The following is a 57,671-nucleotide window of genomic DNA, read 5'->3' as shown; positions in this document are numbered from 1 at the left end:
GGGGACCCATGCGACTGCACGTCGACCAGCGCCATGAGCGGGTGCTCGAACTCGTCCGCGAGCGCGGCAGCCTGCGGGTCGCCGAACTCGCGGCCGAACTCGGCGTCTCCGCCGTCACCTTGAGACGTGACGTGGAGGCGCTGGCCGGCCAGGGCCGGGTGCACCGGTTGCACGGCGCGGTGGTGTGGCCGGGCGGCGAGAGCACCGTCGGGGCTCGGGGGCGACAGGAGTCCGCCGAGCCGGCCGTCTCCGCCGAGGGCGTCGTGATCGGAATGATCGTGCCGACCACCGCCTCGATCTTCGCCGAGATAGTGCGTGGCGCCCGCGAGGCCGTGGGAGCGCAGGGCGGCCGACTGGTGCTCGGAGTGTCCGGATACGTCGACACGGAGGACGCCGTCCAGGCCGGACACCTCCTCGCGGGCGGCGCGAAAGGCCTGCTCGTCGCGCCCAGTTGGTCGGGCGGTGTGCCCGTCGGCGGCCAGGAACAGTGGCTCCTCGACCGGGGTGTGCCCACCGTCCTGGTCGAACGCTCCGCCCCGCCCGGCAACCCCGCGGCGGCCCTCGACCGGGTGCGCACCGACCGCGCCCACGGAGCCGCGGTCGCCGTCGGCCACTTCGCCGCCCTCGGCCACCACAGGATCACCGCGGTACTCCAGGAAGGCCCGCACGCCGCGCAGATCATCGCGGGCTACGAGTCGGCCGTACGCTCCCTCGGCCTCGACGACGCCCGGGGTGCCCCGTCCGTCCGCGAACACGGCGACTACGAGTCGAGCGTGGACTACCTCGTCGACGCGGTACGCGAGCGTGGGGTCACCGCCGCCCTCGTGCACAGCGACGAGGACGCGATCGTGCTCGTGCCCCGGCTCCAGGCCCGCGGCATCCGCGTCCCGGACGACCTGGCGCTCATCGCCTACGACGACGAGGTCGCCCCTCTCGCCGACGTCCCGCTCACCGCCGTGGCCCCGCCGAAGCGGGCGGTGGGGGAGTCGGCCGCGAACCTCCTCCTGCAACGGCTCGCCGAGCGCGGCAGCGGACGCCGGCCGGCCCCGCGTCAACACGTCGAACTCCTCCCCGAGTTGAGGATTCGCTCGTCCTGCGGAAGCAAAACGCTCGCTCACTGACCACAGGCCGACCGTTTTGATCATTCCGCGCGAACGCTCTCGACCAAGGAGAACCGGCATGCCCTCGATACCCCTCGGCCGCCCTCGCGTCCTGTACGTCACCGACCTGGCGTACCCGGCACGCGGGCGTCGCTACTGCGACGAGGACATCGACCTGACCTCCCGGCTGCGCGAGGACTTCGACCTGGCGCTGTGTCATCCGCTGGACGCGGCCGCGCTGATGGACGGCTTCGACGCGGTCGTGGTCCGCAACAGCGGGCCCGTCCTCGGGTACCGGGCGGAGTACGACGCGTTCCGCGAGCGTGCGCTCCGCACCGGAGCCCGTGTCTACAACCAGTTGTCGGGTCGCGCGGACATGGCGGGCAAGCAGTACCTCCTCGACCTGAGCGCCGCCGGGTTCCCGGTCATCCCGACCGTCGACCGCGTCGAGGACCTGGACCGGCTGCCGCGCACGGACCGCTATGTGGTCAAGCCCAAGCTCGGTGCCGACTCCATAGGCCTGGAGATCGTCCCGGCCGACCGCCTGCCCGCCCTGGCCGACGGGAGCGTCCTGGTCCAGCCGTGCGTCGACTTCTCGTACGAGGTGTCCTTCTACTTCGTCGACCACGACTTCCAGTACGCCCTCTACGCCCCGGACACCGAGAAGCGCTGGCAGCTGGAACCGTACGAACCCGTCCCGGGGGACTTGGAGTTCGCGCAACGGTTCATCGACTGGAACGGCATCGACCACGGCATCCAGCGCGTCGACGCCTGCCGCGCCCCGGACGGCCGACTGCTCCTGGTCGAGCTGGAGGACCTGAACCCGTACCTCTCCCTGGAGGCGCTCGACGACACACGGCGGGACGCCTTCGTCGCCGCGCTGAAGGCGTCCCTGCACCGGTTCGTCCGGGCGTCACCGTCCTGGTGCGAGTGAGCGCGTGCCGCGCTGAACTCCGGCGGCCGTGCGCGCGTATCTCTTCAGGGGGATGGCGGACGTCCGTGCGCGCGGAACGGAAGGAGAGCAGTGTGTCTACACCGCCCGAACCGGGATCGTCGTCCGGCGGCCCGGTCCTGGAACCCGCCCGAGTCCTGCGCCGCCGCCGCTCCGACAACCTCGCGGAGCTGCTGCGGGAGACCCGCCGGGACTCCTCCGTCTTCGAGTCCGTGCCGGTGCCCCGGCCGTTCTTCGGCTCCGAGGCCGAGACACAGGAACTGCCGCCCGTACCTGGTGAGTTGCGCCCGCTGCCGACCACCACCGGTCCCTTCGGGCCCGGTCTGCGCCGGGCCGCGATCGTGGTCGGCGTGAGCGCCGCCGCCCTGGTCGGCTTCGCCTGCGCTCTCCTCCTCCCCGGCAAGGGAGAGGCCAGCACGGGCCGGCCGATCAGCACCCCCACTCCGGTGGCGTCCGCCACGGCCACCACTGCCGCGACCGCCGACCCGGACGGCGCCGGCACCCTCCGCGAGGGCGACAGCGGTCCCCAGGTCAAGGAGCTGGAGCAACGCCTCCTGCGCATCCCCAACGTCTACGAGAACGGCTCCACCAGCGGCCAGTACGACGCGACCCTCACGGCCGCGGTCGCCCGCTTCCAGCTCTGGTACGGCATCCGGGGCGACGAGAACGGTGTGTACGGCGACGACACCCGCAAGGACCTGGAATCACGCACGGCACTCGACGACGGCCAGTAGGCGACCGGGGTTTCGAACGCGCCGCAAGGCCTGCGGAAAGTCGGTGGTGGTGGGGCCGTAGAGCCTCATCATGGACAGCGCGGCGTCGCAGGTCGGCGGTGTCGTGCCCGTTCCGAACCGAAGGCCACGCCGATGAGCGGCTCCCGAGTCCCCGGGCTGATCCTGCCCGGAGTCCTTCTGCTGGCCCTCGTCGTGGGCGCGTTCTGGTACTGGCGGCACCGCGACGACGAGTGATGCCGAGCGGTGGTGAGGTCAGCGTCCCGTGCTGTGCCCGACCAGTGCCTCGGTCACCGCACGGACGCTGCGCGCGATGTGCTGGAGCTGGAGGACCTCGGCGGCGTACAGCTTGATGGTGTGCTCGATGACCGACTCGGGCAGACCGATGCCGGGCAGGTCTGCCCGCGCGGTCTGCAGGGCGGTCCGGGCCACGCGGATCTCGTGCTGGACCTGGATCTGAGCGTGGCGGGCGAGCAGCACGGGGTGGCGGATGAACGCGGGGTAGCTCGCGTAGCGGGCCGGCACCAGCTCGCGCAGCCACTTGGCCGCCGAGCGCTCCCAGTCGTAGCTGCCGGGCGTCTTGACCTGACAGGGCCAGTCCTGGCTGATGCGCGTGGTGGTCAGTTGCATGTCATCGCTTCCCGGTGTGCGGCGTCGCGGGGGTGGGTCGACGGTGTGAGGCGGCCCCGGCCCAGGGGATGACCGAGGCCGCCTTGGGCGCTCGCGCAAGCGATGCCCGACCGAACACACCCGGCGCCGACGCGGGTAGGAGACGGCGGCTGGGAGTGCTCGTGAGAGGGCCCCGTGAAGCAGGTGTCGCCGGCGCGGCGGGTCGAGCGGAGGTGCGCATGGGCGGACCGGGCTTTCTCGGGGCGGGTGCGATCCGTGAGCAGTATTTATATATGCCGTCCGGTTTGCAAGGCGTATGAAAACATTCATGCGCGAAATGGGCATAATCGACCCAGTGTGACGTCGTATGAGGGGGGAGTGGCGGGTCAGTCCCGCATGAAGAACTGGTGCTGCTCGGCGATCTGCTCGTAGTCCTCCAGGCGGGCCTGGGTCCGCTCCGGATCGGCGTCCGTCATGGCCTGGAGCAGCGCGGAGGCCATCACACCGGGCGCGGCGTAGGAGTCGAAGACCAGGCGGGAGCCGGTGCCGGTGGCGAAGGTGACGTCGGCCTCGTCGGCCAGCGCGCCGAGGGCCAGATCGGTCACGAGGGCCACCTTGAGCCCGGCGCTGCGCGCCACCCGGAGCGTGGTGAGCGTCTCGTGCGCGTGCCGGGGCATGTCGAACGCGAGCAGCCAGGTGCCACCCGCCTCGCGTGACTGCAGGATCGCGTCGTAGGCGACGCTGCCGCCGCGGGTCACCAGCCGTACATCGGGGTGGATACGGCGCGCCGCGTACGCGAAGTACTCGGCGAGCGAGACGGAGATGCGCAGGCCGAGGACGGTCAGCGGGGTGGACGCCGACAGTTCGCGGCCGACGTCGATCAGCCGGTCGGGGTCGGCGAAGTCCCGGCGCAGGTTCTCCAGGTTCGCGATCTCGGCGTCGACCGCGGCCTGTAGTTCGTTGCTCCGGTTCTCCTCGGCCGTCGGGCCGCCCGCGAGGGTGCGCAGGGCGATCGCCTGCAGCCGCTCCCGCAACGCCGGGTAACCGCTGAACCCGACCGCCGCGGCGAACCGGGTCACCGAGGGCTGGCTGACGCCGACGCGCTCCGCGAGATCGGTGATGGAGAGGAACGCCGCCTCGGTGATGTGCTCGATCAGGTACTGGGCGATGCGCCGTTGACCCGGCGACAGCCGTGGCCCGTCGAAGAGTTCCCTGAGCTGGGAAGTCGGCGCCGCGCCGACTTCCGGGTCGGTCTTTCCCGAGGTGATCACGGATGCCTGGGCGCGTGCCTGCTGCGGCGATGGCACCGGTGCGCTTCCTTTGTCTCCCACAGCCACTGAACATAGCTCACGGAGCGTTGTGACCAGAGGGCGATCAGCGCCGGTAAATGGTGATCGAATGACCGACCTGATCGATCGGACGACTGCTCTCGATCAACTCGGCCAGTTTCCCTTGCGCTTTGTCGATCGAGGTGTCCGAAACGACCAACAGTCCGTGCACATCGTGCACCCCTGCCTTGCGTGGATCGGACGACTCGATGCCGTAGTACGACGGCACGCCACTGCCCTTGTAGACCAGCCAGATCCGCTCGCCCGCGTACCGCTCGCGCAGCCGGTCGGCCAGGCGGCCGAGGTCCTGGCCCCAGTCCACGTTGGAGTCGTGCAGCCGCAGAAAGGTCTTCGCCGGACCGCCGAACGCCTCGTTGGAGTACGGCAGATAGTAGGGGAACGTCCGCAGCGAACTGACCGCGACGAAGGCCACCAGCACCCCCGTGGACAGCGCTGCCCACCGCCACCGCAGCGCCGGCACACAGGCCGCCGCGACCGCCAGGAACATCGGCACGAAGATCGCGTACCGCGTACCGAAATCCCGCGAGCCGTCCATCGCCGCGCCCAGCAGCACGGCGGTGGGGACGAGCAGATACGGTGCCGCCGGCCGCAGCCGCCGTACCGCCACGACCGCGACGGCTCCCGCCGCCCACAGCGCGATCATGCCGAGCGGTGTCTTCACCAGCAGCGCCACCGGCAGGTAGTACCAGTGCGACCCGGTGTAGAGGTGCCCGAACAGGAAGCCCTGCCACGGGTAGTCCTCCAGACCGAACTGGATGAGCATTCCGTCCCGGAACGCCCGCGGCACCGGCATCAGACCGACCAACTGCCCGCGCAGCCCGTGGATGACGGGTACCGGTTCCGTGGACGTGAACCGCAGGTGCGGATCGACTGCGAGATACGACGCCCATACGACGGCGAGCGTCACCACGGCGACCACGGCCGCGCCCGCGGCCCCGAGCGCCAGGGCCCGCAGCCGGGCGTCGCGGTCGACCGGGCGGCGGGCGGACACCACCGACACGACGGCCAGGAGCATCAGCACCGGTACGGCGGGCAGGGCGCTCATCTTCGTCGCCACGGCGGCCCCGAGCGCCGCGCCCGCGAGCGGGACGTACAGCCGCGGTCGTCGCCTGGCCCGCCACAGCAGCCACACCGACATCAGCAGAAAGCCCGCCTCCGGCACGTCGAGTGTGGCCAGCGAGCCGTGCGCGACGACATCGGGCGAGAACGCGTACAGCGCGAGCGCGGCCAACCCCCGTGCCGGGCCCACGAGTTCACTGGCGAACGCGAACACGACCAGCCCGAAGAGCAGGGTCAGCACGATCACCGGCAGCCGCGCCCAGAACATCAGCCGCCAGGGGTCGTTGCCCGACTCGTACAGCAGATGGCGGCCCAACGTCCCTTGGTCACCTTTGTAGTTGGCGTCGAAGTGCGGGTCGGCGAGGGCGATTCCGGCGGCGATCACCAGCTTCCCGAGGGGCGGGTGCTCGGGGTTGTAGTCGAGGCTGTGCTCGCGCAGATAGACGGTGGCCGTGGCCACGTACACCGGCTCGTCGATAGTCGGTGTCTGCTGTACGGCGGTCGTGACCATCACGGCGGCCATCTGCGCGAGGAGCACCACCACGAGGAGGGGCAGCAGCCACCGCCTGCGGCGCCGCAGCCCGGCGTAGAGGTGTGCCGACCGGGAGCCGTCGGCGCGCGGCGGCGAGTCCCCGCCGTCGTCGTCGAGCGTGTCGGGGTCGAGGACCGAGTGCTGTTCGCGCGCCATCATCCGCCCTGCGGTGAGGCCGGCCGCGTGGCGGCGGGAGCGAGCCGGGGCCGGGTCATGGCCCTACTGTCGCATCGCTCCCGCCACCAGGGGCGTCACCGCTTCAGGAGTCGTACCGACAGACCTTCCGCCGTATACACCGGTACGGCCCGCAGCTTGTCCGAGTTCACCTCGACGCTGTCGAACTGGCCGCGCAGCGAGGACGCGCTCAGGACCCGCACCGTGGAGCCCGCGGCCGGCGGGTGCTCGGCGTCGAAGTGCAGGGACAGCGCGCTGCCCCTGGCGAGCGTCGCACGCCGGGTGACCTCGACGGCGGGCTGGTGACCCGAGCGCAGCGTGACCTCCAGCGTGGCGGACTGCTGGGTGTAGCTGCCGTGGATCTGGACGGACTCGGACACCCGCAGCGAACCGCCGAGCACGCTCACGTCACCGTGGCCCAGCGCGTGCGCCGAACCGGCCACCAGCGCACCGGACTTGAGCACGGTCCCGCCGGTGTACGCGTTGTGCCCGGTCAGCGTGAGCGTGCCGGTGCCCTGCTTGGTCAGACCGCCGCGGCCGTCGATGTCGTTGCGCCAGGCGTCGGCCGCGCCGAAGCCACCGGCCGCCGCGTCGAGGGCGACGACGACATCGGAGTCGAAGGAGCCGTAACCGTCCGCCGCGGCGAACAGGTTGAGGCGCCCCCACTGCTCGAAACCGTCTAGCAGGACGTACCCGGACGGCAGCGCGGTCGAGCGCAACACGTCACGTCGCTGCGCCGCGTCGAGGTACGGCAGGCGGGTCTCCAGCAGCACCTCAGCGCCCTTGGGCACGGTCAGCGGCTTGTCACGGCCGCTGCGGGTGAGTATGTAGGTGAACTTGGGCTCCACGACACGAGAGTTGGCGGTCCGGTCCGCGTACGGGTCGGTCGCGGTGGACGCCGAGTGGGCGTACGCGTACAGGGCGTCCGCCGTCGTGCCGCTCTGCGCCTCGAAGTAGGCGAGGGCCTGGGCGCGCGCCGCGGCCTTGAGCGCGGCGTTGGCCGGGTCGGCGAGCGTGGCGGCGGCCAGCGCGGTGGCCATGATGCGGCCGCCCATGACGTCGACCGTGGAGTGCATGCCGGCCATGATCCGGGTGTGGCTCAGCTCGAAGGTGCGGGTCACCAACTCCTGGAAGCGCTCCGGTACGGCGTACGCGTACGCGAGGCCCGCCAGGTGGAAGGCGTTGGTGTGACCGCTGGGGAAGCCGCCGTCGTCGACCGGGGAAGTGCTGCGCTGGCGCAGGAGTTGAGGCGCGACGACCACCTTGGAGTCGTAGACCGGGAAGCCGAGCGCGTCGGTCGTGCCGGTGTCGACGACCTCGCTCTTCTCGTTCATGCGCCAAGGACGCGGGTACTGGTAGGCGTACTTGCCCGGGTTGCCCGACGCGTAGTTGCCACGCAGGGTGTCGACCAGTTCGGCCACCTTGCCGAGCGCGGAGTCGTGCGAGCCCGCGCCGAGCGCGGCACCGGCGGGCGCGCCGGCCGGGACTGCGTCGTCGATCTTGGTAGCGGGCGTGCCGTCCGGGGCGCTGGTGATCGAAGTGACAGCCAGGGCACCCGACTTGTAAAGGTCGGCCAAGGGACCGAGGCCCGCGATCATCGCGTAGCTCTGGTGCTGGCGGTCGTAGAGGAACGCCTCCTTCGCCTGGGCCTCGGTGCGGTGGGCGGTGAGGTCGACGCAGTACCGCATGTTGGCGCGCAGGATCTCGGGGCGGAGCGGGGTGCCGGTGTTCCAGGCGGCGCCGGTCTTCCAGAGTTGGGCCATGCCGCCGAGGACCCGGACCACGGCGTTGGTCTCGGGCGTCAGGTTCGCGATGACGTTCGTCTTGTAGTCGTCCACGAACGCGAGCGGAACCGTGGTGGCCTTGGTGGCCTTGGCGTCCGCGGCGGCCAGCCAGCTGACCAGCGTGGGCGCGGCGACCACACCGGCCGAGGCGCCGAGCGAGGTCTTGAGGAAACCACGTCTGTTCACGGCGGGTCGAACGGCGTTCGTGCGCTGCCCGGCGGGTGACGGCATGGGTGAGCCTCTCCTGAGTTCTACGGCCGCGGGACCGGCGAGGTCGTGCGACCGGGCGGGATCGTGCGATCGGCTGTGGTTCGGGGTGTGCGGTGCGACGCGAGAAAGCGCATACGTCGAGTGGTGCGTACGTGCGAAGATTCGCGGCGAGCCGTGTCCCGTCGGAGGGGGTCCGGCGTCCACGACATGACCCCCGGGTGAACGGGGGCCGTGCGGTTCACAGGATCGATCGGGCCAGCGCCACCGCGCCCTCGACGGGCGGCACTTGGATGGGCCACGGCCGCGCCCCCGGCACCCGCTCGGCGAGTGCGGCGGTGAGGGCGTCGTACAGGCGGGGCTGGGCGAGGACGGTGCCGCCCGAGACCACCACGTCGTCGACGGGGACGCCGCGTTCGGCGAGCCGTACGACGAGGGCGGCGAGGGACCGGCCGGCCTCCGCTATCACCTCGTGCGCGAGGAGCGAGCCCGCGTCGGCCGCGGTGAAGACGACACGGGCGTGGCGCCCCCAGTCGGCGGAGACGTCGGAAGCGCTTTCCAACGCGGCGCCCAGCGCGGGCACTTCGGCCACACCGAACGCCTCGACGAGTCCCAGGGCGAGTTCGTCCGGAGCCTCGCCGCGATCGTGCGCGGCCCAGACGGCGCGGGCCGCCTCGCGGACGAGACCGGCGGCGCCGCCCTCGTCGCCGAGCACCGCGCCCCAGCCGCCCACTTGGAGCCGGCCGCCGTCGGCGAGCAGGCCCACCGCGACGGAACCGGTGCCGGCGACCAGGCCGACCCCCTTGTCCAACCCCGCGGCGGGGACGAGCAGTTCGGCGTCCCCCACGACCAGTGCGGGCACCCCGAGACGTTCCTCCAGCGCGGTACGGATCTCGGCGCACTGGCGGGGTGTCTCGCAGGCGTGCCCGCCCACGGCGACCGCGGACGGGCGCGCGTGTGCGGGCAGGGCCTCATGGACGATCGCGGCCAGCCAGTCGGCGGCGGTCACGGGGTCGTGCGGCCGCCAGCCGCTGCTCGCACGGATGTGGTCGGCGACGACATCCGCGCCCGCGCACGCGCGCAGATGTGTCTTGGTGCCACCCACGTCGATGCCGACCACGAGGGGCGTGAAGTCCTGCACGGAACCTCTTTCGTCGTTGCGCTGTGCTGCGACGGTTGGGCGAACCGTGTCCGGGGGAACGGCAGTTCAAGCACTAGGGAAGCCCCGGGACGGGCTTCTGACGGACCACGGCAGGCGAGTACCGTGACGTTCGTTAGGAAGTTAACTAACGAAGTAGAGTGCGTCAAGAGGCATCGCACATTCGGCCAACGGACCCCACTCCGGGCCCGTGCGGCGGGAACGCGCGACGCCAGGACATCCCATCGCCGCACCCCCTGACACCCTCCGGGGACGCGGCCTGTGAACTGGGGGAAGTGTGGAACACGTCGTGGCGCGGGCGGCTCGGCTGACCGAGAGCGCGAGCGCGGTGTTCGAGGTGCTGGCGAGAGCCGGCAGCGCGACCCGGCCGCAGCTCGCAGGCCTGGCCGGCCTGTCCAAGCCGACGGTCTCCTCCGCCGTCGTGGAACTGGAGAACGTCGGGCTCGCCGCCCACTCCGGCACCGCCTCCGGCGGCACGGGACGCAACGCCGCCGTCTACCGGCTCGGCCCGGCCGCCGGCGCCGTACTCGCCGTCGATCTCGGCCCCGCCCTCACCCGGGTGCGCGGCTGTGCCCTCGACGGCACCCTGCTGGCCGAGGCCACCGGCTCCCGGGAGGACGCCGCCGACGCGGTGCGCGAGGCCCTCGACGCGCTGCCCGTCGGCACCCCGCTGCGCACGGTCGTCGTCGCCGTCGGTGACGTCGCCGCGCGGGACCGGGCGGGCGCCGGGATGCGCCCCGCGACCGCCAAGGCCGGACCGGTGTTCGACGCCATGGCGGTCGCCCTGCCGCCGGGCGTGCCCGTCCACCTGGAGAACAACGTCAACTGCGCCGCCCTCGCCGAACTGCACGAAGGCGCCGCCCGGGGCCGCAACACCTTCGGCTATCTGCGCATCGGCGTCGGTATCGGCCTCGGCATCGTCGTCGGCGGCCATGTGCTGCGCGGCGCGAACGGCGCGGCCGGTGAGCTCGCCCGGCTGCCCTACCCCTGGGACGACGCCGTGGAGCCGCGCCGTGAGGCCCTGGAGGAGTACGTGGGCGCTCGCTCGCTGCTGCGCCGGGCCGCCGCGGCCTGGCGGGACATCGACGGGCCGTGCCCCGACACGGCGGACCAGCTCTTCGCTCTCGCCGGGCAGGGGCAGGACACCGCCTGTGCCGTGGTCGGCCGTCACGCCGCCGACGTGGGCAGACTCGCCGCCGCCGTGACCGCCGTACTGGACCCCGGACTGATCGTCCTGGGCGGCAGTACGGGCACGGACCCGCAGCTCCTGCCGGGTGTGCGGGCCGAGCTGGGGCGGCTGAGCTGGCCCACCGAGGTGGTCAGCAGCACGGTCGGTGATCTCGGCACCGTGGTGGGCGCGGCCCGGCTCGCGGTGGCCAGAGGAGTCCAAACCGTGACCGATGGTGCGGGGGCGAAGGATTGACGGCCTCCGACTTGGTCTGCCAATGTCCGGACAAGCGCTTTCTAAGTCGGTCGGGACACCGACTTGGGGTGAGTCTTCTCAGCCCGTACGCGAAGTACGGCAACCGCACGAGGGTGTGCTTGTGCGGTGACGGCCAGGACGGCCGGGGACCTCGCCCCGCGTGGATGATGCGGCCGGGCGAGGCCGCGCCCCCGGAAAGCGACCTTTCTTGCACAATGCACCCGTGCCGCCTCAGTCGGCGCCGTGCTCCGTCCCCTACGACGAAAAAGGGATCGAAGATGACCACTGTGGGTGTGCGGCGCTCCAGCCGACTCGGCCGCGGCGGCATGCGCCGCCTGGTTCCCCTCGCTGCCGCAGCCGCGGCAGGTACCTTGCTGCTCTCCGCCTGCGGGTCGGGGTCCGGCTCGGGCGGGAACGCGAAGTCCCTGACGTTCTGGATCTCCACGGTTCCGGGGCAGGACGCGGGCTGGAAGAAGCTGGTCGCGCAGTACAAGAAGGAAACCGGCGTCAACGTCAAGCTCGTCAACATCCCCTACGACGGGTACCCGACGAAGCTGCACAACGCCGCGCAGGCGAACTCCCTGCCCGACGTGGCGGACGTGCCCGCGCTGGACCCGATCTGGTCGAGCAAGCTGATCGACCTCAGCTCCATCGCCAACAACAAGAGCTACAACATCAACGCCAACTTCCTCGCCAAGGACTCGTCGGGGAAGGTGCTGGCCATCCCCTCGGACGTCACCGCGTCCGGCCTGTTCATCAACAAGACGCTGTTCAAGAAGGCCGGCGTCGCCGTTCCGGCCTCGCCCGAGAAGACCTGGACCTGGACCGAGTTCATCGCGGCGGCCAACAAGGTCCGGGCGAAGACCGGCGCCAAGTACTCCCTGACGTTCGACCAGTCGCCGTCCCGGCTCCGCGCCATGGTGTACGAGATGGGCGGGAAGTACGTCCACGCGGACTCCTCCGGCAAGTTCTCGGCGGACGCCGCGACCAAGAAGGCCGTGGAGTACTTCGTCGGACTGAACGACGACAAGGTCATGCCGAAGTCGGTGTGGACCAGCGGCGCCGACCCGTCGGCCATGTTCCAGAGCGGTGACGTGGTCGCCTACTGGTCCGGCGTATGGCAGGTTCCCGCCTTCGCGGACAGCATCAAGAAGTTCGACTGGGCGAGCGTCCCGACCCCCGCCCAGCCGGTGCAGGCCAGTGACGTCAACAGCGGCGGCATGATGGTCGGCTTCAACAACAACGGCGCCGCGGCCACCGCCGGCAAGAAGTTCATGTCCTGGGTGTACGAGCCGAAGCAGTACACCGAGCTCGTCGAGAGCTCCGGGTTCCTCCCGGTCGAGAGCGGTCTGAGCCCGAAGTACCCCTTCAAGTCCGCGGCGGCGCAGGCGGCGTTCAAGTTGTACAACGAGGAGATCCCGCTCTACGCGCCCATCTCGGGTTACTTCAACGGCGCGCAGACGAACTGGGTGCTGAAGGGCAAGAGCCTCACCACCGACCCGACCAAGACGGAGCTCGGCAAGGCGATCAACGGCCAGCAGTCGGCCGACAAGGCCCTGCAGAACATCGTGGACGGCTACAACACGGCGGTCGGCGGCTGATCGTAGGCCCCAAGGCCGGGCGGCGGGGGCGAGACGCCCGCCGCCCGGGCCCCGGGTGCCCACATGATGCCGGGCTCATGACGTGAGCCCACAGCGATCCATTCCACCAGCACGGAAGTCAGGAAGATGACAAAAAGCGCCGCGGACGTGTCCGTGAGGCCGCCCAGGAAACGACGCAGCACCTACACCCTCGCGCCGCTCGTCCTCATCACGGCCAATGTCGTGCTCTTCGCGCTGTTCTTCGTGTGGCCGGCGGTGATCGGGCTCGTCTACTCGTTCACGAACTACACGGGCGTGGGGGTGTTCCAGTTCATCGGGCTGGACAACTACCAGCACCTGTTCGGGGACTCCACCTTCTACGACGCGCTGGTCCGGACGCTGCTGTACACGGTGCTTGTCGTCCCGCTGAACTTCGTGCTCTCGCTGTTCATCGCCAACCTGGTGGTGAGCAAGCAGGCCAAGGGCGCGTCGGTGGCCCGTGTCCTCTTCTTCGTCCCGTGGCTCATCTCGCCCATCGTCGTGGGTGTCCTGTGGCGGTGGCTGTTCGGTGAGAACTTCGGGCTGATCAACTACGTCATCGAGAAGTTCGGCGGGAGCGCCGTCCCGTGGCAGTCGAACGCGGACCTGTCGCTGGGCGTCGTCGTGATGGCGGGCGCCTGGTGGGGAACGGCCTTCTCGATGCTGCTGTTCATCGCGGCGATCAAGAACGTACCGGTGTCGTACTACGAGGCGGCCTCGCTCGACGGTGCCGGCCCCTGGCGCCAGTTCATCAGCATCACGCTGCCGAGCATCGCGCCCACCTCCTTCATCGTGATCCTGCTCAACACGATCAACGCGATGAAGGAATATCCGCTGTTCGTCTCCCTCAACAACGGCGGACCGGGCACCTCGAACAACCTGCTTGTCCAGTACATCTACGAGACCGGCTTCAACCGGGGCCAGATCGGCTACGCGAGCGCCGCGTCGTTCGTGCTCATGCTCATCCTGATGGCCGTCGCGATCATCCAGCTGATCGTCAACCGGCGGGTGGAGAACCGATGACAACCACAGACACGCCGCGTCCGGCCGGCGCCGACTCCGTGCGGGCCCTCTCCAAGAAGCGGCCCGGCAACGGGAAGAGCGGTGGGCTCCGGCGCGCGGTACCCGCGACGACACTGCTGTGGGTCCTGGCCGGCCTCTACGGGCTGCCGGTCGCGTGGTTCGTCCTCAGCTCCTTCAAGCCGGCGGGAGACCTGTTCTCCCTCCCGCTGACGGTGCTTCCGCACAACCCCACCGTCTCCGGTTACACGGAGGCGTGGCGCAGCGCCAACTTCTCGCAGTACTTCATCAACACGACCATCGTGTGCGTGATCACGACGGTCCTCACCGTGGGCGTCAGCTGCTGCACCGGGTACGCGCTGGCCAAGTACGACAACAAGTGGCTGAAGTTCTTCTTCATCTGCATCCTGGCCACCACGATGCTGCCGTCCGAGGTCATGCTCGCCCCGGAGTTCCTGGTGGTCCGCAACCTGGGCCTCTACAACTCCTTCGCCGGCATCATCCTCCCGGCCGTGCTCACCGCGACCGGCTGCTTCATGTTCCGCCAGTTCTTCCTGACGGTCCCCGACGAACTCGTCGAGGCCGCGCGCATCGACGGCGCCCGTGAGCTGTCGATCTTCCTGCGGATCATGGTGCCGATCTCTCGGCCCATCATGCTGACCCTCGCGATCCTGTCCTTCCAGTGGCGGTGGAACGACTACATCTGGCCGCTGCTGATGCTGAACGACCCCAACAAGTTCACCGTGCAGATCGGCATCCAGAGCCTCGTCGGTGCGCAGAACATCAACTGGTCGGTGCTGCTCGGCGGTTCGGTCATCTCCATGATCCCGCTGATCATCATCTTCCTGGTGTTCCAGCGTTACGTCATGAGCGCCGACATCAACGCCGGACTGAAGGACTGAAGGACTGACTGTGCCCATCGCGCTCGACCACGAGTTCGTCCGCGCGGCGGCCCGTGCCGCCGACCGGTCGGCCGTCCCGCTGGCGGCCGGCCCCGACGTGGAACCCGCCGGTGTGCCGCACCGTGGTCTGGCGCGCCGGGTGAAGACCCTGATCGCGGCCTACCGTTCCCCGGACTCGGCACTGCACGGCAGCGGGCGGGCCGTCGCCGCCGCGATGACCCACCTCCGAGCCCTGCGGGCCGCGCAGACCAGCACCGGTCTCTTCGCCGGCGGCGACAACGTGCAGTCACCCCCGGACTCCGCGTTCACCGTGAACGACGTGTGCGACGCGCACGTCCTCGCCGCGGGCGCGGGTCCGGAACTGCGCGAGGTCACGGCCACGCTCGCCGAGATCGCCGGTGCCGTCTCCGGCAGTCTCCTGACCGGCGGGGTGCACACCCCGAACCACCGCTGGGAGCTGTCCGCGGCGCTGGCCCGGCTGCACCGCTCGTTCCCCGACGACCGGCTGCTCGACCGCGTCGAGGAGTGGCTCGCGGAGGGCGTCGACATCGACGCGGAGGGACTGTACTCGGAGCGGAGCGCCGTCTACGCATCCCACGTGTCCAACCCCTCGCTCCTGCTGCTGGCCGACGTCCTCGGCCGCTCCGACCTGCGGGACGCCGTCGAACGCAACCTCACCGCGACCCTGGACCTCATCCGACCGGACGGCACGGTGGAGACCGTCCACTCGCGACGGCAGGACCAGAACCACCCGTTCCCACGGGCGCCCTACCTGCCGCACTACCGGCTCCTCGCGATCCGCACAGGCCGCGGCGACTTCAGCCGAGCGGCGCGCTGGGCGGCGGCCGGCGGCATCGACGACCCCGACCTGCTCGCCGAGACGATCCTCACCCCCGACCTGTGCCGCACGCTGCCGACACCGGCGCCGGACCCCTTTCCCCGCGACCGGTACTTCACCACGGCGCGCCTCGCCTCACGTGCCTCCGCCACCGCGCACAGCGTCCTCTACGGCGGCTCCGACGTGCCCGAGCACCGGCGCGTCCGCTCGGGCCTCGCCTGCAACCCCACCTTCCTGCGCCTGTTCGCCGGTGCCGCCGTCCTCGACGCGGTCCGCCTCTCGCGGGCGTTCTTCGACCTGGGCCCGTTCCGTGCCGCCGACATGGAACAGCTCGCCGACAACCGGTACCGGCTCACCCAAACCCTCACAGCCGCCTACTACCAGCCGCTCCCGAAGGACCGGAGGCGCGACGACGGCGCCTACCGCCTGGTGGACGAGGGCCGCTTCTCCGCGGCGATGGCCTTCCCCGACCGCCCTCAGGACGAGGTCTCCCACACGACCCGGGTCGAGGTCGATCTGCGGGAGGACGGGGCCGACCTGCGGATCGACATCAGCGGCCCACCGGTGCCCTGGGCCCTCGAACTGACCTTCCGGCCGGGCGGCGAGCCGCAGGGCGCCGTACCGCTCGGCGACGGAAGCTGGTGCCTGACGACCGAGCCGTTGACCTACCGCGTCGGCGACGACGAGATCCGCGTCGAGGCCGCCGTCGAGAAGGGCGAACCGCTCGCCGGACCGGACCGGAGCGACGTACTGCGCTACGACCCGGGGCAGGACTACACCGTGGTCGGCGGCACCGACGCGACGACCGGGAACCGCGTCTACCTCGGTGGGCACGGACCGCAGACACTGAGCGTCACACTCCGCGCCCGCCGCCCCGCACCCGTCTCCTGACCCCGACGACCCACACCATGGCCACCTCAGGCATGAAGGGCTGAACCACCCGTGCACCTCCTCCACCAGCGCGGCCCGCTGCACGACCTCCCGGACACCCAGGAGGCCTACGACGCGGTCCTCGCCGACGTCGTCGAGCAGGCCCTGCGCCGCATCACGCCGGACGGCAACCTCGAACACCCCGACTGCTACGACGACATCGGGGACACCTCGCTCGGGATCACGTCCCTGTTGGCTTTCGCATGGCAGCGCGGCAAGGACGCGCGGCTGCCGGAGGCGGTGCGGCGCAGCCTCGCGTTCCACCTCCGGGAGCGCGTCTACACCGAGGACAACCCCGGTTACCCGAACCTGAAGATCCGCAACTCCGGCCTGCCGTACGCCCGTTACGTCCTGGAAGCGGGCGCGCACCCCATCGGCGACTGGCCGAGCACGGCGTGGGCGCTGCTCCAGGCGGTCAACATCCTCGACGCGACGGACGGACTCGTCGACGACGAACAGCGCACCGCGCTGGTCGAGTTGGCGCACGGCTACTGGCGCTGGCTCACCGAGGCGACCTTCTTCAACCCGCAGGAAGCCGGCAACCAGGCCATCGGATGCGTCGTCGGCGGCCTGATGCTGGCCCGCCATCTCCCTCCGGAAGAAGGAGAGTTGGTCCGCACGCGCGCGCTCAGTGTGTACGGCGACGAGATCCGTGCCCACCGCGTGAGCGACCGCGGCGCCCTCCTCCCGCCCGAGCACGGCGGCGCGTACGACAACAACTACGGCCCGATCTCCCTGTCGTTCCTCGCGCAGGCCCACATCGTCAGCGGCGAGGACGTCTTCGCCGAGGACGGGGAGGCGCTGGCCCGCTACATCGACGCCCGCCTCACCAGCGGCGGCTTCGACAACGGCGGTCCGCGCTACAGCGAACAGCACTCCGGCTTCGAATCGGTCCTCGGCCTGCGCTACTTCGGCAGCCGTATCGGCTCCGACATCGGCCGCTACCGGGGCGACAGCCGCTGGGGCCGGCACGCGGTCAAGCCGGACGGCGGGGTCGACGGGCACTTCGCGTGGATGCTGGTCTGGCAGGTCCAGGACACCACGCGCTGGCACCGGACACCGTCGACGGAGGCGGCCCGCCACCAACTGCGCGCGGGAACCGTCTCGGTGGCCTTCGACAGCAAGATGACCCCGTCACTGGTCGAGGCGGACGGGACGTACTACCTGCCCGCGGCAGTGAACCGCCAGCACGGCTTCGGCCCGGTGCTCGACGGTTTCCTGCTGTGCCGCCCAATGGGCGAGGTACGGGCCCGCGACCTCCAAGTCGGCGGACTGACGGCCAAGTTGGTCACCAAGCCGGTCGTCGGCCGTGACCACGTCCTGCGGCACATCCAGTCCCTGTACGTCACCGACGGCACGCGTCTCTGGATGACGGTGGCCGTCGAACGCCTTGACGGAGCACCGTACTTGCTGGCCGGGTTGCCTTATGCGGCGGACGACGGAGACCGGGTGCGCAGGACGGCGGACGGTGACGTCACCTCCGCGGGTGCCCTGCGCCTCACCCACCCGACCGACCAGGGCGTCGACCACTTCGACGCCCGTTCCGAACTCACGCAGCAACAGGCGGCGTTCGCGCTCGCAGCCGACCCGCGCGGCTACGGCAACCCGGACGAGGGCTGGTTCCACCTGGTCAGCTCCACAGCGCTGGAGGCCGACCCGGCACCGGGTGCGCCGGAGAACCTGCACGTGTTCGCCGTACGGTACGGACCCGGAGAAGGGCAGTTCACGCCCGTATTCGAGACCGGAGAGGACGGCCTGACCGTGCGTACGGAGGCGTTCACCGCGGTGATCGGGGACGCGACGGGCGACGCCCACGGGGAACCCGGGCTGACGCTGCGCGCCTGAGAACTGGAACGGGTGAACACCGGGGCACGGCCCGGGTGTTCACCCGTTGCGCACGCCGTACGGCGCGGGCAGCGCGGACGCGGGCACCACCAGATCCGCTCGCCCACGCGTCGTGGCGACAAGGTCGGCGTTGTGCTGGTCGGTGCCCAACACCCAGGCCACGGCGGTCTCGTGGTCCTTGCCGAACTCCTCGTGCCGGGCGACGAGTCGGCGGACGCGTTCGTCCTCGTCGACCTCGCAGAACCACACCTCGTCCAGGCACGGTCCTACCCGCGCCCATGAACCCGCCTTCAGCAGCAGGTAGTTGCCCTCCGTCACCACCAGCCGGGCCGTGGGCAGCACCGGGATCGCGCCGGCGATGGCCTGCTCCAGCACCCGCTCGAAGCCCGGCGCGTACACCACCTCGTCGGTCTCCTCGCGCAACCGCCGTAGCAGCGCCGCGTAACCGGCCGCGTCGAAGGTGTCGGGGGCGCCCTTGCGAGCGCGGCGGCCGAGGCGGTCCAGTTCGACGTCGGCGAGATGGAAGCCGTCCATGGGGACGTGGGCGACCCACGGTTCCCCGGCGCTGTTCAACGTCCGCACCAAGTGCTCGGCGAGGGTCGTCTTGCCCGCGCCCGGGCTGCCGGCGATACCGAGGACGGCACGTCGGCCGGGGGCGGCGAGAGCGGTGGCACGGGTGAGGAGGTCGTCGAAAGTCAGCGGCACACGGAGAGTGTGCCATCCGTCTCGGTTGCCCGGCCGGGGCGATGATGTGCGGAAGATCGGGGAGTCGAGTCAGCAGAGAGACCATGGAGTGGGGGACAGGAACAGGAGCCGACGCCATGTCCGACGACGCGACACAGATCCGCACCCTCATCACCGGCTGGGCCGAGGCCGTCCACCGCGGCGACCTCGACCGCGTCATGGCGGACCACACCGAGGACCTCGTCATGTACGACGTCCCGCCGCCGCACGCCGGCATCCACGGCCTCGCCGCCTACCGCGCCACCTGGCCGCCGTTCTTCGACTGGCAGGCCCAGGGCGCCTGCTTCGACATCGACTCCCTCGACATCACGGCCGGCACGGATGTCGCCTACGCCCATGCCCTGCTCCGGTGTGGCACCCCCGAGGAGTTCGCCGAACACCCCACCCTCCGCCTACGGCTCACCTTCGGCCTGCGCAAGGAGCGCGGCCGGTGGCTGGTCGCGCACGAACACCACTCGTTCCCGCACGACTGACCCGCCGTTTAGGACGCTTTGCCGATCAGTTCGTCGGCGACCCAGTGCGCGACGTCGGCGGGGTAGGGCGCCGCGAGTCCGAGCACGATGTGGTGGAAGCCCGCGTCGAGCGCCTCGCGGATCGCGGCTCGGGTGGCCTCGGGACGGTCGTAGGAGACGGAGAGGTGGATGGAGCGGGTGATCGCGGCGGGGTCGCGGCCGATCTCGGCGCAGTAGCGGTCGAGGAGTGCGCTGCGGTTGATGGCGTCCTCGATGTCGCCGCCGGGGATGTTCCACAGGTCGGCGTGCTCGGCGACCACGCGCAGTGTCGCGGCCGAGCGTCCGCCGATGAGGATCGGCGGGTGGGGGCGCTGGACGGGCTTGGGGTTGCCGAACGCTCCGGTGAGGTGGTGGTGGGTGCCGTGGAAGTCGAACGGTTTGTCCTCGGTCCACAGCCGCCGGATCACCGTGCAGGCCTCGGCCAGGCCGGCCACGGCGTGCGCGGAGTCGTGGAAGGGGAGGCCGTGCGCCTCGTACTCCCGCCTGGCCAGGGGGTGGTCGGGGCGTGAGCCGACGCCGATGCCGAAGTCGAGCCGTCCGCCGGAGACGACGTCGACGGTCGTGGCGATCTTGGCCAGCAGCGCGGGCGGCCGGAAGCGGTTGCTCGTCACCATCACGCCGAGCCGCAGTCGCCGGGTCTGCGCGGCGAGGGCGGAGAGCAGCGTCCAGCCCTCGAAGGCCGGTCCGTCCGGGTCGCCGCCGATCGGCATGAGGTGGTCGAACAGCCAGGCGTGCTCGATCTCCGGGACGGTGTCCGCCTCGCGCCAGACGCGCAGGAGGTCGTGGTAGCCGACCTGCATGGGGGCGGTCATGATTCCGAAGCTGGGGCGGGGTGTGTCGGGCATGGTGTCGTCCGTTCTTCGACAAGGTGCGATGGCAGGAGTGGCCCGGCGCAGGCGCGCGTGGCTTGGTCGTCCGGCCTCTGCTCTGGCATCATGGGCAAGCGGAACCTTGTTCCGGAAACGATACGGAACGTGGTTCCGGTTTGGCAAGTCGTGAGGGTGAAGGAGTTGCGCGGTGAGTGAGAACGGCGCGGATGCGGGACGCGTAGCCCGGCCCGAGAAGGGGGACGGTCAGGCCGGGAAGGTTGAGAAGGCGGACGGCCAGTCCAAGCGCGCCGACGCCCGGCGCAACAAGGAGACCCTCCTCGACGCCGCCGCCAAGGTCTTCGTCGCGTCGGGTGTCGACGCGCCTGTGCGTGACATCGCGCGCGAGGCCGGTGTGGGACTCGGCACGATCTACCGGCACTTCCCGACGCGGGCGGATCTCGTCATCGCCGTCTACCGCCACCAGGTCGAGGCCTGCGCCGAAGCCGGTCCGGCGCTGCTGGCGAGCAGTGCCACGCCGTACGCCGCGCTGCGGGAGTGGATCGATCTCTTCGTCGACTTCCTGGTCACCAAGCACGGACTCGCCGCGGTGCTGCGGTCGGACACCGCCGGCTTCGAGGCCCTGCACGGCTACTTCCTCGACCGCCTGCTGCCCGTGTGTACCGAGTTGTTCGACGCGGCGGCCGCTGCCGGTGAGGTCCGGTCCGACCTGACCGCCTACGAGGTCATGCGCGGCGTCGGCAATCTCTGCGTCGGCGCGGAGGGCGACGACCGCTACGACGCGCTCCGCCTCGTCGACGTCCTCATCGCGGGCCTGCGTCTGCCGCGCTGACGGAGGCGCCGGTCTCGTTCATGCGCGGGTGGCCGGAGTGTCATCTCCGGGTCATCCGGCGCTGAGACGTTCGCCCTCAGCCGCAGGTGTTCCCGCTCGGTCGCGTCGGCGGGGCGGGTCTCCACGGTGACGATCCGGCCGCCGGGTTCCTCGCCCGTCGAGCGTGCCCAGCGGGTGAAGCTGAGGAGTTCGCCGAAGCCCTGCGGGCGGGGCGTGCCGATCACGACCCGTCGGGTGCCGCGCCGTGAGGCGATCAGTCCCTCGGTGCGCAGGAGGGCCATCGCCTGGCGGACCGTGCCACGGGAGACGCCGTACTGTTCGGCGAGATCACCCTCGGCGGGCAGCCGTCCGCCGGAGCCGTAGCGGCCCTCGCCGATCTCCCGGCCGAGGTCGGCCGGAACCTTGCGGTACATCGCCGGGGGTTTCCCGGTCCCGGCCGGGCCGTCCGTCACCGCGTGGGTCTCCGTCCTGAGCGCGTCCGCCCCGCAGCCGTCAGTCGTCGCTCTCGGCGTTCTTCTTGTTCTTGATCCGCTCGGCTTCCTTGCGGACGTCGGCCTGGGTGGCGCGCTCCTTCTCCAGCCACTCGGGGCCGTCCTTCTTCAGCGCCTCGATCTGCTCGGTGGTGAGGGGCTCGGTGACCCCGCCGCGGGCGAGACCGGCGATGGACACGCCGAGCCTGGCCGCGACGACCGGGCGCGGGTGCGGGCCGTTGGCGCGCAGGTCGCGCAGCCACTCGGGCGGGTTGGCCTGCAGTTCGTTCAGCTCGGCGCGGGAGACCTCGGCCTTCTGGAACTCGGCGGGGGTGGCCTCTAGGTACACACCCAGCTTCTTCGCCGCCGTGGCGGGCTTCATGGTCTGGGTGGTCTGGTGCGACTTCATACCGTCAAGAGTATCGACCGTGTTCGAGACCTCCGACCACGCCGGGTAACCTTGCGGGGTGACAGGCTCGGAAGCATCCCCCACGTTCCGGCTCGCGTACGTCCCCGGGGTGACGCCCGCCAAGTGGGTGCGGATCTGGAACGAGCGCCGGTCCGACGTCCCCCTGACCCTCGTACCGGTACCGGCCGCCGAGGTGTCCGATGTGTTGCGGCGCGGCGAGGCCGACGCCGGACTCGTACGGCTGCCGGTCGACCGTGAGGTCTTCAGCGCGATCGCCCTCTACACAGAGGCGACCGTGGTCGTGGCCCCCAAGGATCACGTCGTGACGGCGGTCGAAGAGGTGTCCCTCGACGAACTCGCCGACGAGGTGGTCCTCCACCCCCTCGACGACGTCCTCGACTGGGAACAGCCGCCGGGGGAGCCCGCGTTCGAGCGTCCGGCCACCACCGAGGACGCCGTCGAACACGTGGCGTCGGGCATCGGCATCCTCTACGTCCCCCAGTCCCTGGCCCGGCTGCACCACCGCAAGGACCTCACCTACCGGACTGTCGTGGACGCTCCGCAGTCGGACGTCGCCCTGTCCTGGCCGGAGGACACGACCACCGAGCTGGTCGAGGACTTCATCGGCATCGTCCGTGGTCGTACGGTCAACAGCACCCGGGGCCGCACCCCGACGCCCCCTCAGCCGAAGACGAAGGCGAAGCGGACCGAAACCCCCGCGCGCCGCAAGCCCGCCGCCGGAAAGGCGACCGGCAAGACCGGCAAGAACCCCCGCGGCTCCACCGGCGGCGCCAAGGGAACCAAGCGCGGCAAGCCCCGAGGCCGCTGACAGCCGACGCGGTCCGCTCAGACCGACTTCGCTGTCGAACCCCGCACCACGAGACACGGCGGCAGCACGACCTCACCGGTCGCCGTCCGCCCCTCCGACAGTGGCAACGGGGTGCAGACGTCGAACCTCATCCCGCGCCCCCGGCCAGCAGGTCGCGCAGGGCCCTCTCCTCCTCGGGACGCAGACCGCACACGAACTGCTGCAGTGCGGCGATCGGATCCGGCCCCCGGTCCAGCGCCTCGCGCATCGCCTCGGCGGTCAACTCGGCCGCGTTCTTCGCCGGCCTGTAGCAGCCGCGCCGTCCGTCCGCGTCCCGCAGGACGAGCCCCTTGTCGTAGAGTCGCTTGAGGATCGTGTGCACGGTGTTGTAGGCGAGACGGCCGTCGATCTCGGCCTGGATCTCGGCCGGCGTCAGGGGGCGGTCGCTCGCCCACAACGAGGCGAGGACCTCGCTCTCCAGCTCACCGGCGCTGCGCCGCTCCGCCCGGACCTGCGGGTCTCTGCCAGCCATGGCGCTCACCTTACAGCGTGTAGGGCCGTCAGTCGCTTGGCTGAATTTCAGGCCACGGCCACGCCTGTCACGCGGTAGTTTGTCCATGTTTTCCCTGGCTCCCGTATTCCGAACTACAGGCTGTAGGGTGCTGGAAACCCTACAAACTGTAGGGGGATGGGTGGGTAATGTCCGGCAGCGCGTACGCCACACTCGCCGGGACGCGACGGCTCGGACCGCCGACCGCGTCCCGCCGCTCTGAGTACCCGCTCGCCGCGGTGGCGGCGGTCTTCACCCTGGCCCAACTGGTCCTCGTGCGACCCGGGTTGGGCCTCGGCTGGGACGAGACCGTCTACGTCAGCCAGATCAGCGCGCACGCCCCCGCCGCCTTCTTCAGCGCACCCCGGGCCCGAGGCATCTCCCTCCTCGTCGCCCCCATCACCTCCTGGTCCTCGTCCACCCCCCTCCTCCGCGTCTACCTCGCCGCCCTCTCCGGCCTGGCCCTGTTCCTCGCACTGCGCGTCTGGCGCGGCCTGTTCCCCGTCCGCGTCCTCGCCCTGGCAGGCGCCCTGTTCGCCTCCCTTTGGGTGACGCTCTTCTACGGCCCACAGGCCATGCCCAACTACTGGGTCGCCGTGGGCGCCCTCGCCGCGGCGGGCTGCTGCCTGCGCGCCCGGACCGACCGCTCCGACCGGGCCGCGCTGTGGGGACTGGCGGCGAGCGCGTCCCTGATGGCGTGGATGCGCCCGACGGACGCGGTCTGGGTGACGCTGCCGCTGCTGGCACTCCTCGTCGCCGTCCGCCGCCGGCGCCTGGTCGTCGCGCTCCTCGCCGGGCTCGCGTCCGGCGCCGTGGAATGGGTGATCGAGGCGTACGTCAGTTACGGCGGCCTGACCCAGCGGCTGAACGCGGCCTCGGCCATCGAGGGCGGACTGGGCTGGAACGTCGCGGTCGTCGACCAACTGCGCAGCCTGGGCGGACGCGCCCTGTGCCGCCCGTGCACGGGGGCGATGCCCAACCCGGCGGTCGACGTCTGGTGGCTCGTGCTCCCCGTGATCGCCGTCGTCGGACTGGTCGTAGCGATCCGCGCACGGCGCACGGCGGCCACCCTCGTCCCGCTGGCCTGCGCCGCCACCGCCGCCTTCCCGTACCTGTTCATGATCGGATACGCGGCGCCACGCTTCCTGCTGCCCGCCTACGCGCTGGTGTCGATCCCGGTGGCCGACGCGCTGATCCACCTGGTCACCAGACCGACCGGAGCATGGCGGCGGGTGGCCGTGACCCTGCTCGCGGCGGGGCTCGCCGGGCATCTGGCGGTCCAACTCGCCGTCCTGGAACGGACGGTGAGCCGTACGAGCACCCAGCACCGCGACTGGTCCCGCACCGCCGCCGAACTCCACCGCCTCGGCGTACGCAAGCCGTGCCTGCTCACCGGCCAGGACGCCATCCCGATCGCCTTCTACACGGGCTGCGCCTCCGCCGCGACCGGGGGTCACAACGCCAACAGCACCCGGACGACCCTCGACCGGACCGCCCGCCGTATGCCCGTCGCCAACGTCACGCCGGTCGGTAGTCGCCCACCCGCCTACGCCCACGACTGGCCCGCCCACCGCTACGGCGCGCTGGACCTCCGCGTCGCCCCGAGGACGGAGAGGGGCGGAGGCCGATGACGGCACCGCCCGCCCCCACCGCAACGACCACCACCACCATCCGCCGCCGACGGGCCTACTGGCAGACCGCGCTGACGGTCGCTGTCCTGGTCGCCGTCGTCTGTCTGGTGCGGGGGCACTGGCCCGTGCTCGCGAGCGGGGCCGGGCGGCTTGCCGTCGCCGATCAGGGGTGGTTGCTGGTGGCCGGGACGGCCGCCCTCGGGACGTGGGTGTCCTCGGCGCTCGCTCAGCAGGGTGCCGTGCCCCAACGGCTGCCCGGTGGACGGCTGGTGGCCTCGCAGCTCGCCGCGTCCGCCGCCAACCATGTGCTGCCCGCCGGGCTCGGCGCCGGTGCCGTCAATCTGCGGTTCCTGATGCGCTGTGGGCTGCCGGTCGGCCGCTCGGCCAGTGCTCTCGCCGTCAAGGCGACCGCCGGGGTGGTCGTCCGGGTCGTGCTCATCGGCGTTCTCGCCACCGTCTGTCCGGGTGTGCTGCGTGTCCCGCACGTCTCCGTGGGCGTGGTGGGTGTCGTCCTCGCGGTCGTCGTGCTCGTGACCGTGTTGCTCAACTGCCCGTTGTGGCCCCGGTGTCGGCGGGCTCTCGGCACGGTACTGACCGACATCCGCGCCGTGCACGCCCGGCCGAACCGGGCGGCTGCCCTGTGGGGCGGCTCGCTGGCCTTCGCCGCGCTGAACTGCCTGGTGCTTGTCTGTGTCACCCAGGCCGTCGAACTGCCGCTGTCCCCGGCCCGGGTGGCCCTGCTGTACCTCGCCGCCAGCAGCGCCGCCGCTCTGCTGCCCACGCCGGGTGGCATCGGTTCACTCGACGCGGCCCTGGTCTTCGCCCTCACCGCCTCGGGAACCACGGCGTCGGCCGCCGCTTCCGTCGTCCTCGGCTACCGGCTGCTCACCATGTGGCTGCCGCTGGTCCCCGGCCTGTTGGTGCTCGGGGTCCTGGTCCGGCGCAAAGCACTCTGACCCCAACTGCGTTTCCCGCCCGGCCGGTTCAGGTAGTAGTCCGAGTATTGGCCCGCGGGCGAGGGGGAGTTGCATGGCGGAGAACGAGAACAGTGGTGGCCGGTTGGCGGACGAGTTCTTCACTCCCGGGACCTCGTCCTTCACCGAGTTCCTGACGGCACACCGGCCCGCACTGCTGCCCACGCGCCGTCCCTTCCCGGCGGGCGTCCGCGCCGCCGCCGACCAATTCCCGCACGGCACCACGGTGTTGGCCCTCTCCTACCGCGACGGCGTGCTGATCGCCGGCGACCGCAGGGCCACCATGGGCAACGTCATCGCACAGCGCGACTTGGAGAAGGTGCACCCCGCGGACGACTACACCGCGGTCGCCTTCGCCGGCACGGTCGGGCTCGCCGTGGACATGGTGAGGCTGTACCAGGTCGAGCTGACGCACTTCGAGAAGATCGAGGGCATCCCGATGACCCTCAACGCGAAGGCCACCCGTCTCGCCGGCCTGATCCGGCAGAACCTCGGCCAGGCCATGCAGGGCCTCGCCGTCGTACCGCTCCTCGTCGGCTACGACCCCGCAGCCCCCGAAGGCGCGAAGGGCCGTATCTTCACCTTCGACGTCGTGGGCGGCACCTACGAGAAGCCGGACTTCCACGCCGAGGGCTCCGGCTCCCCGTATGCCAGGGGCGCCCTCAAGAAGCTGTTCCACCAGGGTATGTCCCGGCGCGACGCGGCTCTGGCCGCACTGCAGGCCCTCTACGACGCGGCCGACGACGACTCGGCCACCGGCGGCCCGGACATCAACCGCCGTATCTTCCCCATCGTTTCGGTCATCACCGAGGACGGTTTCGATCGGCTGCCAGAGCCGGAGACCGAGGCCCTGACCCGCGAGATGGTCGAGCAACGCCACAACCACCCGGACGGTCCGACCGTCGCGCCGTAGGCGACATGGTCCGGGTGACCGCGGTGCCGGTCATCAAGTCCGGCTTGACGCCCGAGGCGAGCTTGGTCGGGACGTTCGACTCGTACGGGTCCGGTATGACCTCGGTGTTGACCTTGGCCCCGGTGGCCTTCTCGAACGCCTCGATGGCCTGCTTGGGCTCCGAGACGCTGTTCTGTGCGACCCACATGGCGAGGCTGACGCCCTTGAGGGACGCGGTCGGGCTGACCGAACCCTCGGGCGCTGCGGTCGTGGCGCCACCGGTGCTGTCACTGCACGCGGTCGCGGTCAGCCCGAGGAGACAGGCGGTGGGAGGGACGGAGACGGCTCTTCTCATGGCGGATCTTGTTCGTACGCGGAAGGGAGGCGGGGCGGGCTTGCGGAGTTGGGCGATGACTGCGGGGAGGGCGGCTGACGGGTACGGCGAGCCCGGGCAGGGCGGACGTGACGGATACGACGAGGCCGGACGTCCGATCCGGCTCACACGTCCCGTGGGCCCGAGCTCTCCCGGAGGATGAGGGTGGGTTCGGCCGGTACCGGCGCGGGTTCCAGCCGATCGGTGTCGAGTTGGGCGCGCAGCAGCCCGAACGCGGCGCGGCCCAGCCCGTGGAAGTCCATGCGGACGGTGGTCAGGGACGGGGTGACGAAAGCGGAGTGCGGGGCGTCGTCGAAACCGATGACGCTGATGTCCTCCGGGACGCGCCGGCCCGCGTGGTGCAGGGCCCGCAGCACACCCAGCGCCAGGTCGTCGTTGCCGCACAGGATCGCGGTGACGTCCTTGTTCCGGGCGAGCTTCTTCCCGGCCTCGTAGCCGGCCTCGGCGTCCCAGCCCTTGCCGGACGGCGGAGGCGGGGTGATGCCGGCCGCTTCCAGTGCCTGACGCCAGCCCTCGGCGCGGGGGCCCGCCAGGCGCCGGGTTCCGGTCGAGGCGGGGATGGCGACGTGGTGGACGTTCGCGTGCCCGAGCGACAGCAGGTGCTCGGTGGCGGCACGGGCCGCCTCGCGGTCGTCGGCCCACACCGCCGGACGGCTGGGTGTCCGGCCCAGCGGTGGCGCTTCCACCAGCGCCGCGCACGGCACATGCGCCGGTACGCGATCCAGGGCGGCGGCACCGATGCGGTCGTAGCCGATGACCACCACGCCACCACCGGTGTCGGCGGCAGCGGCGATCGTACGGTCCAGATCGTCCTCGGGGGTCACCACCCGCACACCGAGCGCGTATCCGGCGGCGCGGGACGCCTCTTCAAGACCTTGCAGGGTGGCCGCATAGCCGTAGAGGACGGTGTTCGACGTGATGACCGTGACCGATCGGGTGACCCCGCTGGCGAGGGCGAACGCGGTGGCGTTGCGCCGGAAGCCCAGGGTCTGGATGGCGGCGTCGACGCGCTTTCGGGTCTCCTCCTTGACGTTCGGGTGGCCGTTGATGACCCGCGAAACGGTCTGGTAGGAGACGCCTGCGGCAGCCGCGACGTCGCGGATACTGGCGGCTTTCCGCGGTCCCTGAGGGGGGTCGCCGTGGCCGCCGGAGCTTGTGTGACCGGTCACATCCATGCGAGGATTGTGAGCGGTCACAACGTGGGCGTCAAGAGACCGCAACTGGGGATCCACCTTTCGAACACACTGGCAGGAGCGGCGAGTTCCCTCCCGCCGAGCGAGAAGCCCCAGCTCGGCGCCTGAACGAGAGCCGCAGGACCGAACCGTCCCAGAAGGGGAAAGCGCGTTGACCAGTGTCGTAGGAACAGTCGAGAGGTCCCGAATCTGGTCGCATCCGGTGCTCGGGCTGCACGCCGTCGTCGATGCCGCCGGAGCGGTCCGGCTGGGAGCGCCCGATCAGGACTGGGCCCGTCTGGTGCCTCTCGTCGAGGTCACCGCCACGGGGCACGGGCGCATGTGGTCGGGGGAGCGGTTCATCGAGACGGCCATCGGCGACCGTCTGACCTACCGCGATCACGAGACCGTGCGGGACGGAAGCGTGGACCGTACGACGATCCGGCTCACGGACCCCGTGACCGGGCTGCTCGCCCAGGTCACCCTGGAGGCGGGCGTCGACGCGGGCTTCCTGCGTGCGCGGGTACGGCTGGTCAACGAGGGTGCCGAGCCGCTCCGGTTGGAGAGCGTGACGACGCTGACCCTCGGCGGTATCACCTCCTCCGTTGCCGAATCCCCTGTCGCCGAAGACGGTCTCGACGGGCTGACCCTGCACTGGGCGGACAACGACTGGCTCGCCGAATGCCGTTGGCGCCAGGCCGAACTCCGCGACGAGGTCGTGCAGTTGAGCCGGTTCGCCCACGGGCGCGAGGGGCGCGGCTGCTTCGAGCGCTACTCGCAAGGGAGTTGGTCCACCGGCCGGCACCTCCCGGTCGCCGCCCTCACCGACCGGGAGGGCAACGCCTGGCTGTGGCAGATCGAGTCCAGCGCGGGCTGGCGCTTCGAGACCGGCGAACGCGAAGGCGCGGCCTACATCGCCCTGTTCGGGCCCGACGACGCCCATCACCAGTGGCACCAACTCCTCGCCCACGGCGAGGAGTTCAACACCGTCCCCGCTGTCCTCGTCCGCACGGAGACCGGCGGCCTGGACGCGGCCTTCGGGACCCTTACGGACTACCGCCGGGGCATCCGCCGCGACCACCCCGATCACCGCGCCCTCCCGGTGATCTACAACGACTACATGAACACCCTGAACGGCGACCCCACCACCGAACGGCTCCTGCCGCTCATCGAGGCGGCGGCGACCGCCGGCGCCGAGGTCTTCGTTATCGACGCGGGCTGGTACGACGACGACGCCCAGGGCTGGTGGGACTCCGTCGGTGCGTGGGAGCCCGCGCCCAACCGTTTCCCGGGCGGCATACAGGAGGTCCTGGACGCCATCACGAAGCGCGGCATGACTCCGGGCCTCTGGCTCGAACCCGAAGTCGTGGGCGTACGCAGCCCGTTGGCCCAGACCCTGCCTCCCGAGGCGTTCTTCCGTCGCGGCGGACTGCGCGTCACGGAACACGGCCGGCACCACTTGGACCTGCGCCACCCGGCCGCCCGCGCGCATCTCGACGAGGTGGTGGACCGGCTGGTCGGCGAGTGGGGCGTCGGCTATCTGAAGTTCGACTACAACATCAACATCGGCCCGGGGACGGAGAACGGGACCGAGAGCGCGGGCGCCGGACTGCTCGGGCACCACCGCGCCCACCTCGACTGGATGGCCGGACTCCTCGACCGCCATCCCCAACTCGTCTTGGAGAACTGCGGATCGGGCGGCCTCCGCATGGACTACGCCCAACTGGCCGTCGCCCAGCTCCAGTCCACCAGCGACCAGCAGGACCCGCTGCGCTACCCGCCCATCACCGCGGCGGCAGCCACCGCCGCGACACCCGAACAGGCCGCGGTGTGGGCGTACCCCCAGCCGGACCAGACCCTCGACGAGATCGCCTTCACCCTCACCGGCCCGCTCCTCGGCCGTATCCATCTCTCCGGCTTCCTCAACCTCATGAACGACGAGCAGTTCGACCTCGTCCGCTCGGCGGTCTCCGTCTACAAGGAGGTCCGGGGGGAGATCGGTACGGCGCATCCGTTCTGGCCGCTGGGGCTTCCCGGGTGGGAGGACGGGTGGATCGCGCATGGGCTGCGGGGGGCGGACGCCACGTACGTGATGGCGTGGAGACGGGAGTCGGGCGACGGAACCGGCGGTACTTTCACGGTTCCTCATCTGCGCGGGGCACATGTCCAAGCCGGGGTGCTGTATCCGGCGAGCGCGGATGCCGGCGCGGAATGGGACGCGGCGGAGGGGCAGTTGACGGTGTCCCTGCCTCGGGCCAATACGGCGGTTCTTCTTCGGTTGAGCGGCGGCTGAGCCGCGCACACGAGCACAGGAGTACCGGAGCCCTTCCTTCCGTCGGGTGGGAGGGCTCCGGGTCGTCGTTGCACAGTTGATCCACCGGTGATCGTCATGAGACAGAATCTGTTCACGTTCCGTCAGAAATATGCCGTCACCTGGCAATGCCGGGCTACAGGCGCTTCGTTCGCGTCCCGCCCATAGAGTTCTTGAAAGTCCATGCGCGGCGAGGCCATGGCGGGCACCGGGCGTTTCACTTTCGGAGGCGGGACCGATTGTGCAGGTATCCGTGACAAGGCAGAACATCGGCCAACCCGTCAGGGCGTCGAGTTTCGTCGGCCGGCGTCAGGAGACCGCCGAGGTCAAACGTCTGGTGGCCGCCCACCGGCTGGTGAGTCTCACCGGGACGGGCGGTGTCGGCAAGACCAGGCTGGTTCTGCACGCGGTGCCCCGGCTGGCGCGGACGTTCGCCGACGGGGTGCACCTCGTCCAGCTGGCCGGTGTGCGGGACGCCTCGCTGGTGCCGCTCGCCCTGATCGAGGCGCTCAACATCCGTGACGTGTCGGGTCGTTCGCCGGTGCGGGTCCTCATCGACCATCTCCAGGACCGGGAGTCGCTGCTCGTCCTGGACAACTGCGAACACCTGGCGGAGGCGTGCGCGCGGCTCGTCGAGACGCTGCTCGCGGAGACCGCGGGGGTGCGGGTGCTCGCCACCAGCAGGCATCCGCTGGACGTGCCCGCCCAACACGTCCTGGAAGTACAGCCGTTGCCGACTCCGACGCCGGGCGAGCCGCTGCCTCCCAAGCCCGCGCTGGAGTACCCGGCGTTGGCGCTGTTCGCCGACCGGGCCGCCGCCGTACTGCCCGGGTTCTCCCTCACCACGGCCAACCAGGACGCGGTGGCCGCCCTGTGCCGTCGGCTGGACGGGCTGCCGCTCGCGATCGAACTGGCGGCGGTACGGATGCGCGCCCTCGGAGTACAGCAGTTGCTCGAACGCCTCGACCGCCGCTACCGGTTGCTGGCCGACAGCGCGGACAGCACGGGCAGTGAGGAGACCCTGCCGCGCCACCGCACCCTGCGTGCGGCCGTCGACTGGAGCCACGACCTGTGCACCCGTGAGGAGCAGGCGGTGTGGGCGCGCGCCTCCGTCTTCACCGGGAGCTTCGACCTGGGCGCGGCCGAGGAGGTCTGCGCCGGGCCCGGTCTCGACCGTGACGAGATGGTGGACGCCGTAGCCGGTCTGGTCGACAAGTCGCTGCTGGTCCGCGACGGCGACGCCGTCCATGCCCGGTACCGGATGCTGGAGTCCATCCGGCAGTACGGCCTCGACCGGCTCCGCGAGGACGGCGCCGGCGCGGAGGAGGCGGCACGGCGCCGGGTGCGGGACTGGTGCCTGGACTTCGTCGAGGAGTGCGAGCGGCGCTGGTTCGGCCCCGATCAGCCGGAGCTGGTCCGGCGGCTGCACGCGGAGTCGGACCTCGTCCGCTCGGCGTTCGAGTTCTGCCTGAACACACCGGGTGAGCTGCGGGCCGGGCTGAAACTGGCGGGGCATCTGTGGTTCTTCTGGTTCGCGACCGGTGCCCTGGTGGAGGGCAGGTACTGGCTGGAGCGACTGCTCGCCGCCGCCCCCGAGCCGACCGTCGCACGGGCCCGCGCACTCTGGGCCCTCGCCCTGATGCTGCTCAGCCAGGGCAACGCCGTCCGGGCCGCACCCCTCGTCGAGGAGGCACGCGAACTCGCCCTGCGGCTGGGCGACGAGGCCGAGGTGGCGCACACCTTCTTCGGCCGGGGCGGCGCCTGCCTGATCAGCGGGGACTACGAGCGGGCGAGGGCCGTGTACGAGGAGGCGCTCTCCCGGCCGCCGCGCGAGGGCGAGTCGATGAGCCTGGTGGGCTTCAAGTACGTGGAACTGGCCCATGTCCTGGCGATCCAGGGCGAGTACGACCGTGCCATGACCCTGTGCGAGGAGTTCCGCCAGATCTGCCTGGCCCACGGCGAACAGTGGATCCACTCCTACCTCCTGCGCATCCTCGCCTTCGCCGAGTGGGCCAAGGGGGACCAGATGGCGGCCAGAGTCCACGCCCGGGAGTGTCTACGGCTCAAGCGGGCGGTCGGCGACGTGTTCGGCACCGGCATGACACTGGAACTCCTCGCCGCGGTCCACACACGCGACGGCGAGGGCCGCCCCGCCGCCGTACTGCTGGGCGCCGCCCAACGGATCTGGCAGGACGCCCACGTCGCACTGGACCGCACCCCGTCCCACGGCCCGGTGCGCACCGAGGCCGAGGAAGGCGCCCGCGCACTGCTGGGCGACGGGTTCGAGAGCGCATACCGCGAGGGCCTAGGACTCACCTCGGACCACGCGGTGGCCTACGCGCTGGGCGAGCGGGAGTCCGCGCCCCGGCAGGTGCTCGACAGCCCGCTCACCCGCCGCGAGACGGAGGTCGCCGAGCTGATCGCCGAGGGGCTGACCAACCAGCTGATCGCCGACCGGCTGGTCGTCGCGCTGCGGACGGCGGAGGGCCATGTGGAGCGCATCCTCAGCAAGCTGGGCTTCACCTCGCGCAGCCAGGTCGCCGTCTGGGCCGAGGCACGTCGGGCCACCCGCCTCTGATGCCGTACGGCCGTGACGACGTACGCCCGTGACGACGCACTGCCGAGACCACGTACGGCCGTGAACCGAACGAGAAGGAAGGCAGACCGATGGAACACGGAGAACACACAACGCCCACCCCGTCCATCCCACCCGTGAAGCACCACGCCGGCATCCACTCGTCCGACGAGGAGTTCCTGGCGGTGGTGGCGCCGTTCCTCAGGGAGGGCATCGTCGCCGAGGACGAACCGGACCCGGTGGTCATCACCACCCCGCGCAAACTGGACCTGCTGCGGGACGCGCTCGGCCCGGACGCCCGTCAGGTTGACTTCCGCGACTCCGCGCGGTGGTACCGCGGAAGTCCCGCGAACAGCATGGCCACCGCCCTCGACTACTACGTCACGCACGCGAGCCCCGAGGGCCTTCTCCACATGACCGGCGAGCCTGTCTGGGACGGCCGTTCGCCGCGCCAGATCCCCGAGTGGAAGCGGTACGAGGCACTGGCCACCGAGCTCTTCACCGGCGCCCCGCCCGACCTGATGTGCCTGTACGACACCCGTACCGCCCCGCCGGACGTCGTCGACGCCGCCCGGCACACCCACCCGACGGAACTCAACCGGCACGGCATTCAGCCCAGTTCGCTCTTCACGGAGCCCGCCGTCTACGCGACCCAGGGCCTCGGCCCGCTGCCCGCACCGCCGCAGGACGCGGTCGGCGTCGGCCTCGACGGGGACCTGACCGCCGGCCACCGGTTCGCGGCGGACCAGGCACGGGCGCGCGGCATGGCACCCGACGAGGCCGCCCGCTTCGGGCAGGCCGTGTCCGGTGCCACGCGCTACGCGGCATCCCAGGGCTGCGACCGCGCACACCTGCGGCTGTGGTCGACCCGGCAGCGCATCATCTGCGAACTGCGCACCCCGCGCGGCCGTATCACCGACCCGTTCCTCGGCTTCCGGCCGCCGGGCCCTGAAGCGCGGCCGGAGGACGGGCTCTGGGACACCCGCCAGGTCTGCGAGTTCGTGGACATGAGGTCCGGCGACGAGGCGAAGGAGGGGTGGACCATCCGTATGGAGACGGCCCTCGTATCGGCGGGTTGACGAACCGGCCCGCGGATTCGGGTAGTTCCCCCCGCGCCTCGAAGGGCACGGTGGACGCATGGTGGATACGAGGCCGAGTCTGTTGGCGGACGCGGCCTCGCACAGCGCGAGCCGAACGCCCAAGGGGCCGAAGGGAAACGACCATGCCGAACGACCGTCCACGCGGCCTGCCGGCCGTGGGCGATGGCTGCACCACGATCCTGGGCCCGGGAAAGTCCTCGGTCCGCCAGGCCAGGGAACTCGTCCGCAAGCGGCTGGCCGAGTACGGCCTCCAGGACCTGGTGGACATCGCCGAACTGCTGGTCAGCGAACTCGCCACCAACGCGGTCGTGCACGCGGGTGGCCGCTACCGGCTCACCCTGTCCCTGGGCGTCGACACGCTGCGCTGCGAGGTGGCGGACGAGCGGCGGCACCTTCCCCGACCGCCGCACCGGCAGGCCGAGCGCGAAGACGACCTCGACATCGACCCCGACAGCGAGAACGGCCGCGGACTGTTCCTGGTCGACGCACTCGCCCACCGCTGGGGCAGCCGCCTCGTCGAGGAGGGCAAAGAGGTCTGGTTCGAGCTGGAGCTCGACGCACCGGACAGCACGGGTGACGCGGCAGAGGTGGACGTACACCTTCCGGTACCGGCCCGGCCACGACCCCAGGAACCGCACGGCTGCACCGAGTTGCGTCACGAGCGGGCGGACCACCACTACAGCCCCGACGCCGACCGCACCGAAGACTTCGGACTGCTCGGCCGCACCGAAGACCTTGGACCGCTCTGCTGTTCCGCAAACCTGGGGCGCCTCGGCCGGCACCGCCCACGGCGTCCGGTATCCGGCGCGGCGTCCGGTCGCCCCATGGTTCGGCGGCGGCCCCGTTTCCGCTTGAGCACGTCTACCTGCGAGCACGTCTAGCAGTGCGCACCTCTACCGGTGGGTCCGCTCCCGTGCCGGGCCGGCCGGATCCGCCCCGTCGGCCATCAGCCGTGCCGGTAGCCACCAGGCCGCCGCACACAGGCACACCCCGAGCCAGCCGACCGCGAACAGCCAGCCGCCGACGACATCCGTGAACCAGTGCACGCCCAGATACACCCGGGTCAGTCCGACCAGTACGCCCCAGCAGCCGACGGCCAGGCAGAGCGGGGTTCTCCCGTGCGGGGCGCGCACGCATATCGCGAGGATCACCAGTCCGGCGGTGAGCGCCGCCGTGGTGGTGTGCCCCGAGGGGAAGGACCAGCCCGAGGCGTGTCCGGCCCAGTCGCTCAGCGCCGGGCGGGGGCGCGCGATCAGGGTCATCACGCCGTAGCGCAGGCCCTGGCCGGCGGCGAGGCAGGCCGGGGCCAGGGTCGCGGCGAGGAGGCGTTGGTGTGCGGTGCGGCCGGTGAGGATTCCGGCGAGGACGACGAGGGCGTACGGGATGACGCCCGTGCCGGTCGCGGTCAGGCCCCGGGCCACCGCCAGGGCTATGTCCGGGCGGTGGGCGACGGACCAGGACAGCGCGTCCTCGTCCCCGAACAGCGGAGCGCCCTCGTGGCCGATCACGACCATGCTCAGCACACCGAACGCGGTCCAGGCGCCGAGGCCCGCGCTGCCCGCGAGTTCGGAGATTTCCTTGCGGTTCATGACGTCAGCAGCGGTCGCAGCCGGGTGGCCGTGATCCGCCGGGCCAGGGAGTCCGGCCGCCGTTGCAGCAGCGCCATCGCGCCGAGCGCCAGGAGCGCGCCGACCGCCACGCCCGCCACGACGTCGTGCGGATAGTGGGCCCCGACCCACACTCGGGAGACCGCCATCGCGAGCGCGGCCACGGCGGCGACCGCACCGAGCCGGCGGGAGACGAAGAACAGGGCGACCGCCGCCGCCGCGGCGATCGTCGCGTGGTTGCTGGGGAAGGACCAGTCGCCCTGCGCCGGACACGCCTCCAGCGTGGCCACCCGCAGACTCTGGCAGGGTCTGCTCTCCCGCACCGCCGACTTGAGCAGCGAGTCGATGCCGTACGCGGCCACCACGACCACCGGCACGGCCAGCGCCGTCACCGCCGCCTCGGCACCGACCCGGCGCGCCCGCCACCAGCCGACGACCATCAGCACGGCGAACACCACCAGCCCGTACGTCGACCACGCCGACACCGCGCCGTCCAGCCAACCGGGCGCGTGCTGAGCGGAGTTGACCACATCCGTGTAGGCCTCGCCGTCGATCGACGACCCCTGGAACGCGACGAGGATCATCCGCGCACCTCCCCGGCCCTCGCCGCCCGAGCGGCCCTGCGGGAGCGGAGCACCTCGATGGCGAGGGGGAGCAGCGACACGACCACGATCAGGGCGACCATGGGCAGCAGGTACTTGTCGACGTTCGGGATCGAGGAACCCAGCGCGTACCCGGCGAGCGTCAGGCCCAGGCTCCACACCAGGCCGCCGGCCACCTGCCACACGGTGAACGTCCGGACGGGCACCCCGAGAGCGCCCGCCATCGGGTTCAGGACCGTCCGCACCACGGGCACGAAGCGGGCCAGTACGACCGCCTTCGCGTAGCCGTACCGCTCCAGCAACTCCTCGGCGCGTTGGGCGCCTTCGCGCAGGCGGGCCGAGCGGCTGCGGGCGAGCAGCGCGCCGCCCGCCTTCCGGCCGAGTAGATACCCGCACTGCGCCCCGGCGAGCGCGCCCACCGCCGCCGCGATCAACAGGGGCGGCAACGACAGCTTGACGGCTCTGTCGGCGCCGCCGGTGCACAACAGTCCCGCCGTGAACAGCAGCGAGTCGCCGGGCAGGAAGAACCCGATCAGCAGCCCCGTCTCGGCGAACATCACCACGCCGACACCCAGCACACCGAAGGCGGCCAGCAGTGACTTGGCGTCCAGCACGTTCACGGCGAGCTGGGACGCCAGGTCCAAGGGTGTGGTCATCGTTGTGAGCCCCTTCGCCGAACGGTCGGGTGCCTCGTACGACACCCATCTTTGACTACAAATCTGTAGACGGTCTACTCAACTGTAGACGAAAACCGCGAGGGGAAAGTTCCGCACCTTTGCCCGGTCGTTGCCACTTCATGACCGACCGACTACACGCATGTAGTCATGATGGTCCGCGAAGTAAGGCATGCCTGCACTAACCCAGGAGGGGCCGCACCCAATGTGGGACGACGCGTTTCCGAGCTTTCTGATCGGGCTGCGGGAGGGGCTGGAGGCGGGACTCATCGTCTCGATCCTGGTCGCCACCCTCGTCCGCGCCGATGCCAAGTCCCGGCTGCCGCAGGTGTGGACGGGCGTCCTGGCCGCGATCGCCCTCGCGCTGAGCTTCGGCGCGGTGCTCACGTTCACGGCGGCGAACCTCTCCGCCACAGCCCAGGAGGCCTTCGGCGGTGTCCTCAGTGTGATCGCCGTCGCGTTCGTCACCGCGATGGTGTTCTGGATGCGGCGCTCGGCCCGTACCTTCTCGGGCGAGATCAGGGAGAAGGTGACCGGCGCGCTCACGATGGGCGCCGGAATGCTGATGCTCACCTCGTTCCTCGCGGTGGGCCGCGAGGGTCTGGAGACGGCCCTGTTCCTGTGGACCACGGCCCGCGCGGCCGGCGAGTCCGCCGGTCCCCTGGCAGGCGCCGGCATCGGTCTCGTCCTCGCGGCGGCCCTGTGCTGGGGCCTGTACCGCCGGGTCCTCAGGATCAACCTGACGAAGTTCTTCACCGCCACCGGCGTCGTCCTCATCGTCATCGCGGCCGGCGTCCTCGGCTACGGGCTCCGCGACCTCCAGGAAGGCCGCGTCCTCCCCGGCCACACCGCCTACGCCTTCGACCTAAGCGGCAGCGTCGACGCCGGCTCCTGGTACGGCACTCTCATCCAGGGCGTGTTCAACCTGATGCCCACGATGACCTGGCTTCAAGTAGTCGGCTACGTCGGCTATTTGGCGGTCGTGATGCCTCTGTTCGTGCGCGGTGTAAGGACGAGAACGCCCGAACCCCTGCCCGCGATGGCCGAGTTGAGCGAGTCGTCCCCGTCGCCGCGCCGCCGCCCCGTCTGGGTCGTCCCGGTCGCCGTGGTCGCCGTACCGGCGGTCGTGGCCGGGCTCGTCGTCGCCTTCGCCCGCCCCAAGCCCGCGAGTTCGGAGACGGTGGCCGTCTCCGAGACGGAGTGCGGCAAGGGCTTCACCGCGCCCGACACCGGCCGGCAGACCTTCCAGATGCACAACACCGGCGACAAGACCGCCGAGGTGTACCTGATCGACCCGGCCACCAACGCGGTCTACGGCGAGGTCGAGGGCCTCGCTCCCGGCACCACCCGGGACCTGGTCGCCACCGTCGCGGGCGGCTCGTACGCCTGGCGCTGTGTGCCCACCGGCGCGAAGGTCGTCACCTCCGCCACGGTCCACGTCAGCGGCGGGGGAGGAGCGGTGAAGGCGGTCGTCCCCGTCTCCGCGAACGACCTCGCCGCACCCCTCAAGTCCTACAAGGTGTACGTCGATCAGGGCCTGGCCACCCTCGTCACCCAGACCCGGCAGCTCAGCGACGACATCGCCGGCAACCACCTCGCCAAGGCGCGCACCGACTGGCTGACCGCGCACCGTACGTACTCCTCCCTCGGCGCGGCCTACGGCACCTTCGAGGACTTCGACCAGAAGATCAACGGCAGGGCCGACGGGCTAGGCGGCGGAGTCCGGAACAAGGACTTCGCGGGCTTCCACCGCCTCGAGTACGGGCTCTGGCACGGGCAGTCGGCGGGCGAGTTGAAGGTGCCCGCGCAGCAACTCGCCCTCGCGGTCGTGGGGTTGCGGAAGGCGTTCCCGACCCAGGACTTCGATCCCGGTGACCTGCCGCTGCGGGCCCACGAAATCCTGGAGAACGCCCTGCAGTTCGAGCTGACCGGCGACACGGACGAGGGCAGCGGCACCAACCTCGCGACCGTCGACAGCAACCTCGTCGGCACCCGCGAGCTGCTCACCGTACTCACGCCGCTTCTCACCAAGGAGTCCCCCAAGCTGCTCACCGGCGTCGACGCCGACATCGCCCGGCTGCAGAAACTGCTCGACTCGGCGCACCGGGGCGGCAGTTGGACGCCCGTCGAGCAGCTAGACCAAGCGACCCGGGCCCGACTCGACGGCGCCACCGGGCAGTTGCTGGAGGACCTGGCACCGGTGCCGGACCTGCTGGAGATCAGGAAGTCGGCCTGATGAGCACCGGGAACACGCAGGGCGCCGACAATGCGCGCGGCACCGAGAACACCCGCAGTACCCAGAACACCCGTAGTGAAGGGAACCGTCCGATGCTGTCTGCCGAAACCCCGGGCTGCCCGGCCGGAGCCGGTCGCCGTTCCTTCGTCCGGACGGCGCTCGGTGCCGGGGCCGCCGGAGCGGTGCTGGCAGGTGGGGCGTTCGCACTCACCGAGACCGGTGGTACGGCTCAGGCGCAGGCCGCGGACACCGCGAACGCCGCCAACGTGCCCTTCCACGGCGCCCACCAGGCCGGCATCCTCACCCCCGCCCCGGCCGCCGCGACCTTCGTCTCCCTCGACGTGATCGCCGACAACCGCGCCGAACTGGCCGACCTGCTGCGCACGATCACCGAACGGGCCCGCTTCCTCACCTCCGGCGGCACCCCCGCCGACCTCGGCGTCGGCGCGCCGCCCGCCGACAACGGCATCCTCGGACCGGACGTCCCCGCCGACGCCCTCACGGTCACCGTGGGTGTGGGCGCCTCCCTCTTCGACGACCGCTACGGCCTCGCCAAGGCCAAACCGCGCCGGCTGACCCCGATGAAGACGTTCCCGAACGACAACCTGCGCGCCGCCGAGTGCCACGGCGACCTGTCGCTCCAGGTGTGCGGCGCGCGCCAGGACACGGTGCTGCACGCGTTGCGCGACATCGCCCGGCACACCCGCGGCGGCATGCAGATCAAGTGGCGCATCGACGGCTTCCAGAACACCCCGCGCCCCACCGGCACCCAGCGCAACCTGCTCGGCTTCAAGGACGGCATAGCCAACCCGGATGTGGCGTCCACCCGCGAGACCGACCGGCTGATCTGGGTCGGCGACGGACAGGACGAGCCGGCCTGGGCGAGCGGCGGCAGCTACCAGGTGATCCGGATCATCCGCATGCTGGTCGAGTTCTGGGACCGGGTCTCGCTCAACGAACAGGAGCTGATGTTCGGCCGCCGCAAGGACACCGGCGCCCCGCTGGACGGCGCCCAGGAGACGGACATCCCGCGCTACGCCAAGGACCCCAAGGGCACGGCGATCCCGCTCGACGCCCATATCCGCCTCGCCAACCCGCGCACCGCGGCCACCGACACCTCGCGCATCCTGCGCCGCGGCTACAACTACGACCGGGGCGTCGACGCCATAGGCAACCTCGACATGGGCCTGGTCTTCTGCTGCTACCAGCAGGACGTGCGCCGACAGTTCGAGGCGACCCAGACCCGGCTGATCGACGAACCCCTCGTCGACTACATCTCTCCAACAGGCGGCGGCTACTTCTATGCGCTGCCGGGTGCGAAGGACGCCAAGGACTGGCTCGGCAGGGGTTTGATGGCGTCCTGACCAGGGATTTTTCCTTCCTTTGAGCAAAACCTGCCGTGGTCTTTGCCGACCGTTACTGCGAATGGGTTGCAGGTACGGGAGGATGGCACGAGGTTGAGCGCGGCAACCGCGTAGCCATGCTCACGCCCGTACCTGTACCCGGCAGAAAGACCCTCCTCGATGACGGCCGCCCCTGAATCCACTTCGACCCTCCCTGTCACGGCCGGGGCGAAGCCCTCGGTCTGGTACCGCGTCCGTACGTCCATGACGCGCCAGGAGTGGACCCGGGTCGGCGGGATGGCCGCGTTCGTGCTGGGGCTGCATGTGATCGGCTGGTTCACGCTCGTGTGGATCGTGGCGCCGGGGCACTACAGCGTCGGCGAGAAGTCCTTCGGCATAGGCATGGGTGTGACCGCGTACACGCTCGGCATGCGGCACGCGTTCGACGCGGACCACATCGCGGCGATCGACAACACCACGCGAAAGCTGATGAGCGAGGGGCAGCGGCCGCTGTCGGTGGGCTTCTGGTTCTCGCTCGGCCACTCCAGCATCGTCTTCGGCCTGACCCTTCTGCTCTCCCTCGGCGTCAAGGCCCTGGCCAACCCGGTCCGCGACGACAACTCCCAACTGCACGACGTCACCGGCCTGATCGGTACGACCGTCTCGGGCACGTTCCTCTACGTCATCGCGGGCATCAACCTCGTCATCATGGCCGGCATCTGGAAGGTGTTCCGCCAGATGCGCTCCGGGCACTACGACGAGGCCGCGCTGGAGGAGCAGTTGAACAACCGCGGCTTCATGAACCGCATCCTCGGCCGCTTCATGAAGTCGATCACCAAGTCCTGGCAGATGTACCCGCTGGGCCTGCTGTTCGGCCTCGGCTTCGACACGGCGACGGAGATCGCGCTGCTGGTGCTCGCGGGTTCCGGCGCAGCGTCCGGCCTGCCCTGGTACGCGATCCTGTGCCTGCCGGTCCTCTTCGCCGCCGGTATGTCGCTGCTCGACACGATCGACGGCACGTTCATGAACTTCGCCTACGGCTGGGCCTTCTCCAAGCCGGTCCGCAAGGTCTACTACAACCTCACGATCACCGGCCTGTCCGTCGCCGTCGCCCTGATCATCGGCACGGTCGAACTCCTGGGCCTGTTCGCCGAGAAGCTCGACCTCCACGGCTTCTTCTGGGACTGGGTCGCGGGCCTCGACCTCAACATCATCGGCTTCCTCATCGTCGGCCTGTTCTTCGCGACCTGGATCGTGGCCCTGCTGGTCTGGAAGTTCGGCCGCATCGAGGACAAGTGGACAGCGAGCCTGGCCCAACCGGCGGAACAGCCCGCGGAGTAGCCACTATTCAGCGGTGAGCTCCGCGAGCTGCTCGGCGGCGGTGACATTGCCTCCGGCGGCGAGACGACGCAGTTCGTCCAGGTCGTCGAGCTCGGTGGCGGTTTCGATGAGCTGATCGGTCGCGGTCGCACTGCCGGCATCGGCAAGCCGCCGCAGCTCGGCCAAGTCGCCCTGCTCGGCAGCGAGTTGAACAAGCTCGTCGACGGCGTCCGAACTGCCCCGCTCGGCAAGCCGGCGCAGCTCAGTCAAGTCCCCGAACTCAGCGGCAAGTTGCACCAGCTCGTCAACGGCGTCCACGTCGCCGCCCTCGACCCGCTCGCGCAGGGCGGCCAGCTCGGAATCGGTATCAGTCATGACCTACGACCTCCTGGCGCGGGCAGCTTTCCGCTGGCCCTGAGTTGATCGCGATGGGCGTGCCGTGCGCCCCTGAGCGCGACCATCTTCCTCCAGTGCGGTGCGTCGCGCTGGTGGTGCGTCGGTGAACAGGGCCGGTTCCTCACGGAACAGGGCCGCGTGCTCCGGGTGGATCGCGGAGTCGACGTTCTGCGGCTGCCGACTCGTCGGATCGAGCCCGACCCGGTCCACCCGCTCACCGGTGGCCCGCGTCCGCCGCGCCATCCGATAGCCCTCCAGCAGCTTGGCCGCACCGGTGACGGCACGTCGACTGGCCGGCAGGGCCTCGTTCAGTTCGTCGATCGTCTGCCGCGGCGGGCCGAGGGTCACGCCCCCCAGGTCGCCTCACGGCCGAACCCCCAACTCCTTCCGCCACTTGACGATCTGCTTCTCCGCATCCCCGGTGTACGACCAAGGAGTCGTCGTCGCCCGGCGTCCCATCATCCCCAGTACCGCCGCCGAGATGTCCTTCGTGCCCGCGTAACAGGCCGCGTGGGCGAGGTAGTTGAGGTCGCGGAGTTCACCGGGTGGGAAGGGGCCGTCCTCGCGGGCGGTGATCCAGCGTTGCCAGGTGCGGCGTACGTCGCTGACGGCGCCGTCGTGGGTCCAGTGCTGGCCGAGGCCCACCGCCGCCTGGTGGCCCTTCGCCGCGTCGAGGGCGTAGCGGTACTCCTCGACGCGGGCGTACTGCACCAGGACCGGCAGTGTGCAGCCGGGCGGTGCGACGCCCGCCGCGTCGCGGGCGAAGTCGTACATGAGGCCGTGGCTGCCGTGCCAGCGGGAGGAGTAGTAGTGGAGGACCTGGAGGTGGCCCTCGACGCTGTAGGGGTCGCGCCGGTGCAACTCGTCCCACCAGCGGGCGAGTTCCTGCCGGCGTACCCCCGACGGATAGAGGCGTGCCACGGAGATCAGGGAGATCCAGGGCGTGGGGTCGTCCGGGTACGCCTCCGAGGCCTGGAGGCAGGCCATGACGGCGCCGTCGATACGGTTCCGGTCGATGGGCACGCCCCGGCCCGCGGAGATGGCCACGTTGAACGCCCGGGCCGTCTCCGTCGCCGCCCGCAGGGTGAGCGCGTCGCCGCTGTGGGGCTCGGCGGCCAGCCATGACTCGACCGTGGAACTGCTCGCGCAGGACTGCGCGAGCGTCCGGATCCGGTGGCCCCGGCCGAGCCAGTGCGCGCCGGTGTTCCGCAGCAGGTCCCGCAGGCCCTGCCAGCGGCCGATGACGATGTCGTGGCGTGCCGAACTGAGGGGCGCGTCCCCGCAGTCGGGGTCGAAGTCGGGGGTGTAGCGGTCTCGCGCCATCGGGTGCCCCTCAGAAGTCGGTCGGGAGACCCTGATGGACCCGGGACTGTTCGGGCACGAAGTCGTCCGGGACGTAGTCCGTCTCGACGGTGTGCGTCGCGTCGAGGCGCGAGGGGCGGTAGTAGTCGCTGCCCTGCTTCCAGTACCAGAGCATCGGGACCAGGCCCACGGCCAGTCCGCCGATGCCGATGGCGATCGCCGCATTGCTCAGGTCGCCGAGCGACTCGACGAAGATCCAGAACATGAACAGGGCGCCGAACAGCGGCCACAGCCCGCCGAAGAGGAAGTTCGCCGCCGACTTGAACAGCATCTTGCGGTAGGCGACGACCACCGCGAGGCCCGCCAGGCCGTAGTACACGGCGATCTGCAGACCGATCGCCGAGATCGCGTCGGAGAGGATCTCGCCCACCGAACCGAGCGCGTTCGAGGCGATGAACATCACCAGCGCCACCCCGCCGACCACGGTGATCGCCACCCAGGGCGTGTTCCAGGTGCGGTGCACCCTGCCCAGCGCGGCCGGCATCGTACGGTCGCGGCCCATCGCGAACAGCGAACGCGTGACCTGGATGAGGGTGGTCTCCAGGGTGGCGATGGTCGACAGCATCACCGACACGATGAGCAACTTGCCGCCCCAGCCCGGCCACAGCTCGTCGCCGAGCACGGCCAGCACGTTGGCGTCGTTGTTCTCGATCTGCCGCGAGGTCAGGATGATGTTCACCGCGATGGTGAACACCTCGAAGAGCAGGAAGACGATGCCGACGCCGATCAGGCCCGCGAGTCCGGTCGTACGACGGCTGTTGCGGGTCTCCTCGCTGAGGTTGCTGGTGACGTCCCAGCCCCAGTAGTAGAACGCGGCGATGAGCGCGCCCGACGCGAAGCCGGACACCCCGTCGAAGTGGCTGAAGCCCAGCCAGGACCAGTCGAAGGCGCGGGCGTTGTCGGTGTGGACGAGGGCGAACACCGCGAACAGTGCCAGAATCCCCAACTCGACGCCGGACATGAGGAGTTGGGCCCGGACCGTGAGCCGGGCCCCGCCGAGCACCACCAGCAGCATGATCACGAACCAGGCGGCGCCGACCACCGTCGACAACGCCGTGTTGTCCGCGAGGCCCTGGTCGAACAGGGACAGCGTCATCGACCCGGCGGGCAGTGACCCGGCGACCATGAAGATGGTCGCGGAGACCACCAGGGCCCAGCCGCTGATGAAGCCCAGAAAGGGGTGCAGGGTGCGGCCCACCCAGGAGTAACTGGCCCCCGCGTTCACGTCGATACGGCCGAGATAGCTGAACGCCAGCGCGATGCCCAGCATCGGTATCGCGCAGTAGAGGAGCGCCGCCGGACTGGCCAGCCCCACCGCGCCGACCAGCACCGCCGTGGTCGCGGCCAGCGAGTACGCCGGGGCGCTGCCCGCGACGGCCATCACCACGGTGTCGAACGTACCGAGGGCGTTGGCCTGCAGCCCTCTGCCCCTGTTGTTGCTCATGGATGCGCTGCTTTCCGTCTTGCACGACGTGGGGGGTTGCGCGAACCGGCCCCGGACCCGGAGAGGGATGGCCTCGGGTCAGTGGCCGGTCGGAACAACGAAAAGGGAATGGTGGATACCCGTTGAACCGCTGCGTCGGCGGACGGTCACACCGTGTGTGGGTGTGATGATAGCCGTACCCATTGGCCTTTCAAGATTGACCACTGAGTAATCTCGTGTGAACGGTCAGTCGCCGAGTCGGTCGATCTGCCGCAGTTTGTTCGTGGCGTCGAGGGCGGCGACCTTGTAGGACTCGGCGAGCGTCGGGTAGTTGAAGACCGCGTCGACGAGATAGTCGACCGTGCCGCCGCAGCCCATCACCGACTGGCCGATGTGAATGAGTTCCGTGGCGCCGGTGCCGAAGCAGTGCACGCCGAGCAGGGTGCGGTCCGTGGGGGAGACCAGCAGCTTGAGCATGCCGTGCGAGTCGCCGATGATCTGGCCGCGAGCGAGTTCGCGGTAGCGCGAGATCCCGACCTCGAACGGCACGCATTCCTCGGTGAGTTGGTCCTCTGTCTTCCCGATGAAACTGATCTCCGGGATGGTGTAGATGCCGATCGGCTGCCGGTCGTCGATCCGGTGCACCGGCTCACCGCAGGCGTGGTACGCCGCCGTACGGCCCTGTTCCATCGAGGTCGCCGCGAGGGCCGGGAAGCCGATGACGTCGCCGACGGCGTAGATGTGCGGCACCGCGGTGCGGAAGTTCTCGTCGACGTCGATCCGGCCGCGCCGGTCGGCGGACAAACCGGCCTTGTCCAGGTCGAGTTCGTCGGTGAGACCCTGCCGGCCTGCGGAGTACATCACGGCGTCGGCCGGGATCTTCTTGCCGCTCTCCAGCACGGTCAGCGTGCCGTTGGTGTGCCGCTCCACGGCGGCGACGGTCTCTCCGAAGCGGAAGGTGACGGCGAGGTCCCGCAGGTGGTACTTGAGCGACTCGATGACCTCCAGGTCACAGAAGTCGAGCATCCCGGCGCGCTTCTCCACCACGGTGATCTTGCTGCCTAGCGCCGCGAACATGGAGGCGTACTCCATACCGATGACACCCGCGCCCACGATGACCATGGACCGCGGGACCTTGGGCAGGTCCAGGACGTTGTCCGAGTCCATGATGGTCTGCCCGTCGAACTCGACGGTGTCCGGCCGCGCGGGGCGTGTGCCGGTGGCGATGACGATGTGCTCCGCGGTCAACAGCCGTTCGTGGCCGGTGACGTCGGTCAGGGCGACGGTGTGCGGGTCGACGAAGCGGCCCGTGCCGGCGAACAGGGAGACCTGGTTGCGGGACAACTGGTTGCGGATGACGTCGACTTCACGACTGACCACGTGCTGAGTGCGCGCGGTGAGGTCGCCGACGGTGATGTCGTCCTTCAGGCGGTAGCTCTGCCCGTACAGATCGCGCTGGGTGAGACCGGTGAGGTACAGCACCGCCTCGCGCAGCGTCTTGGAGGGGATGGTCCCGGTGTGGATGGAGACCCCACCGACCATGTCGGGGCGGTCGACGACGGCGACCCGGCGGCCGAGCTTGGCCGCGGCGATGGCGGCCTTCTGGCCGCCCGGTCCTGAACCGATGACAAGCATGTCGAAGTCGGGCACCTCCGGAGTCTGTCAGCCGGAGCGGCTCCTCCGAAAGAGCGAACCGGTAACCATCGGCCGCCGGGCGCCCGCGAAGGGCTCAGGGCAGCAGTTTGTCCAGCGCCGCCGCCCCTTCGGCCTCGATCTTCCGCCGGGCCCACTCCAGGTTCTCCGGTGTCACGTCCCGGCCGGTCGCCAGGACCACGTCCTCCGGGGCCACCTCCGTACCGGTACGGGCGTGCAGCAGGGCGTCCGGTGTGGCGCGGTCGTCGGGCTGTGCTGTCGACATGGTGCTTCCTCCCTGAGACCGGGCGCGTGCCGTGGGTCCCACTCCCACGATTCCCCGCCCGTCCCCAGTGTGCATCCGGAAGAGTGGCCGATGGAGAACCTGAACCTAAGCTTGGAACCGGCCCCCGCGGGCCCGAACCAGGGAGGCTGCCGCGATGGTCGAGACCCCGCCCCACCAGGACACCCCCACCGGCCCCGGATATCTGCCCATCGCCGAGCACGGACTGATCGGCGATCTGCGGAGCGTGGCGCTGGTGGGCACCAACGGCACGATCGACTGGTACTGCTGCCCGTCCTTCGACGCCCCCAGCGTCTTCGCCGCGATCCTGGACGCGGAACGCGGCGGCTCCTTCGAGCTCGCCGCCTCCGTGCCCGCCCGCACCAAGCAGTTCTACTTCCCCGACACCAACGTCCTGATCACCCGGTTCTACACCGAGGAGGGCGTCGGCGAGGTCCAGGACTTCATGCCGGTGACCGGGGAGACGGACGCGTCCGCCCGGCACCGCCTGATCCGGCGCGTGCTGTGCGTGCGCGGCTCGGTCCCCTTCCGGACGCGCGTCGCCCCGAGGTTCGACTACGGCGCCTCCCCGCACACCGCGCGGATGGTCGGAGACGTGGCCCTCTTCGAGTCCGCGGAGAAGTCCCTCGCGCTGACCGCCACCGTGCCCCTGGAGTGCGACGGCACCGACGTGTGGGCCGACTTCAAGCTCGACGAGGGCGAGTCCGAGGTGTTCGCCCTCGACCAGGTCGACGGCGAGGTGACCTCCCGCCCCTGCGCACGGCAGGAGGCCGAGGACGAGTTCGCCTCGACGGTCGCCTACTGGCGGCACTGGCTCTCCCAGTCCCGCTACCGGGGCCGCTGGCGCGAGATGGTGCACCGCTCCGCCCTCACCCTCAAGCTGCTGACCTACGCCCCGACCGGCGCGATCGTCGCCGCCCCCACCACCAGCCTCCCCGAACAGCTCGGCGGCGAGCGCAACTGGGACTACCGCTACGTCTGGATCCGCGACGCCGCCTTCTGCGTCTACGCGCTGCTGCGCCTCGGCTTCACCGGCGAGGCGAAGGCGTTCATGCAGTTCGTGACCCGCTACATCAGCCCCGGCGACGGCAACCCCTCCGGGCCGCTCCAGATCATGTACGGCATCGACGGCCGCACCGAACTCACCGAACACGAACTCCCGCACCTCGAAGGCCATCAGAAATCCGCCCCGGTCCGGGTCGGCAACGCCGCCGCCGACCAGCTCCAACTCGACATCTACGGCGCCCTGATCGACTCCATATACCTCTACGACAAGTGGGCCGAGCCCATCTCCAGCGCCCAGTGGGACGACGTGTGCGCCCTGGTCGACTGGGTCTGCGAGCACTGGGACCAGCCCGACGAGGGCGTCTGGGAGACCCGCGGCGGCCGCAAGAACTTCCTGTACTCACGACTGATGTGCTGGGTCGCGATCGAGCGCGCGATCCGCCTCGCCAACCGCCGCGGCCTGCCCGCCGACCTGCCGCACTGGCTGGAGTGCCGCGACACCATCTACCGCCGCATCATGGACCGCGGCTGGTCCGCCAAACGCCAGGCCTTCGTCCAGTACGAGGGCAGCGACGTCCTCGACGCCGCCCTGCTGATGATGCCGCTGGCGAAGTTCATCGCCCCCACCGACCCCAAGTGGCTTTCCACACTGGACGCGTTGACCGAGGAACTGGTCTCCGACTCCCTCGTCTACCGCTACAACCCGCAGGCCAGCCCCGACGGCCTCCGGGGCGACGAGGGCACGTTCTCGATCTGCTCCTTCTGGTACGTCGAGGCCATGGTCCGCGCCGGCCGCGTCGACGAGGCCCGCCTCGCCTTCGAGAAGATGCTCACCTACGCCAACCACCTCGGCCTGTACGCCGAGGAGATCGGCCGCACCGGCGAGCAACAGGGCAATTTCCCCCAGGCGTTCACCCACCTCGCCCTGATCAGCGCCGCGTTCAACCTGGACAAGGCCCTCGGCTGATCAGTCCGCGTCACGCAACAAGTGTCACTGAGGTGTCACAGCCCTCGGTGACGCCACAACCACCGGGGCATGTCTCGTGTCGAACCCGTTGACCGCAACACATTTGATCCACGGGGGAACACATCATGACGAACGTGTCACGCACGAAGGTCTCCGCCGCCGTCGCGTCCGCGACCTTCCTGCTCCTGGCCGGCGCCGGCATCGTCGCCGCACCGGCCAGCTACGCGGGCGTCCCCGGCGGCACCAGCGCCGTCGACCGCAACAGCGACTTCAACGGGGACGGCTACGACGACGTCCTGATCGGCGCCCCGGAGGGCACCGTCGACGGCAAGCAGGGCGCCGGCTACGTCACCGTCCAGTACGGCGCCCCGAACGGCATCGCCACCAACACCACGGTCCCGAAGGGCCACACGGCCGTCATCAGCCAGTCCACGCCGGGCGTCCCCGGCACCTCGGAGACCTACGACTCCTTCGGCCAGGCCATCGCCACCGGTGACGTGAACGGCGACGGCTACGACGACGCGATCATCGGCGCGCCCGGCGAGGACGAGGGCAGCCTGGAGAACGCCGGCCGCGTCACCGTCCTCTACGGCTCCAAGGCCGGCCTGGGCGCCGAGGCGAACACCTCCTTCACCTCCACCAAGCCCGCCGCCGGCGCCCGGTTCGGGCAGTCCGTGGCGGCGGTCCGCTTCACCGGCGCCACCGACGCCGACGAGATGGCCGTCCTCGACGACAACGGCGCCCAGATCTTCGCCTACCACACCGACATCCTGCACCTGATGGGCACCCTGAACACGACCACGGCCCCCGGCGGCCACCGCATCCAGCCCGCCTACCTCACCACCGGCGACTACGACCGCAACGGCTTCGCCGACCTGGTCGTCTCCGGCTACAGCCCCGACGACGACTACAAGCAAGGCTGGTCGGCCCTCTACGCGGGCGGAGACACCGAGTTGACGTACCGTCAGGACCTGAACGGCGGCCTCGGCACCGCCTCCGGCGACATCAACAACGACGGCTACGACGACCTGGTCCTCGGCCAGCTCAGCAGCGCCGACGACGAGGCGGAGGGCGACGCCGGGGGCAAGATCGGTGTCTACTACGGCAGTTCGGACGGCGTCGGCGGCGAGGACGGTCCCGGCAGCGCCGCGCAGTGGTGGTCGCAGAACTCCCCGGGCGTGCCCGGCGCCTCCGAGCACGGCGACGCCTGGGGCAACGACCTCTCCGTCGGCGACGTGAACGGCGACGGATACGCGGACGTGGCCGTCGGCGCGCCCGGCGAGGACATCGGCACCGTCCAGGACGCGGGCGCCGTATGGCTGTTGCGCGGTTCGGGCAACGGCGTGACCGCGACCGGCGCCCAGTCCTTCGACCAGAACACCGCCGGCATCCCCGGCACCGCCGAGGCCGACGACGCCTGGGGCACGCAGGTCCGGCTGGCGGACACGGACGCGGACGGCCGCTCCGAACTGGTCGCCTCCGCACCGGGCGAGAACTCCGCTGACGGCTATGTGTGGTTGCTCCCGGCGGGCCCGAACGGCCTGCTCGCCGACGGCTCTTCGCTGTACAGCGCGGCCGACCTCGGCGGCGCTGCGACGAGGGCGCACTTCGGGGCGGCGATCGACGAGTAAGCCATCGACGATCAAGGACAAGCAGCGTGACAGCGCCCGTACCGGCTCGGCGGCCGGTGCGGGCGCTGCCCGTCAACCGGGGTGATCACAGCGCCTGTTCGGCCCAGATGACCTTGCCCGCCGGGGTGTACCGGGTGCCCCAGCGCTCGGAGAGCTGAGCCACCAGGAACAGGCCCCGGCCGCCCTCGTCCGTCATCGCCGCGTACCGCAGATGCGGCGAGGTGGTGCTGCCGTCGTAGACCTCGCAGATGAGGGTACGGTCGCGCAACAGGCGTACGCGGACGGGGTCGTTGCCGTAGCGGATCGCGTTGGTGACCAGTTCGCTGAGGATCAGTTCGGTGGTGAACGTCAGCTCGTCCAGGCCCCAGTGGGTGAGTTGGCGGGTGACCGAGGCGCGCATGTCGGACACGGCCGCCGGGTCGGACGGGACGCGCCACTCGGCGATCCGGTCGGTGCCCAGTGCGCGGGTGCGGGCGACGATCAGGGCGATGTCGTCGCTCGGGCGTACCGACAACTCCGAGTCGAGGACGGCCCGGCAGGTGTCCTCGGGTGAGTCGCCGGAGTGGGTGAGCGCGGTGCGCAGCAGTTCCAGGCCGACGTCGATGTCCCGCTCGCGGTCCTCGACCAGGCCGTCCGTGTACAGGACCAGCCGAGTGCCCTCGGCCAGCTCCAACTCGGCCGTCTCGAAAGGGAGTCCGCCGAGGCCGAGCGGGGGGCCGGCGGGGACGTCGGGGAACTCGACGGTGCCGTCCGGCCGGATGAGGGCGGGTGGGGGATGGCCGGCGCGGGCGACGGTGCAGCGCAGGGTCACCGGGTCGTAGATCGCGTACAGGCAGGTCGCGCCGGTGACCGGGGCGTTGCTGTCCTCAGTCGTCTCGTCCTGGTCGATCCGGCCGACCAACTCGTCGAGCAGGCCCAGGAGTTCGTCCGGCGGGAGGTCCAGCGCGGAGAAGTTGTGGACCGCGGTGCGCAGTCGTCCCATGGTGGCCGCCGCGTGCAGGCCGTGTCCGACGACGTCCCCCACGACCAGCGCGACCCGGGCGCCGGACAACGGCAGGACGTCGAACCAGTCGCCGCCGACCCCGGCCTTCGCCGGCAGGTAGCGGTAGGCGACTTCCAGGGCCGTCTGCTCGGGGAGGCGGCGGGGCAGCAGGCTGCGCTGGAGGGTCACCGCCATGCCGTGCTCACGGGTGTAGCGGCGGGAGTTGTCGATGGAGACGGCGGCGCGGGCGACCAACTCCTCGGCGAGAGCCAGCTCCTCCTCGTCGAAGGGCTCGGGCTTGTCGGAGCGCCAGAGGTTGACCACGCCGAGGATGAGGGCACCGGCCCGCAGCGGCACCGTGATCAGCGAGTGGATGCCGTACTCGACGATCTGAGCGGTGCGTTCGGGATCCTGGGTGAGCCAGCCGGGGGCTTCGCCCAGCCGGGGTTCGACGACGGCCTCGCCCGTGTCGAGGCTGCGTGCCTGCGGGGAGGACGCGATGAACTGGATCTGCTTGCCGACCGGGTAGAGCGGGGCGTCGTCCCGGACCCCGCTGTACGCCGTGCGGCGCAGCTCGGTGCCGGGCTGCGGTTCCTCGCCGCTCAGTACGGCGTCGTAGAGGTCGACCGTGACGAAGTCCGCGAAGCGGGGGACGGCCAGTTCGGCGAGTTCCTCGGCGGTGCGGGTCACGTCCAGGCTGGTGCCGATGCCCACTCCGGCGTCGTAGAGCATGTTGAGGCGTTCGCGGGCGACCTCGGCGCGGCCGGAGACGGCGCGCAGCTCCGTGGAGTCGCGGAGCGTGGTGACGCTGCCGGGCGGGCCGCCCTCCAGGTCGGTGGGGCGTTGGTTGACGGCGAGGAGTCGGCCGCCGACCCGGTGCACCTCGTCCGTCGCGACCCGCCCGGAGGCCAGCAGCGCGGTCATGTCGGTGTCGAGCCCGAGGTCGAGGACCAGGCTTCCCTCGGCGTTCTCGGGCAGGTCGAGCAGGTGGCGCGCCTCGTCGTTGGCGAGCAGTAGCCGGCCCTCGCCGCCGACGATGATCACGCCCTCCCGTACGGCGTGCAGCACCGCGTCGTGGTGCTCGTACATCCGGGTCATCTCGTGCGGGCCCAGGCCGTGGGTCTGGTGTTGCAGGCGTCTGCTGACCAGGGCCGTGCCTCCGAGGGCGAGGACGAGTGCCACGCCCGCGGCGATCATCAGGAACGGCACCTGCTGGTCGGCGGCGCCGCCGACGTTCGCCTTCGTCACGCCGGCCGACACCAGGCCCACGACCATGCCGCCGGGGCCCCGGATCGGGACCACGGCCTGCACCAGCGGTCCGATGGTGCCGGTGATCTCCTCGGTGACGACGTGCCCGGCGAGCGCGGGGGCGATGTCCCCGACGAACTTCCTGCCGATGCGGTCCGGCTTGGGGTGGGTGTAGCGGATCCCCTCGGTGTTCATCACGACGATGAAGTCGACCTTGGACGACTTGCGGGCGGCCTCGGCGCTCGGCTGGAGGATCGCCGTGGGATCGGCGCTGCGCAGGGCCGCGACCGTGCCCGGTGCGTTGGCGAAGGTCTCGGCGACGGCCACCGACCGGTTGCGGGCCTCCTGCGTGCTGTCGTGCCGCACCTGGAGGACCTGTGCCACCACGGCCGACACGACCAGCAGCAGCACGATCACCACCTGCAGCATGAACACCTGCCCGGCGAGGCTGCGGTTCCCGCCGAGGGGGGTTCGCCGGTGTGCGCGCGCCCGTCGGGCACGGTCGTACGAGCGCTGTGCGCGCAGACCGTCGGGGCGGTGGGTCGACCGGGCCCTGGGCCGACCCGTCAGGCGGACCATGTGCCCATGTCTACACTGCCCGACCTCAGGAGGCGAGGGGCGTCACAAGCGGTGACAGGCCGTGGTCGGCCGGGGGTCACGGGTGCCGTCCGGGCCTGGCGCGCCGGGCGGCGAGCAGCAGCGCTATGTCGTCGGGGCGGTCGGCCGCGTGCCGGGCCGTCGCGGTGAGCCGGTCGGCGACACCGGCCAGGGAACGCCCGCCCGGCCGTGCGGCGGGCCCGCCCGCCTTCGCGAGGGCGACGCGCAGGGCGGCGATGCCGTCGTCGATGTCGACACCGGGCCGCTCGACCAGACCGTCCGTGTAGAGCGCCAGGATGGAGTCGGGCTCCAGCTGCAGCTCCGCCACGGGGTACTGGGCGTGCGGGTCCACCCCGAGGACTACGCCCCCGGGTATGTCCCAGACGCGGGTACGGCCGTCCGGGGTACGTATCAGCGGCGGCGGGTGCCCGGCCCGCGCGACCCGGACCAGCCCGCTCGCCGGGTCCAGCCGGAGGTAGCAGCAGCTCGCGAACTGGCCCGGGTCGAGGTCGATGAGGAGATGATTCGTGCCGCTCATCACCTCGTCGGGCGGTCGGTCGCCGAGCGCGAACGCCCTTACCGCGCTGCGGAGTTGGCCCATGGTGGCGGCGGCCTGGACGCCGTGCCCCTGGACGTCGCCGATGACCAGGGCCAGACCGTCACCGGCCTCGACGACGTCGTACCAGTCGCCGCCCACCTCCATGCCCTGGGTGCCCGGCAGATAGCGCCCCGCGGTCTCCACCTGCGGGTGGGCGGAGAGGCGGCGGGGGAGGAGGGCCTGCTGGAGGCCGCGGGCGAGGGCGGCCTCGGAGTCGTAGCGCTGGGCCTTCTCCATCGCGTGGGCGATCAGTCCGGCGAGGGCGGTGAGCACCGCGCGCTCCTCGGTGCTGAAGCTGTGGGACCGGTCGAAGCCCAGGATGGCCGAGCCGACCGGCCGCCCCGACGCGATGAGCGGCAGGAACGCGCGGGCTCCGACCTCCGCGTCCAGCGGGATGCCCGGGTAGGCGTCCGCCAGTTGCTGCATGGAGTCGAAGAAGAGCGGGCGTCCGGTGGTGAGGGTCTCGACCCCGGGCAGCCGGGCGTCGAGCCCGACCCCGTCGAAGGGGGCGAGGAAGCCCTGCGGGAAGCCGGTCTCCCAGGCCAGGTACAGATGGCGCTCCTGGAGCAGATAGATCGCGAGCCGCCGGCCGCCGAACGCGGGCAGCAGCTCCTTCATGACGACCGCGGACACCTGCCGGGCGGTGACCGCCTCCGTCAGCGCGATGGCGAGCACGATCGGCCGGTACAGCGGGGCCAGCGAGGTGACGCCGTTCGCCGGGCCGTCGTCCCCGTCGGCGTGCACGGGCACCAGCGGCGGCCCCACCACACGGGCCGACGGAGCGACCGTGCACGTCAGCTGGTCCTGGCCCGGATGGACGGCCATCGCCAGCCAGTCGCTCTCGTACGGCTCCTGCCCCTGCTCCCGCTCGTCCGGGCGCCGGACGTGGAAGTGCACCGGCCCCAGCGACAGCAGGGCGCCGCGCAGCTGGTCCTCGCAGCCGATCTGGTTCAGCCAGGGCACGCCCTCCCACAGCGGGCGGCCCAACAGCTCCTCGCGCGGCCGGCCCAGCAGTTCGGCGGCGCGCGGATTGGCGTACGTGACCAGCCCCAGCCGGTCCAGGCAGAACACGCCGTCCGGGAGCAGATCGGCCGCGCTGTCGGCCATCGGGGCGGGACCCGGATCGACGACGACACCGCTGACCGGGTACCCGCCGTCGGGCGGGAGAGGCCCGGTGGCGGGCGTCCACAGGTCCAGCAGCCGGGCCGAGCCGTCCGCCGCCCGCACCCGCAGGGGCAGCCGCGGGGGCTTCCCGGCGGCAGCGGCCCGTAGCGCGGCCATGACCTGGTACGTGTCGCCCGGTGCCACGACGTCCGCGAGCGCCTGCGCGGTGCCGGGGAACTCCGCGGGCTCCACTCCCAGCAGGGCGTGCAGGGAACCGTCCCCGGTCACGGCCGCCGTCTTCGGATCCCATGCGAACCGTGCCATACGGCCCTCGGGGCGATGCGTGGCCGCCGTCCGGACGCACACGGGCTCGTCGTCCCAGGCGACGTACGGACCGTCCTCGTCCTCGTCCTTGTGCTCGTCCTCCAGGTCGGCCAGCGCCCTGCCCAGCTCCTCGGCCAGCCGGGTCATCCGGTCCAGGCCGGACAGCACCTCGGTGGCGTCCGACGCGGAGGGCCGCAGCACGGTCAGCACGCCGTACGTCGTCGGCCCGCCGATGACGGGGACGTACAGGGACCCGAACTGGAAGGGCAGGCTCGCGGCGAACTGGGGATAGCGGCGCATGGTCTCGGTGGCGTTCGGCAGGACCACGTGGACGCCGAGCCGGTAGGAGTCGGCGACGGGGAACTTGCTGTCGACGTGCAGCCGCCCCCAGGGGCGGAACAGCGGCCCGGGCAGCCCGGCCAGTACGGCCAGACGCAGCAGTCCGGACGTGCTCGACCGCAGGTAGACGCCCCCGGAGTGGCCGCCGGCCGCGTCGATCGCCTCCGTCGAGGCGTCGATGAGCAGCTCGGAGAGCCGTCCGGGCGTCCCCTTCTCGCGCTCGGCACTCCCAGTCATTGGGGCTCTACCTCGTCCCTGTGGCGCCGGGTGGGTGACACAGCAAGAATGCGCCAGGACGCGGCCGGGGTCACCTGGGCGGACGGGATGGGCTGGAGAGGCACGGGTATCGCCGGTCTGCCGGTATCTGATGAAGTGATCAAGAGTGGCTCAAGTGTCGATGGTGTCGAGGGCGGGGCTTCGTGTGTGGGGTGCGGGCTGCGGCGCGGTGTCGTGGCGTCGGCTCATGACGAAGGCCCCTCGGCGCGGGTGCCGGGGGGCGTCTTGTGGGTCAGGCGACGAGGGCGAGGGCGGGCAGACCGGTGCTGCCGAGGTCTGCGCACGGGATGCCGTTGTCGTGCGGGAGCGTGTTCTTCGCGTGCGGCGCGTTCGGCTTCTTCGCGCGCGACGTGTCGGGTACGTCCGGTACGAGCGGCGTGTGCGGTACGTCGAGGTCGTCGGCCCCTGCCTGGTCGGGGCGCCCGTGGCCGGTCGTCCGGAACCCGGCGGACCCGGCGGACCCGTCGGTCGTCGCCGGGTCGCGGTCGTGCGTCGTCCGGCCGGTGCGCTCGGGTACGGCGAGCGTCCTTCCGGCGGACCGGGGTGTGGCCATGGGGCTGTGCCCTTTCGGATCGACGCGATAAGCAGGCAGGCAGGAAAAGTAAGTACGCAGGCAGGAAAAGGGAGTTGAGGTCCGACCCGCGTCAGCGATCGGTCCTCGACCCATGGCGTTCAGGATGGCGCAAACTACGCCTCGCGCGGGGCGAATTCGATCTGTTGCCCTCGCCGGTAGTGACCGGTCGGGTTCCGTTTTGCCAGCCGTATACCGCGGACCAGCGCCCACACCAGCAGCCCGGCCACCGCCGGACCACCGAACAACATGGTCAGACCGGCCCCGACATTGACGCCGAGCACCCCGGCCGTCAGCACCCGCCAGCCCACCCCGACGATGACCCCGGCCAGCATCAACGGCGCCAGCACCTCCCACCACCGCCGCTCCAACTCCCCGCGCCGCGAGGCCCGCACGAGCAGCGCGCCACCAACTCCCGCCAGCAGCAGGGCGATCGCGCCGATCACGGCGGCCGTGCCGTCCGAGATGTCCAACGGCCGGTAGGCGTAGTCGAGTTCGGCAGCCGAGAAGCCGTCGACGTCCTGCCGACCCAACAGGCCCCATACGGCGACCGGTACGGCGGCGACCAGAGCGGAGGCGGCCGACAGATGTGTTGCTCGCGGTGTCATGGGGCGATGGTTGCCGGGAGGGGCGGGTGGGGGCATGAGCACGGGTACTCAGTCGCGGAGGGGGTGGGGTGCGGGACCACCGCTGGGG

48 protein-coding genes are annotated in these 57,671 nt (G+C 70.8%); 24 read left to right on the top strand and 24 right to left on the bottom strand.

The features are described 5' to 3' along the window. The first annotated feature begins 8 nt into the window (after positions 1-8). From ACFWP5_RS00240 to ACFWP5_RS00230, 3 genes are all read left to right on the top strand, one after another. Positions 9-1,121: a substrate-binding domain-containing protein gene (locus tag ACFWP5_RS00240; protein WP_384148273.1), complete on the top strand. Its 1,113-nt coding sequence runs from the start codon at positions 9-11 to the stop codon at positions 1,119-1,121. Positions 1,122-1,188: 67 nt separating this feature from the next. Beyond that, positions 1,189-2,034 carry a hypothetical protein gene (locus tag ACFWP5_RS00235; protein WP_384148629.1) on the top strand — a complete coding sequence of 282 codons (846 nt, stop codon included), beginning with the start codon at positions 1,189-1,191 and terminating at the stop codon, positions 2,032-2,034. 92 nt (positions 2,035-2,126) lie between these two features. Then, positions 2,127-2,786 carry a peptidoglycan-binding protein gene (locus ACFWP5_RS00230; protein ID WP_384148271.1) on the top strand — a complete coding sequence of 220 codons (660 nt, stop codon included), beginning with the start codon at positions 2,127-2,129 and terminating at the stop codon, positions 2,784-2,786. Between the two features lie 252 nt (positions 2,787-3,038). Here the strand turns inward: ACFWP5_RS00230 and ACFWP5_RS00225 are convergent, their stop codons facing one another. The 5 genes from ACFWP5_RS00225 to ACFWP5_RS00205 all read right to left on the bottom strand — a co-directional run bounded on the left by ACFWP5_RS00225 (position 3,039) and on the right by ACFWP5_RS00205 (position 9,638). Further along, positions 3,039-3,413: a hypothetical protein gene (locus ACFWP5_RS00225; protein ID WP_019064417.1), complete on the bottom strand. Its 375-nt coding sequence runs from the start codon at positions 3,411-3,413 to the stop codon at positions 3,039-3,041. Between the two features lie 365 nt (positions 3,414-3,778). After that, positions 3,779-4,699, bottom strand: a complete 921-nt coding sequence (locus ACFWP5_RS00220) for a MurR/RpiR family transcriptional regulator (protein ID WP_384148269.1) — start codon at positions 4,697-4,699, stop codon at positions 3,779-3,781. 67 nt (positions 4,700-4,766) lie between these two features. Further along, a complete protein-coding gene (locus ACFWP5_RS00215; RefSeq protein ID WP_384148267.1) occupies positions 4,767-6,491 on the bottom strand; it encodes an ArnT family glycosyltransferase in 1,725 nt (574 codons plus the stop codon). A 92-nt stretch (positions 6,492-6,583) separates the two neighbouring features. After that, positions 6,584-8,521 carry a phosphatase PAP2 family protein gene (locus ACFWP5_RS00210; protein WP_384148265.1) on the bottom strand — a complete coding sequence of 646 codons (1,938 nt, stop codon included), beginning with the start codon at positions 8,519-8,521 and terminating at the stop codon, positions 6,584-6,586. A gap of 217 nt (positions 8,522-8,738) precedes the next feature. After that, complete coding sequence (locus tag ACFWP5_RS00205; protein ID WP_384148263.1) at positions 8,739-9,638, bottom strand: N-acetylglucosamine kinase; 900 nt, start codon at positions 9,636-9,638, stop codon at positions 8,739-8,741. A gap of 295 nt (positions 9,639-9,933) precedes the next feature. Here ACFWP5_RS00205 and ACFWP5_RS00200 point away from each other — a divergent pair, with 295 nt between their 5' ends. The 6 genes from ACFWP5_RS00200 (at position 9,934) to ACFWP5_RS00175 (ending at position 18,233) form a co-directional block, all read left to right on the top strand. Beyond that, positions 9,934-11,079 carry an ROK family protein gene (locus tag ACFWP5_RS00200; RefSeq protein WP_384148261.1) on the top strand — a complete coding sequence of 382 codons (1,146 nt, stop codon included), beginning with the start codon at positions 9,934-9,936 and terminating at the stop codon, positions 11,077-11,079. A gap of 278 nt (positions 11,080-11,357) precedes the next feature. Beyond that, positions 11,358-12,680 carry an ABC transporter substrate-binding protein gene (locus ACFWP5_RS00195; RefSeq protein ID WP_384148259.1) on the top strand — a complete coding sequence of 441 codons (1,323 nt, stop codon included), beginning with the start codon at positions 11,358-11,360 and terminating at the stop codon, positions 12,678-12,680. Between the two features lie 126 nt (positions 12,681-12,806). Next, positions 12,807-13,721 (top strand): carbohydrate ABC transporter permease, encoded by a 915-nt coding sequence (locus ACFWP5_RS00190; RefSeq protein WP_384148257.1) that lies wholly within the window; start codon positions 12,807-12,809, stop codon positions 13,719-13,721. Further along, positions 13,718-14,620, top strand: a complete 903-nt coding sequence (locus tag ACFWP5_RS00185; protein WP_384148255.1) for a carbohydrate ABC transporter permease — start codon at positions 13,718-13,720, stop codon at positions 14,618-14,620. Before ACFWP5_RS00190 ends, ACFWP5_RS00185 begins: the two co-directional genes overlap by 4 nt. 10 nt (positions 14,621-14,630) lie before the next feature. Then, on the top strand, positions 14,631-16,349 hold the full coding sequence (locus ACFWP5_RS00180; RefSeq protein WP_384148253.1) for a hypothetical protein: 1,719 nt from the start codon (positions 14,631-14,633) through the stop codon (positions 16,347-16,349). A gap of 51 nt (positions 16,350-16,400) precedes the next feature. Further along, the gene (locus ACFWP5_RS00175) at positions 16,401-18,233 is read left to right on the top strand and encodes a hypothetical protein (RefSeq protein ID WP_384148251.1); all 1,833 of its coding nucleotides are present in this window, start codon (positions 16,401-16,403) and stop codon (positions 18,231-18,233) included. Positions 18,234-18,272: 39 nt separating this feature from the next. On the opposite strand, the gene ACFWP5_RS00170 is transcribed toward ACFWP5_RS00175, so the two are convergent. Next, positions 18,273-18,938: a nucleoside/nucleotide kinase family protein gene (locus ACFWP5_RS00170; RefSeq protein WP_384148249.1), complete on the bottom strand. Its 666-nt coding sequence runs from the start codon at positions 18,936-18,938 to the stop codon at positions 18,273-18,275. Between the two features lie 116 nt (positions 18,939-19,054). Between ACFWP5_RS00170 and ACFWP5_RS00165 the strand changes: the two genes are divergently transcribed. Further along, positions 19,055-19,450: a YybH family protein gene (locus tag ACFWP5_RS00165; protein WP_384148247.1), complete on the top strand. Its 396-nt coding sequence runs from the start codon at positions 19,055-19,057 to the stop codon at positions 19,448-19,450. A gap of 8 nt (positions 19,451-19,458) precedes the next feature. On the opposite strand, the gene ACFWP5_RS00160 is transcribed toward ACFWP5_RS00165, so the two are convergent. Continuing rightward, entirely contained in the window at positions 19,459-20,334 is an 876-nt protein-coding gene (locus tag ACFWP5_RS00160) for an LLM class flavin-dependent oxidoreductase (protein WP_384148245.1), read from the bottom strand. 172 nt (positions 20,335-20,506) lie between these two features. Between ACFWP5_RS00160 and ACFWP5_RS00155 the strand changes: the two genes are divergently transcribed. Continuing rightward, on the top strand, positions 20,507-21,148 hold the full coding sequence (locus tag ACFWP5_RS00155) for a TetR/AcrR family transcriptional regulator (RefSeq protein ID WP_384148243.1): 642 nt from the start codon (positions 20,507-20,509) through the stop codon (positions 21,146-21,148). On the opposite strand, the gene ACFWP5_RS00150 is transcribed toward ACFWP5_RS00155, so the two are convergent. Further along, entirely contained in the window at positions 21,091-21,600 is a 510-nt protein-coding gene (locus tag ACFWP5_RS00150; RefSeq protein WP_384148241.1) for a GntR family transcriptional regulator, read from the bottom strand. The genes ACFWP5_RS00155 and ACFWP5_RS00150 overlap by 58 nt on opposite strands. 40 nt (positions 21,601-21,640) lie before the next feature. Next, entirely contained in the window at positions 21,641-22,027 is a 387-nt protein-coding gene (locus tag ACFWP5_RS00145) for a DUF5997 family protein (RefSeq protein WP_384148239.1), read from the bottom strand. Positions 22,028-22,085: 58 nt separating this feature from the next. On the opposite strand from ACFWP5_RS00145, the gene ACFWP5_RS00140 reads away from it, so the two are divergent. Next, the gene (locus ACFWP5_RS00140) at positions 22,086-22,856 is read left to right on the top strand and encodes a LysR family transcriptional regulator substrate-binding protein (protein WP_384148237.1); all 771 of its coding nucleotides are present in this window, start codon (positions 22,086-22,088) and stop codon (positions 22,854-22,856) included. Positions 22,857-22,983: 127 nt separating this feature from the next. Here the strand turns inward: ACFWP5_RS00140 and ACFWP5_RS00135 are convergent, their stop codons facing one another. Further along, positions 22,984-23,367, bottom strand: a complete 384-nt coding sequence (locus tag ACFWP5_RS00135; protein WP_384148235.1) for a BlaI/MecI/CopY family transcriptional regulator — start codon at positions 23,365-23,367, stop codon at positions 22,984-22,986. Positions 23,368-23,534: 167 nt separating this feature from the next. On the opposite strand from ACFWP5_RS00135, the gene ACFWP5_RS00130 reads away from it, so the two are divergent. The 3 genes from ACFWP5_RS00130 to prcB all read left to right on the top strand — a co-directional run bounded on the left by ACFWP5_RS00130 (position 23,535) and on the right by prcB (position 26,903). Next, positions 23,535-25,016 (top strand): hypothetical protein, encoded by a 1,482-nt coding sequence (locus tag ACFWP5_RS00130; RefSeq protein ID WP_384148233.1) that lies wholly within the window; start codon positions 23,535-23,537, stop codon positions 25,014-25,016. Beyond that, on the top strand, positions 25,013-25,972 hold the full coding sequence (locus ACFWP5_RS00125; protein WP_384148231.1) for a YbhN family protein: 960 nt from the start codon (positions 25,013-25,015) through the stop codon (positions 25,970-25,972). The genes ACFWP5_RS00130 and ACFWP5_RS00125 overlap by 4 nt, the downstream gene beginning before the upstream one ends. Before the next feature lie 73 nt (positions 25,973-26,045). Further along, positions 26,046-26,903: a proteasome subunit beta gene (gene prcB / locus ACFWP5_RS00120; RefSeq protein ID WP_384148229.1), complete on the top strand. Its 858-nt coding sequence runs from the start codon at positions 26,046-26,048 to the stop codon at positions 26,901-26,903. 477 nt (positions 26,904-27,380) lie between these two features. Here prcB and ACFWP5_RS00115 read toward each other — a convergent pair whose 3' ends face one another. After that, a complete protein-coding gene (locus tag ACFWP5_RS00115) occupies positions 27,381-28,451 on the bottom strand; it encodes a LacI family DNA-binding transcriptional regulator (RefSeq protein ID WP_384148227.1) in 1,071 nt (356 codons plus the stop codon). Between the two features lie 169 nt (positions 28,452-28,620). On the opposite strand from ACFWP5_RS00115, the gene ACFWP5_RS00110 reads away from it, so the two are divergent. The 4 genes from ACFWP5_RS00110 (at position 28,621) to ACFWP5_RS00095 (ending at position 35,315) form a co-directional block, all read left to right on the top strand. Then, on the top strand, positions 28,621-30,741 hold the full coding sequence (locus ACFWP5_RS00110) for an alpha-galactosidase (RefSeq protein WP_384148225.1): 2,121 nt from the start codon (positions 28,621-28,623) through the stop codon (positions 30,739-30,741). A 271-nt stretch (positions 30,742-31,012) separates the two neighbouring features. Continuing rightward, entirely contained in the window at positions 31,013-33,337 is a 2,325-nt protein-coding gene (locus ACFWP5_RS00105) for an ATP-binding protein (RefSeq protein WP_384148224.1), read from the top strand. An 89-nt stretch (positions 33,338-33,426) separates the two neighbouring features. After that, entirely contained in the window at positions 33,427-34,413 is a 987-nt protein-coding gene (locus tag ACFWP5_RS00100; protein WP_384148222.1) for an anti-sigma factor RsbA family regulatory protein, read from the top strand. A gap of 143 nt (positions 34,414-34,556) precedes the next feature. Beyond that, positions 34,557-35,315 (top strand): ATP-binding protein, encoded by a 759-nt coding sequence (locus ACFWP5_RS00095; protein WP_384148220.1) that lies wholly within the window; start codon positions 34,557-34,559, stop codon positions 35,313-35,315. A gap of 12 nt (positions 35,316-35,327) precedes the next feature. Here ACFWP5_RS00095 and ACFWP5_RS00090 read toward each other — a convergent pair whose 3' ends face one another. The 3 genes from ACFWP5_RS00090 to ACFWP5_RS00080 are packed head-to-tail and all read right to left on the bottom strand — an operon-like array spanning position 35,328 to position 37,299. Then, complete coding sequence (locus ACFWP5_RS00090) at positions 35,328-36,023, bottom strand: phosphatase PAP2 family protein (RefSeq protein ID WP_384148218.1); 696 nt, start codon at positions 36,021-36,023, stop codon at positions 35,328-35,330. After that, complete coding sequence (locus tag ACFWP5_RS00085; protein ID WP_384148627.1) at positions 36,020-36,622, bottom strand: phosphatase PAP2 family protein; 603 nt, start codon at positions 36,620-36,622, stop codon at positions 36,020-36,022. Before ACFWP5_RS00085 ends, ACFWP5_RS00090 begins: the two co-directional genes overlap by 4 nt. Next, complete coding sequence (locus tag ACFWP5_RS00080; RefSeq protein ID WP_384148216.1) at positions 36,622-37,299, bottom strand: DedA family protein; 678 nt, start codon at positions 37,297-37,299, stop codon at positions 36,622-36,624. Before ACFWP5_RS00080 ends, ACFWP5_RS00085 begins: the two co-directional genes overlap by 1 nt. A gap of 223 nt (positions 37,300-37,522) precedes the next feature. Between ACFWP5_RS00080 and efeU the strand changes: the two genes are divergently transcribed. The 3 genes from efeU to ACFWP5_RS00065 all read left to right on the top strand — a co-directional run bounded on the left by efeU (position 37,523) and on the right by ACFWP5_RS00065 (position 42,237). After that, positions 37,523-39,553, top strand: a complete 2,031-nt coding sequence (gene efeU, locus ACFWP5_RS00075; RefSeq protein WP_384148214.1) for an iron uptake transporter permease EfeU — start codon at positions 37,523-37,525, stop codon at positions 39,551-39,553. Between the two features lie 92 nt (positions 39,554-39,645). Next, the gene (efeB, locus tag ACFWP5_RS00070) at positions 39,646-40,917 is read left to right on the top strand and encodes an iron uptake transporter deferrochelatase/peroxidase subunit (protein WP_384148625.1); all 1,272 of its coding nucleotides are present in this window, start codon (positions 39,646-39,648) and stop codon (positions 40,915-40,917) included. A 159-nt stretch (positions 40,918-41,076) separates the two neighbouring features. Next, positions 41,077-42,237 carry a HoxN/HupN/NixA family nickel/cobalt transporter gene (locus ACFWP5_RS00065; RefSeq protein WP_384148212.1) on the top strand — a complete coding sequence of 387 codons (1,161 nt, stop codon included), beginning with the start codon at positions 41,077-41,079 and terminating at the stop codon, positions 42,235-42,237. Positions 42,238-42,240: 3 nt separating this feature from the next. Here the strand turns inward: ACFWP5_RS00065 and ACFWP5_RS00060 are convergent, their stop codons facing one another. From ACFWP5_RS00060 to ACFWP5_RS00035, 6 genes are all read right to left on the bottom strand, one after another. Continuing rightward, positions 42,241-42,591, bottom strand: a complete 351-nt coding sequence (locus tag ACFWP5_RS00060; RefSeq protein WP_384148210.1) for a hypothetical protein — start codon at positions 42,589-42,591, stop codon at positions 42,241-42,243. A gap of 3 nt (positions 42,592-42,594) precedes the next feature. Continuing rightward, on the bottom strand, positions 42,595-42,960 hold the full coding sequence (locus ACFWP5_RS00055; protein ID WP_384148208.1) for a hypothetical protein: 366 nt from the start codon (positions 42,958-42,960) through the stop codon (positions 42,595-42,597). A 15-nt stretch (positions 42,961-42,975) separates the two neighbouring features. Beyond that, a complete protein-coding gene (locus tag ACFWP5_RS00050; protein WP_384148206.1) occupies positions 42,976-43,935 on the bottom strand; it encodes a hypothetical protein in 960 nt (319 codons plus the stop codon). A gap of 10 nt (positions 43,936-43,945) precedes the next feature. Continuing rightward, complete coding sequence (locus tag ACFWP5_RS00045; RefSeq protein WP_384148204.1) at positions 43,946-45,418, bottom strand: APC family permease; 1,473 nt, start codon at positions 45,416-45,418, stop codon at positions 43,946-43,948. Between the two features lie 225 nt (positions 45,419-45,643). Continuing rightward, a complete protein-coding gene (gene sthA / locus ACFWP5_RS00040) occupies positions 45,644-47,047 on the bottom strand; it encodes a Si-specific NAD(P)(+) transhydrogenase (protein WP_384148202.1) in 1,404 nt (467 codons plus the stop codon). A gap of 79 nt (positions 47,048-47,126) precedes the next feature. Further along, positions 47,127-47,315 (bottom strand): hypothetical protein, encoded by a 189-nt coding sequence (locus ACFWP5_RS00035; RefSeq protein ID WP_384148200.1) that lies wholly within the window; start codon positions 47,313-47,315, stop codon positions 47,127-47,129. 154 nt (positions 47,316-47,469) lie between these two features. Between ACFWP5_RS00035 and ACFWP5_RS00030 the strand changes: the two genes are divergently transcribed. Beyond that, positions 47,470-49,305, top strand: coding sequence for a glycoside hydrolase family 15 protein (locus tag ACFWP5_RS00030; protein ID WP_384148198.1), 1,836 nt, complete (start codon positions 47,470-47,472; stop codon positions 49,303-49,305). Positions 49,306-49,430: 125 nt separating this feature from the next. Further along, positions 49,431-50,936 carry an esterase gene (locus ACFWP5_RS00025; RefSeq protein WP_384148196.1) on the top strand — a complete coding sequence of 502 codons (1,506 nt, stop codon included), beginning with the start codon at positions 49,431-49,433 and terminating at the stop codon, positions 50,934-50,936. Between the two features lie 85 nt (positions 50,937-51,021). Here ACFWP5_RS00025 and ACFWP5_RS00020 read toward each other — a convergent pair whose 3' ends face one another. The 4 genes from ACFWP5_RS00020 to ACFWP5_RS00005 form a co-directional block, all read right to left on the bottom strand. Next, on the bottom strand, positions 51,022-53,745 hold the full coding sequence (locus ACFWP5_RS00020) for a SpoIIE family protein phosphatase (RefSeq protein WP_384148194.1): 2,724 nt from the start codon (positions 53,743-53,745) through the stop codon (positions 51,022-51,024). Positions 53,746-53,821: 76 nt separating this feature from the next. Then, complete coding sequence (locus ACFWP5_RS00015; protein WP_384148192.1) at positions 53,822-56,365, bottom strand: SpoIIE family protein phosphatase; 2,544 nt, start codon at positions 56,363-56,365, stop codon at positions 53,822-53,824. A 271-nt stretch (positions 56,366-56,636) separates the two neighbouring features. Continuing rightward, on the bottom strand, positions 56,637-56,957 hold the full coding sequence (locus tag ACFWP5_RS00010; protein ID WP_384148190.1) for a hypothetical protein: 321 nt from the start codon (positions 56,955-56,957) through the stop codon (positions 56,637-56,639). Positions 56,958-57,091: 134 nt separating this feature from the next. Beyond that, positions 57,092-57,583: a hypothetical protein gene (locus ACFWP5_RS00005; protein WP_384148188.1), complete on the bottom strand. Its 492-nt coding sequence runs from the start codon at positions 57,581-57,583 to the stop codon at positions 57,092-57,094. Positions 57,584-57,671 lie beyond the last annotated feature (88 nt).

The organism is Streptomyces sp. NPDC058469, assembly GCF_042721125.1.
Taxonomy (GTDB): Bacteria; Actinomycetota; Actinomycetes; order Streptomycetales; family Streptomycetaceae; genus Streptomyces.
Note: the sequence above shows the minus strand (reverse complement) of the source record. Positions and strands in the feature narration are given on the sequence as shown.

Bases quoted from the DNA above. Each gene is read 5' to 3' on its own strand.
- ACFWP5_RS00010 (WP_384148190.1), bottom strand. From the start codon at position 56,957: ATGGCCACACCCCGGTCCGCCGGAAGGACGCTCGCCGTACCCGAGCGC.
- ACFWP5_RS00035 (WP_384148200.1), bottom strand. From the start codon at position 47,315: ATGTCGACAGCACAGCCCGACGACCGCGCCACACCGGACGCCCTGCTG.
- efeB (WP_384148625.1), top strand. From the start codon at position 39,646: ATGCTGTCTGCCGAAACCCCGGGCTGCCCGGCCGGAGCCGGTCGCCGT.
- ACFWP5_RS00060 (WP_384148210.1), bottom strand. From the start codon at position 42,591: ATGACTGATACCGATTCCGAGCTGGCCGCCCTGCGCGAGCGGGTCGAG.
- ACFWP5_RS00145 (WP_384148239.1), bottom strand. From the start codon at position 22,027: ATGAAGTCGCACCAGACCACCCAGACCATGAAGCCCGCCACGGCGGCG.
- ACFWP5_RS00045 (WP_384148204.1), bottom strand. From the start codon at position 45,418: ATGAGCAACAACAGGGGCAGAGGGCTGCAGGCCAACGCCCTCGGTACG.
- ACFWP5_RS00210 (WP_384148265.1), bottom strand. From the start codon at position 8,521: ATGCCGTCACCCGCCGGGCAGCGCACGAACGCCGTTCGACCCGCCGTG.
- ACFWP5_RS00050 (WP_384148206.1), bottom strand. From the start codon at position 43,935: ATGGCGCGAGACCGCTACACCCCCGACTTCGACCCCGACTGCGGGGAC.
- ACFWP5_RS00015 (WP_384148192.1), bottom strand. From the start codon at position 56,365: ATGACTGGGAGTGCCGAGCGCGAGAAGGGGACGCCCGGACGGCTCTCC.
- ACFWP5_RS00100 (WP_384148222.1), top strand. From the start codon at position 33,427: ATGGAACACGGAGAACACACAACGCCCACCCCGTCCATCCCACCCGTG.
- ACFWP5_RS00005 (WP_384148188.1), bottom strand. From the start codon at position 57,583: ATGACACCGCGAGCAACACATCTGTCGGCCGCCTCCGCTCTGGTCGCC.
- ACFWP5_RS00215 (WP_384148267.1), bottom strand. From the start codon at position 6,491: ATGATGGCGCGCGAACAGCACTCGGTCCTCGACCCCGACACGCTCGAC.
- prcB (WP_384148229.1), top strand. From the start codon at position 26,046: ATGGCGGAGAACGAGAACAGTGGTGGCCGGTTGGCGGACGAGTTCTTC.
- ACFWP5_RS00165 (WP_384148247.1), top strand. From the start codon at position 19,055: ATGTCCGACGACGCGACACAGATCCGCACCCTCATCACCGGCTGGGCC.
- ACFWP5_RS00195 (WP_384148259.1), top strand. From the start codon at position 11,358: ATGACCACTGTGGGTGTGCGGCGCTCCAGCCGACTCGGCCGCGGCGGC.
- ACFWP5_RS00185 (WP_384148255.1), top strand. From the start codon at position 13,718: ATGACAACCACAGACACGCCGCGTCCGGCCGGCGCCGACTCCGTGCGG.
- ACFWP5_RS00160 (WP_384148245.1), bottom strand. From the start codon at position 20,334: ATGCCCGACACACCCCGCCCCAGCTTCGGAATCATGACCGCCCCCATG.
- ACFWP5_RS00090 (WP_384148218.1), bottom strand. From the start codon at position 36,023: ATGAACCGCAAGGAAATCTCCGAACTCGCGGGCAGCGCGGGCCTCGGC.
- ACFWP5_RS00240 (WP_384148273.1), top strand. From the start codon at position 9: ATGCGACTGCACGTCGACCAGCGCCATGAGCGGGTGCTCGAACTCGTC.
- efeU (WP_384148214.1), top strand. From the start codon at position 37,523: ATGTGGGACGACGCGTTTCCGAGCTTTCTGATCGGGCTGCGGGAGGGG.
- ACFWP5_RS00080 (WP_384148216.1), bottom strand. From the start codon at position 37,299: ATGACCACACCCTTGGACCTGGCGTCCCAGCTCGCCGTGAACGTGCTG.
- ACFWP5_RS00095 (WP_384148220.1), top strand. From the start codon at position 34,557: ATGCCGAACGACCGTCCACGCGGCCTGCCGGCCGTGGGCGATGGCTGC.
- ACFWP5_RS00190 (WP_384148257.1), top strand. From the start codon at position 12,807: ATGACAAAAAGCGCCGCGGACGTGTCCGTGAGGCCGCCCAGGAAACGA.
- ACFWP5_RS00020 (WP_384148194.1), bottom strand. From the start codon at position 53,745: ATGGTCCGCCTGACGGGTCGGCCCAGGGCCCGGTCGACCCACCGCCCC.
- ACFWP5_RS00135 (WP_384148235.1), bottom strand. From the start codon at position 23,367: ATGGCTGGCAGAGACCCGCAGGTCCGGGCGGAGCGGCGCAGCGCCGGT.
- ACFWP5_RS00125 (WP_384148231.1), top strand. From the start codon at position 25,013: ATGACGGCACCGCCCGCCCCCACCGCAACGACCACCACCACCATCCGC.
- ACFWP5_RS00025 (WP_384148196.1), top strand. From the start codon at position 49,431: ATGACGAACGTGTCACGCACGAAGGTCTCCGCCGCCGTCGCGTCCGCG.
- ACFWP5_RS00115 (WP_384148227.1), bottom strand. From the start codon at position 28,451: ATGGATGTGACCGGTCACACAAGCTCCGGCGGCCACGGCGACCCCCCT.
- ACFWP5_RS00225 (WP_019064417.1), bottom strand. From the start codon at position 3,413: ATGCAACTGACCACCACGCGCATCAGCCAGGACTGGCCCTGTCAGGTC.
- ACFWP5_RS00065 (WP_384148212.1), top strand. From the start codon at position 41,077: ATGACGGCCGCCCCTGAATCCACTTCGACCCTCCCTGTCACGGCCGGG.
- ACFWP5_RS00030 (WP_384148198.1), top strand. From the start codon at position 47,470: ATGGTCGAGACCCCGCCCCACCAGGACACCCCCACCGGCCCCGGATAT.
- ACFWP5_RS00130 (WP_384148233.1), top strand. From the start codon at position 23,535: ATGTCCGGCAGCGCGTACGCCACACTCGCCGGGACGCGACGGCTCGGA.